At 68.7% G+C, this 54,700-nt stretch carries 65 protein-coding genes and 2 pseudogenes (2 of these 67 only partly in view); 19 read left to right on the top strand and 48 right to left on the bottom strand.

Going from position 1 to position 54,700, the window contains the following annotated elements:
* The 3 genes from M8I34_RS41375 to M8I34_RS21035 form a co-directional block, all read right to left on the bottom strand.
* Positions 1–44: the beginning of a DUF317 domain-containing protein gene (locus M8I34_RS41375; protein WP_308372499.1), read on the bottom strand. 208 nt of this gene lie to the left of the window's left edge; only the first 44 of its 252 coding nucleotides appear in the window; its start codon is at positions 42–44; its stop codon lies beyond the left edge, outside the window.
* Between the two features lie 165 nt (positions 45–209).
* The gene (locus tag M8I34_RS41370) at positions 210–332 is read right to left on the bottom strand and encodes a hypothetical protein (protein ID WP_284050582.1); all 123 of its coding nucleotides are present in this window, start codon (positions 330–332) and stop codon (positions 210–212) included.
* A gap of 27 nt (positions 333–359) precedes the next feature.
* Positions 360–572 carry a hypothetical protein gene (locus M8I34_RS21035; protein WP_250051122.1) on the bottom strand — a complete coding sequence of 71 codons (213 nt, stop codon included), beginning with the start codon at positions 570–572 and terminating at the stop codon, positions 360–362.
* Between the two features lie 185 nt (positions 573–757).
* Here M8I34_RS21035 and M8I34_RS21030 point away from each other — a divergent pair, with 185 nt between their 5' ends.
* Positions 758–1,597, top strand: coding sequence for a hypothetical protein (locus M8I34_RS21030; protein ID WP_250051120.1), 840 nt, complete (start codon positions 758–760; stop codon positions 1,595–1,597).
* Here M8I34_RS21030 and M8I34_RS21025 read toward each other — a convergent pair.
* Entirely contained in the window at positions 1,585–1,845 is a 261-nt protein-coding gene (locus tag M8I34_RS21025; protein ID WP_250051118.1) for a hypothetical protein, read from the bottom strand. The two genes, M8I34_RS21030 and M8I34_RS21025, sit on opposite strands and share 13 nt — an antisense overlap.
* Before the next feature lie 133 nt (positions 1,846–1,978).
* Positions 1,979–2,425 carry a hypothetical protein gene (locus M8I34_RS21020; RefSeq protein WP_250051116.1) on the bottom strand — a complete coding sequence of 149 codons (447 nt, stop codon included), beginning with the start codon at positions 2,423–2,425 and terminating at the stop codon, positions 1,979–1,981.
* A 418-nt stretch (positions 2,426–2,843) separates the two neighbouring features.
* Between M8I34_RS21020 and M8I34_RS21015 the strand changes: the two genes are divergently transcribed.
* Positions 2,844–3,539 (top strand): SDR family oxidoreductase, encoded by a 696-nt coding sequence (locus tag M8I34_RS21015; RefSeq protein ID WP_250051114.1) that lies wholly within the window; start codon positions 2,844–2,846, stop codon positions 3,537–3,539.
* A 202-nt stretch (positions 3,540–3,741) separates the two neighbouring features.
* Positions 3,742–4,506: an SDR family NAD(P)-dependent oxidoreductase gene (locus M8I34_RS21010; protein WP_250051112.1), complete on the top strand. Its 765-nt coding sequence runs from the start codon at positions 3,742–3,744 to the stop codon at positions 4,504–4,506.
* A gap of 52 nt (positions 4,507–4,558) precedes the next feature.
* Here the strand turns inward: M8I34_RS21010 and M8I34_RS21005 are convergent, their stop codons facing one another.
* Positions 4,559–5,167: a TetR/AcrR family transcriptional regulator gene (locus tag M8I34_RS21005; protein WP_250051110.1), complete on the bottom strand. Its 609-nt coding sequence runs from the start codon at positions 5,165–5,167 to the stop codon at positions 4,559–4,561.
* Positions 5,168–5,548: 381 nt separating this feature from the next.
* Here M8I34_RS21005 and M8I34_RS21000 point away from each other — a divergent pair, with 381 nt between their 5' ends.
* A complete protein-coding gene (locus M8I34_RS21000) occupies positions 5,549–6,355 on the top strand; it encodes an IS630 family transposase (RefSeq protein WP_250051107.1) in 807 nt (268 codons plus the stop codon).
* 5 nt (positions 6,356–6,360) lie between these two features.
* Positions 6,361–6,567, top strand: a complete 207-nt coding sequence (locus M8I34_RS20995; RefSeq protein ID WP_250051099.1) for a hypothetical protein — start codon at positions 6,361–6,363, stop codon at positions 6,565–6,567.
* Positions 6,568–6,685: 118 nt separating this feature from the next.
* On the opposite strand, the pseudogene M8I34_RS20990 reads toward M8I34_RS20995, so the two are convergent.
* Positions 6,686–7,605 (bottom strand): annotated as a pseudogene (locus tag M8I34_RS20990) (transposase family protein).
* Between the two features lie 113 nt (positions 7,606–7,718).
* On the opposite strand from M8I34_RS20990, the gene M8I34_RS20985 reads away from it, so the two are divergent.
* From M8I34_RS20985 to M8I34_RS20970, 4 genes and pseudogenes are all read left to right on the top strand, one after another.
* The gene (locus M8I34_RS20985; protein WP_250051097.1) at positions 7,719–8,114 is read left to right on the top strand and encodes a hypothetical protein; all 396 of its coding nucleotides are present in this window, start codon (positions 7,719–7,721) and stop codon (positions 8,112–8,114) included.
* Between the two features lie 52 nt (positions 8,115–8,166).
* The gene (locus M8I34_RS20980) at positions 8,167–8,424 is read left to right on the top strand and encodes a winged helix-turn-helix domain-containing protein (protein ID WP_374210955.1); all 258 of its coding nucleotides are present in this window, start codon (positions 8,167–8,169) and stop codon (positions 8,422–8,424) included.
* Positions 8,421–8,950, top strand: a pseudogene (locus M8I34_RS20975) (transposase). The gene M8I34_RS20980 and the pseudogene M8I34_RS20975 overlap by 4 nt, the downstream one beginning before the upstream one ends.
* A gap of 255 nt (positions 8,951–9,205) precedes the next feature.
* A complete protein-coding gene (locus M8I34_RS20970; RefSeq protein WP_250051095.1) occupies positions 9,206–9,688 on the top strand; it encodes a ricin-type beta-trefoil lectin domain protein in 483 nt (160 codons plus the stop codon).
* Between the two features lie 527 nt (positions 9,689–10,215).
* On the opposite strand, the gene M8I34_RS20965 is transcribed toward M8I34_RS20970, so the two are convergent.
* Positions 10,216–10,959, bottom strand: a complete 744-nt coding sequence (locus tag M8I34_RS20965) for an SDR family NAD(P)-dependent oxidoreductase (protein ID WP_250051093.1) — start codon at positions 10,957–10,959, stop codon at positions 10,216–10,218.
* 135 nt (positions 10,960–11,094) lie between these two features.
* Between M8I34_RS20965 and M8I34_RS20960 the strand changes: the two genes are divergently transcribed.
* Positions 11,095–11,688 (top strand): TetR/AcrR family transcriptional regulator, encoded by a 594-nt coding sequence (locus M8I34_RS20960; RefSeq protein ID WP_250051091.1) that lies wholly within the window; start codon positions 11,095–11,097, stop codon positions 11,686–11,688.
* On the opposite strand, the gene M8I34_RS20955 is transcribed toward M8I34_RS20960, so the two are convergent.
* The 4 genes from M8I34_RS20955 to M8I34_RS20940 all read right to left on the bottom strand — a co-directional run bounded on the left by M8I34_RS20955 (position 11,583) and on the right by M8I34_RS20940 (position 16,977).
* The gene (locus M8I34_RS20955; protein ID WP_250051089.1) at positions 11,583–12,290 is read right to left on the bottom strand and encodes a beta-propeller fold lactonase family protein; all 708 of its coding nucleotides are present in this window, start codon (positions 12,288–12,290) and stop codon (positions 11,583–11,585) included. The two genes, M8I34_RS20960 and M8I34_RS20955, sit on opposite strands and share 106 nt — an antisense overlap.
* A 618-nt stretch (positions 12,291–12,908) precedes the next feature.
* Positions 12,909–13,394 (bottom strand): VOC family protein, encoded by a 486-nt coding sequence (locus M8I34_RS20950; protein WP_250051087.1) that lies wholly within the window; start codon positions 13,392–13,394, stop codon positions 12,909–12,911.
* Between the two features lie 224 nt (positions 13,395–13,618).
* Positions 13,619–15,238 carry a benzoylformate decarboxylase gene (mdlC, locus tag M8I34_RS20945; protein WP_250051086.1) on the bottom strand — a complete coding sequence of 540 codons (1,620 nt, stop codon included), beginning with the start codon at positions 15,236–15,238 and terminating at the stop codon, positions 13,619–13,621.
* A gap of 653 nt (positions 15,239–15,891) precedes the next feature.
* Positions 15,892–16,977, bottom strand: a complete 1,086-nt coding sequence (locus M8I34_RS20940; protein WP_250051084.1) for a Gfo/Idh/MocA family protein — start codon at positions 16,975–16,977, stop codon at positions 15,892–15,894.
* A gap of 129 nt (positions 16,978–17,106) precedes the next feature.
* Between M8I34_RS20940 and M8I34_RS20935 the strand changes: the two genes are divergently transcribed.
* Both M8I34_RS20935 and M8I34_RS20930 read left to right on the top strand, forming a co-directional pair.
* The gene (locus M8I34_RS20935) at positions 17,107–17,502 is read left to right on the top strand and encodes a winged helix-turn-helix transcriptional regulator (RefSeq protein WP_374210954.1); all 396 of its coding nucleotides are present in this window, start codon (positions 17,107–17,109) and stop codon (positions 17,500–17,502) included.
* 728 nt (positions 17,503–18,230) lie between these two features.
* Positions 18,231–19,142, top strand: coding sequence for an alpha/beta fold hydrolase (locus M8I34_RS20930; RefSeq protein WP_250051081.1), 912 nt, complete (start codon positions 18,231–18,233; stop codon positions 19,140–19,142).
* Positions 19,143–19,408: 266 nt separating this feature from the next.
* On the opposite strand, the gene M8I34_RS20925 is transcribed toward M8I34_RS20930, so the two are convergent.
* Positions 19,409–20,359, bottom strand: a complete 951-nt coding sequence (locus tag M8I34_RS20925; protein ID WP_250051079.1) for a GlxA family transcriptional regulator — start codon at positions 20,357–20,359, stop codon at positions 19,409–19,411.
* A gap of 71 nt (positions 20,360–20,430) precedes the next feature.
* Here M8I34_RS20925 and M8I34_RS20920 point away from each other — a divergent pair, with 71 nt between their 5' ends.
* A complete protein-coding gene (locus tag M8I34_RS20920) occupies positions 20,431–21,081 on the top strand; it encodes an HD domain-containing protein (protein ID WP_250051077.1) in 651 nt (216 codons plus the stop codon).
* A 127-nt stretch (positions 21,082–21,208) separates the two neighbouring features.
* On the top strand, positions 21,209–21,370 hold the full coding sequence (locus M8I34_RS41960; RefSeq protein WP_374210953.1) for a hypothetical protein: 162 nt from the start codon (positions 21,209–21,211) through the stop codon (positions 21,368–21,370).
* A 168-nt stretch (positions 21,371–21,538) separates the two neighbouring features.
* Here the strand turns inward: M8I34_RS41960 and M8I34_RS20910 are convergent, their stop codons facing one another.
* The gene (locus M8I34_RS20910) at positions 21,539–22,447 is read right to left on the bottom strand and encodes an ALF repeat-containing protein (RefSeq protein WP_284050579.1); all 909 of its coding nucleotides are present in this window, start codon (positions 22,445–22,447) and stop codon (positions 21,539–21,541) included.
* On the opposite strand from M8I34_RS20910, the gene M8I34_RS20905 reads away from it, so the two are divergent.
* A complete protein-coding gene (locus M8I34_RS20905) occupies positions 22,425–22,799 on the top strand; it encodes an SDR family NAD(P)-dependent oxidoreductase (RefSeq protein WP_250051075.1) in 375 nt (124 codons plus the stop codon). The genes M8I34_RS20910 and M8I34_RS20905 overlap by 23 nt on opposite strands.
* A 92-nt stretch (positions 22,800–22,891) precedes the next feature.
* On the opposite strand, the gene M8I34_RS20900 is transcribed toward M8I34_RS20905, so the two are convergent.
* From M8I34_RS20900 to M8I34_RS20885, 4 genes are all read right to left on the bottom strand, one after another.
* The gene (locus tag M8I34_RS20900; protein WP_250051073.1) at positions 22,892–23,944 is read right to left on the bottom strand and encodes an LLM class flavin-dependent oxidoreductase; all 1,053 of its coding nucleotides are present in this window, start codon (positions 23,942–23,944) and stop codon (positions 22,892–22,894) included.
* 95 nt (positions 23,945–24,039) lie between these two features.
* Complete coding sequence (locus M8I34_RS20895; RefSeq protein WP_250051071.1) at positions 24,040–25,065, bottom strand: alcohol dehydrogenase; 1,026 nt, start codon at positions 25,063–25,065, stop codon at positions 24,040–24,042.
* Positions 25,066–25,171: 106 nt separating this feature from the next.
* Positions 25,172–25,900, bottom strand: a complete 729-nt coding sequence (locus M8I34_RS20890) for a glucose 1-dehydrogenase (RefSeq protein ID WP_250051069.1) — start codon at positions 25,898–25,900, stop codon at positions 25,172–25,174.
* A gap of 258 nt (positions 25,901–26,158) precedes the next feature.
* Positions 26,159–26,560 (bottom strand): ester cyclase, encoded by a 402-nt coding sequence (locus M8I34_RS20885; protein WP_250051065.1) that lies wholly within the window; start codon positions 26,558–26,560, stop codon positions 26,159–26,161.
* Positions 26,561–27,052: 492 nt separating this feature from the next.
* Between M8I34_RS20885 and M8I34_RS20880 the strand changes: the two genes are divergently transcribed.
* The 4 genes from M8I34_RS20880 (at position 27,053) to M8I34_RS41955 (ending at position 31,222) form a co-directional block, all read left to right on the top strand.
* Positions 27,053–27,541 carry a (2Fe-2S)-binding protein gene (locus M8I34_RS20880; RefSeq protein WP_374210952.1) on the top strand — a complete coding sequence of 163 codons (489 nt, stop codon included), beginning with the start codon at positions 27,053–27,055 and terminating at the stop codon, positions 27,539–27,541.
* 1 nt (position 27,542) lies between these two features.
* Entirely contained in the window at positions 27,543–28,520 is a 978-nt protein-coding gene (locus M8I34_RS20875) for a xanthine dehydrogenase family protein subunit M (protein ID WP_250051062.1), read from the top strand.
* A complete protein-coding gene (locus tag M8I34_RS20870) occupies positions 28,520–30,718 on the top strand; it encodes a xanthine dehydrogenase family protein molybdopterin-binding subunit (protein ID WP_250051061.1) in 2,199 nt (732 codons plus the stop codon). Before M8I34_RS20875 ends, M8I34_RS20870 begins: the two co-directional genes overlap by 1 nt.
* A gap of 111 nt (positions 30,719–30,829) precedes the next feature.
* Positions 30,830–31,222: a hypothetical protein gene (locus M8I34_RS41955; RefSeq protein ID WP_374210951.1), complete on the top strand. Its 393-nt coding sequence runs from the start codon at positions 30,830–30,832 to the stop codon at positions 31,220–31,222.
* Between the two features lie 13 nt (positions 31,223–31,235).
* Here the strand turns inward: M8I34_RS41955 and M8I34_RS20860 are convergent, their stop codons facing one another.
* From M8I34_RS20860 to M8I34_RS20715, 30 genes are all read right to left on the bottom strand, one after another.
* Positions 31,236–31,712 carry a hypothetical protein gene (locus tag M8I34_RS20860; protein WP_250051060.1) on the bottom strand — a complete coding sequence of 159 codons (477 nt, stop codon included), beginning with the start codon at positions 31,710–31,712 and terminating at the stop codon, positions 31,236–31,238.
* A gap of 26 nt (positions 31,713–31,738) precedes the next feature.
* Positions 31,739–32,860, bottom strand: a complete 1,122-nt coding sequence (locus tag M8I34_RS20855; protein ID WP_250051058.1) for a DnaB-like helicase N-terminal domain-containing protein — start codon at positions 32,858–32,860, stop codon at positions 31,739–31,741.
* Positions 32,860–34,116 (bottom strand): DNA cytosine methyltransferase, encoded by a 1,257-nt coding sequence (locus tag M8I34_RS20850; protein ID WP_250051056.1) that lies wholly within the window; start codon positions 34,114–34,116, stop codon positions 32,860–32,862. The genes M8I34_RS20855 and M8I34_RS20850 overlap by 1 nt, the downstream gene beginning before the upstream one ends.
* Positions 34,113–35,036 carry a hypothetical protein gene (locus M8I34_RS20845; RefSeq protein ID WP_250051164.1) on the bottom strand — a complete coding sequence of 308 codons (924 nt, stop codon included), beginning with the start codon at positions 35,034–35,036 and terminating at the stop codon, positions 34,113–34,115. Before M8I34_RS20845 ends, M8I34_RS20850 begins: the two co-directional genes overlap by 4 nt.
* Positions 35,037–35,071: 35 nt before the next feature.
* Positions 35,072–35,539 carry a hypothetical protein gene (locus tag M8I34_RS20840; RefSeq protein WP_250051054.1) on the bottom strand — a complete coding sequence of 156 codons (468 nt, stop codon included), beginning with the start codon at positions 35,537–35,539 and terminating at the stop codon, positions 35,072–35,074.
* Positions 35,532–36,329 (bottom strand): tryptophan synthase subunit alpha, encoded by a 798-nt coding sequence (gene trpA, locus M8I34_RS20835; protein ID WP_284050597.1) that lies wholly within the window; start codon positions 36,327–36,329, stop codon positions 35,532–35,534. The genes M8I34_RS20840 and trpA overlap by 8 nt, the downstream gene beginning before the upstream one ends.
* A gap of 38 nt (positions 36,330–36,367) precedes the next feature.
* Positions 36,368–36,769, bottom strand: coding sequence for a hypothetical protein (locus M8I34_RS20830; protein ID WP_250051048.1), 402 nt, complete (start codon positions 36,767–36,769; stop codon positions 36,368–36,370).
* Between the two features lie 172 nt (positions 36,770–36,941).
* Entirely contained in the window at positions 36,942–37,586 is a 645-nt protein-coding gene (locus M8I34_RS20825; protein WP_250051047.1) for a hypothetical protein, read from the bottom strand.
* A gap of 201 nt (positions 37,587–37,787) precedes the next feature.
* Positions 37,788–38,510 carry a DUF317 domain-containing protein gene (locus M8I34_RS20820; protein WP_250051046.1) on the bottom strand — a complete coding sequence of 241 codons (723 nt, stop codon included), beginning with the start codon at positions 38,508–38,510 and terminating at the stop codon, positions 37,788–37,790.
* Positions 38,507–39,346 carry a hypothetical protein gene (locus tag M8I34_RS20815; protein ID WP_250051043.1) on the bottom strand — a complete coding sequence of 280 codons (840 nt, stop codon included), beginning with the start codon at positions 39,344–39,346 and terminating at the stop codon, positions 38,507–38,509. The genes M8I34_RS20820 and M8I34_RS20815 overlap by 4 nt, the downstream gene beginning before the upstream one ends.
* Positions 39,347–39,391: 45 nt before the next feature.
* The gene (locus tag M8I34_RS20810) at positions 39,392–39,991 is read right to left on the bottom strand and encodes a hypothetical protein (protein ID WP_250051041.1); all 600 of its coding nucleotides are present in this window, start codon (positions 39,989–39,991) and stop codon (positions 39,392–39,394) included.
* Between the two features lie 40 nt (positions 39,992–40,031).
* Positions 40,032–40,514: a hypothetical protein gene (locus M8I34_RS20805; RefSeq protein ID WP_250051039.1), complete on the bottom strand. Its 483-nt coding sequence runs from the start codon at positions 40,512–40,514 to the stop codon at positions 40,032–40,034.
* Between the two features lie 69 nt (positions 40,515–40,583).
* Positions 40,584–40,805 carry a DUF317 domain-containing protein gene (locus M8I34_RS20800; RefSeq protein ID WP_250051037.1) on the bottom strand — a complete coding sequence of 74 codons (222 nt, stop codon included), beginning with the start codon at positions 40,803–40,805 and terminating at the stop codon, positions 40,584–40,586.
* 68 nt (positions 40,806–40,873) lie between these two features.
* Complete coding sequence (locus tag M8I34_RS20795; RefSeq protein ID WP_250051035.1) at positions 40,874–41,488, bottom strand: hypothetical protein; 615 nt, start codon at positions 41,486–41,488, stop codon at positions 40,874–40,876.
* 54 nt (positions 41,489–41,542) lie between these two features.
* Positions 41,543–42,151, bottom strand: a complete 609-nt coding sequence (locus M8I34_RS20790; RefSeq protein WP_250051033.1) for a hypothetical protein — start codon at positions 42,149–42,151, stop codon at positions 41,543–41,545.
* 56 nt (positions 42,152–42,207) lie between these two features.
* Positions 42,208–44,007: a type IV secretory system conjugative DNA transfer family protein gene (locus tag M8I34_RS20785; RefSeq protein WP_250051032.1), complete on the bottom strand. Its 1,800-nt coding sequence runs from the start codon at positions 44,005–44,007 to the stop codon at positions 42,208–42,210.
* A gap of 39 nt (positions 44,008–44,046) precedes the next feature.
* Positions 44,047–44,817 carry a DUF317 domain-containing protein gene (locus tag M8I34_RS20780; protein WP_250051031.1) on the bottom strand — a complete coding sequence of 257 codons (771 nt, stop codon included), beginning with the start codon at positions 44,815–44,817 and terminating at the stop codon, positions 44,047–44,049.
* Positions 44,814–45,404, bottom strand: coding sequence for a hypothetical protein (locus tag M8I34_RS20775; RefSeq protein ID WP_250051029.1), 591 nt, complete (start codon positions 45,402–45,404; stop codon positions 44,814–44,816). Before M8I34_RS20775 ends, M8I34_RS20780 begins: the two co-directional genes overlap by 4 nt.
* A 68-nt stretch (positions 45,405–45,472) precedes the next feature.
* Complete coding sequence (locus tag M8I34_RS20770; protein WP_374210950.1) at positions 45,473–46,294, bottom strand: DUF317 domain-containing protein; 822 nt, start codon at positions 46,292–46,294, stop codon at positions 45,473–45,475.
* A gap of 7 nt (positions 46,295–46,301) precedes the next feature.
* A complete protein-coding gene (locus M8I34_RS20765) occupies positions 46,302–46,646 on the bottom strand; it encodes a hypothetical protein (RefSeq protein ID WP_250051026.1) in 345 nt (114 codons plus the stop codon).
* A gap of 26 nt (positions 46,647–46,672) precedes the next feature.
* On the bottom strand, positions 46,673–47,476 hold the full coding sequence (locus M8I34_RS20760; RefSeq protein WP_250051024.1) for a DUF317 domain-containing protein: 804 nt from the start codon (positions 47,474–47,476) through the stop codon (positions 46,673–46,675).
* On the bottom strand, positions 47,473–47,862 hold the full coding sequence (locus M8I34_RS20755; protein ID WP_250051022.1) for a hypothetical protein: 390 nt from the start codon (positions 47,860–47,862) through the stop codon (positions 47,473–47,475). The genes M8I34_RS20760 and M8I34_RS20755 overlap by 4 nt, the downstream gene beginning before the upstream one ends.
* 272 nt (positions 47,863–48,134) lie before the next feature.
* Complete coding sequence (locus M8I34_RS20750; RefSeq protein WP_250051020.1) at positions 48,135–48,542, bottom strand: hypothetical protein; 408 nt, start codon at positions 48,540–48,542, stop codon at positions 48,135–48,137.
* Positions 48,543–48,566: 24 nt separating this feature from the next.
* Positions 48,567–49,316 (bottom strand): hypothetical protein, encoded by a 750-nt coding sequence (locus M8I34_RS20745; protein ID WP_250051018.1) that lies wholly within the window; start codon positions 49,314–49,316, stop codon positions 48,567–48,569.
* Positions 49,317–49,336: 20 nt separating this feature from the next.
* Positions 49,337–50,035, bottom strand: a complete 699-nt coding sequence (locus tag M8I34_RS20740) for a hypothetical protein (protein ID WP_250051016.1) — start codon at positions 50,033–50,035, stop codon at positions 49,337–49,339.
* A gap of 13 nt (positions 50,036–50,048) precedes the next feature.
* Positions 50,049–50,903 carry a relaxase/mobilization nuclease gene (locus M8I34_RS20735; protein WP_250051014.1) on the bottom strand — a complete coding sequence of 285 codons (855 nt, stop codon included), beginning with the start codon at positions 50,901–50,903 and terminating at the stop codon, positions 50,049–50,051.
* A complete protein-coding gene (locus M8I34_RS20730) occupies positions 50,900–51,670 on the bottom strand; it encodes a hypothetical protein (RefSeq protein ID WP_250051012.1) in 771 nt (256 codons plus the stop codon). The genes M8I34_RS20735 and M8I34_RS20730 overlap by 4 nt, the downstream gene beginning before the upstream one ends.
* On the bottom strand, positions 51,667–52,101 hold the full coding sequence (locus tag M8I34_RS20725; RefSeq protein WP_250051011.1) for a hypothetical protein: 435 nt from the start codon (positions 52,099–52,101) through the stop codon (positions 51,667–51,669). The genes M8I34_RS20730 and M8I34_RS20725 overlap by 4 nt, the downstream gene beginning before the upstream one ends.
* Before the next feature lie 1,261 nt (positions 52,102–53,362).
* Positions 53,363–53,860, bottom strand: a complete 498-nt coding sequence (locus tag M8I34_RS20720; RefSeq protein WP_250051010.1) for a hypothetical protein — start codon at positions 53,858–53,860, stop codon at positions 53,363–53,365.
* A gap of 95 nt (positions 53,861–53,955) precedes the next feature.
* Positions 53,956–54,700: the 3' portion of a hypothetical protein gene (locus tag M8I34_RS20715; RefSeq protein ID WP_250051009.1), read on the bottom strand. 353 nt of this gene lie beyond the right edge of the window; the window shows 745 of its 1,098 coding nt (coding positions 354–1,098); its start codon lies off the right edge, out of view; its stop codon occupies positions 53,956–53,958.

Genomic DNA, 54,700 nt, shown 5'->3' with positions numbered 1-54,700 from the left:
TGGGTGAATTCCCCGCGCGCTGCGAGAGATTCATGGTTGGCGATGGTGGTGTCGTCTCGCCAGTCCGTTCCCTGTCAGGTTCTGCGTGTTGAGCTGCGGACATGAACAGGTGAGGGGCGGGCGAGCTACCAGAGGCCGCTCACCAGCCCCTCGTTTCACCGAGCGTCAGCGCGGTTCGGTCGTCGGCCAGGCTCGGGAATAGCGCACAGTCAGCGTCCGGCCGCCACGGGGGCGTGGTTGGCGGTGGCGTGGATGCGGCCGTCGCGCAGGACTATTGCACTGCTGGTGAGCGTGGTCGTGACCAGGTCGGTGGCGCGGGGTTCGGGGGCCACCACCGGGAGGCGTGCGGCGTCGGTCAGTCAGGCTCGGGCGTGGAGGTACGGCTCGATCCCGTCGGCGGGGATCCCGTCGCGGATCATCAGGGTGAAGGCGAGGATCCGCCGCGCGCCATACCAGACCGCTGCGTGCGGGGCGTCGACGAGCTGCTGGGCGCGGCGCAGGAGGCGGCGAACGCGGCGCCGAGGTCGGCGGGAATGGGGCCGTGAGAGCGACACGCAGAGGGGCCATGCCACGCCATACACCTCGAACCCCTGTAGGCAGGAGGGTACTTACTGGACCGTGCCCCAATACAGCCCCCGTCGGGCGACTGCGGTAATCCACCTGCAGGGCCGAGGCTGCCAACGCACAGCTTGTTGACGCAGTCCTACGACGTCTGAAGGGCGGACTGCTGTGGCTGGGGCTTGGTACGTTCTGGGGTATGACGCTGCGTTCGGTGGATCTGCGCAAAGAGCCTGTGGAAGCCGTACTGGATCGTGCGGAGCGAATGCTGAGGGTGCGCCTCGATCGCGGGACTGTGGTGCGTAAGCGGCGGTCTGTGGGGGCGCGTACGGACCGCGATACGTGGGTGCGCATCGAGCGGCGTGGGCTCGACCGGATCGGGGTTCAGGGCGGGGATGGCACCGCGTCCGCGGAGGCTCTGCGAGGGATCGCCAAGCCGGCCTGGGTCGCTGGTGTTGCATGGCGGGACGAGGTGGAGCCGGTGATGTGGCGGGGGGACGAGACGGCACTGCTGCCGGGTGCACCAGTGGGGAGCGCTGTGGTGGCAGAGGACCCGAGTCTGGCTGAGGAGTGGTGGGCTTCGCTGAATGCTTCGCTGGAGGCCCTCGCCACGCAGCACACGAACCGGATCGCGACACCGGATACCGAGACGCTCACGCAGGAACTGGTCATGGGAACGATCCACAGCGTCTTTCCCGGCGTCGATATGGCGGTGGCCGATTGGCGTCCGGCCCATGCGGATCTCAACTGGGCGAATGTGACGGCGCCGGTGTTCTGCGTGTTCGACTGGGAGGACTGGGGCATGGCCCCGTGCGGCCTGGATGCGGCAAATCTGTGGGGGGCCTCCCTTGCTGTCCCGGCTCTGGCCGACCGCGTCCGCAGAGAGCGGTGCAACGATCTGGCGAGCCGGGACGGCAAGCTGATGATGCTGTTCGTCGCAGCGAAGATCCTCGGCCCCTACTCTGATCCCGAGGATCCCCGCCTGGTCCCTGCGCGGAAGACGGCGGAGCAGTTGCTGCAGGAGCTTCAGGCGGGCTGACGGGCCTTGAGAAGTTGCCGGTACTCCCTAACCACGTTCTCGTCGACCTTGTACGACAGGACTTCGGCCAGCTCGCGCAGGTGCTCGACGTTGTCCGTGCCGACCGCGACCGCGTCAACCCGGGGCAGGCCGTAGGAGGAGAGGAACGCGGCCTGGGCCTTCGTGACTGACGCGGATCCCTGAAGGAAGACCCCTGGATCGAACCGCTCCCACACCTCCTGGGTCGTACTTCCGCTGAAGGGGCTCATCCCCCAGACCTGCGACGGACGCCACCGCGTTGCCAGGGCCTCCGCTGCTTCGAGGACGTCGACCCCGACCAGGGAGTTCGCCCGGCCGCCACTGCCTGAGTCTTCACGGGGCAGGAAGCGGTTGGACGACCGTTCATGCGGCACAGCCTCCGCGGCCGGCCCCAGATGTACTGCACACCCGCCTGAAAACAGCGCGCCTGGCAACTGCGCCGGGCTCAAGATGCCCTAGAGACGGAACTGGAAGAACTGGAGAGGGCGCTCCGGGCAGCTCCTGCAGACGACATACCACCTGAAACGGTTCCGGGAGGGCTCTCGCCGCTGCCCCCCCGGCGCGGAGTACATGCACCTCGTCGAGGTCGGTGATCAGCAGGCACATCGCGCTGTTGTAGGCGAGCAGGTCGAACTTGCCGTTCCGGACGCAGGCGGGGTAAGGGGCGAGCTTGTCCAGCACGGCGTGCAACTCGTCGTTCACGGCGTTGCACTCCGCGACCACCGCGTCGTCCGCGGCACCGGCGAGCCGGTAGAGGTGGTGGCGCTCGTCGTGGTCCAGGCGCAGCGTGCGGGCGAGCGCGTTGAGCACCTGCGGCGAGGGGGGCACGTCGCGGCCCTGCTCCAGGGCCGTCTACCAGGTGACGCTCATCCCGGCGAGCTGAGCGACCTCTTCCTGCGCAGACCGGGGGTGCGCCGCCGAGTGGTCGCCACGATGCCGAGCTCGCTCGGCGATATGCACTCGCGCCGGCCGCGCAGGAAGACGGCGAGCTCTCGGCGCCGGACAGCCGCGGCTCTCGAGGCCGATGGCATTGCCGGAACCGGGCGATGGGTCGGCCGGCTCCTCGGGCCGCGGCACGGTGTACACAACCATCAGGATCCTCCCGGGGGCCAGTCAGCCCCCACTCAGTCTTGAAACTCGCATCAGCAGTTGCTTGGTATCCGTCTTCGGGCCTGAAACCATACGGTCATCGGCCTTGTGCATCCTGCGTTGAAGGAGCCCTCCGAGCGTGTCCGCCGTTACGTCCCCCTCGCCGCATCCCGCCGACGCCCGCCACCTACTCGTGATCGGTGCCGGCCCCGGCATCGGCGCCGCCACCGCCCGTCGCTTCGCCCACGACGGCTACCGGGTGACCTTGGCCGCCCGGGACCGGGACAAGCTCGAGGAGCTCGCCGCCGACCTGCGCCCAACCGGGGCCGAGGTGGCCACTCTGCGCGTCGACGCGGCCGACCCCGGGCAGCTGCGCGAGGCGTTGAGCTCGCTCTACGCGGCCCCGAACCCGCCCGGCGTCGTGCTGTACAACGTTGCCCAGCTAACGCCCGACGACCTCCTGTCGGCCGCGCCCGAGGACCTGCTGGGCGCTTACACCGTGGACGTCGTCGGCGCGGTGGTAGCCGCCCAGGTCGCGGTGCCGGCCATGCGAGCCTCCGACGGTGGCACGTTGCTGTTCACCGGTGGCGGTCTGGCCGACCAGCCACACCCGAGCCTCGCCACGTTGTCCCTGGGCAAGCTGGGGCTGCGCGGGGTCGCGAACCTGCTGGGCACCCAGCTGGCCGACGACGGCATTCGGGTTTTCACCCTCACGGTCAACGGGATGGTCGAGCCGGGCACCCCGTTCGACCCCGAGCACATCGCCGAGCGGTACCGGCGGGTGATCGACGACGCCAAGCCGGGTTTCGTCGACGAGCACTTCAACGGGGCCTGAGCGGCGCCATCCGGACGAGAGGAGCAGTGCGCGTTGGACTGCTCGACAGCAAGGTCGCCTTCGCGCACGGCCCGGATGTCCGCCGGTTGCGAACTTTCCCGGGCTGGTGACGATGCCGGTTTCCCAGGGCCCCGACCGGCCGAGCGCGCTATGTGGTTCGGCCGTGCGGTTCGTAGCGGAGACCGAAGCAACGGAGTGGACCATGTCGACGCGCCTTGAGGGCAAGACTGCCCTGGTGACCGGAGCGACCAGCAACATCGGACGGGCCATCGCGCAGGCGTTTGCCGCCGAGGGGGCGCACGTCGTCGTCTCGGGCCGCAGCGCCGGACGCGGCAAGGAGGTCGTCGACGGCATCCGCGCCCGAGGCGGCCGCGCCGACTTCCTGCAGGCCGACCTGGACGGCAGCGCCGCCGCGTCGCAGGCACTGGCCTGGGAGGCGACGCGGGTCCTCGGGGGCCGCATCGACGTGTTGGTCAACAACGCGGGCATTTACCCCAGCAATAGCACAGCAACCACCGATGAGAAGACCTTTGACCAGGTCTACGCGGTCAACGTGAAGGCCCCGTTCTTCCTCACCGCGGCCGTCGCACCCGCCATGGCGGAGGTCGGCAGCGGAGCGATCATCAACCTCGGCTCCTGGATCGCCCGCCTGGGCATTCCGATCAGCGCCCTCTACAGCTCCACCAAGGGGGCCGTGGAAACCCTGACCCGGGCCTGGGCAGCGGAGTTCGGGCCGCGGGGGGTACGGGTGAACGCGATCTCGCCGGGCGTCGTGCAGACGCCCGCCCCCGGCGAGATCCACCCCGGTGAGGTCATGATGAAGGGCACCCCCGCAGGCCGGATGGGGACCCCCGATGCCATCGCGAACGCCGCCGTCTACCTGGCCAGTGACGAGTCGGCCTTCGTGCACGGCATCGTGCTGGACGTCGACGGCGGCCGCACCACCGTTGCCGTCATCGCCGACTGACACACGCTATTGCCCTGGGCGAGGCTGATGCGTGAAGCGCCCTTTCGCCAGGTCACGGACCTGCGCTGCCCGCGCGGCGCAGGTCCGTGATGCCTTGGCCGAGAGCGGCGCGCAGGTGGGTGGACTGACCCGTCGACAGCAGGATCGACACGCCCCCTTGTATCGCGGCCAGCAGGGCGGCAGCCCTGGCATCGACATCGAGTCCGGCGGGAAGCCGGCCAGCAGCTTGTAGCGACCGGATACCCACCGCCAAGCTCTCCTGCCAGCGACGCATCAACTCGATCACGATCGCCCGCGCCCCGGGGGCCGAGCGCCCGATCTGAAGAAACAGCGACCCGAGCGGACACTCGTCCCCTTGGGTCTCATAACGGTTGATCACCACATCCCGCCACCGCTCCCAGGCTTCCCATGAGTCCAGACAGCCCAGGTACGGCTGCTGGTCCTCCAGGACTTGATCCGCCTCGAACTGGGCAACCGCGACGAGCAGTTCGTCCTTGCCAGCCGGGAAGTAATGGAACAGCTGACTCTTGCTGGTGCTGGTCCGCGCCATGATGTCGTCCAACGTCGCCGAGCTGACGCCGTTCTCGCGCAGCACCGCCGCAGCCCCCTCGACGATCCGGCTCCTCGTTGCCTTCCCCTTCGCCGTCAGCTCCCCGCGCATGACCTGTCTCCTCAAAATGGACTGCACAGTCCAGTGTAATCTAGCGTCCCTGCCGCGCTCGACTACAGCGGGTTACCAAAAGCGGTGCAGCGGTCGACAGTCCGCTCACCGCTCGCACCTCCCGGACCGTGACACGTGCCCCGGAGTGCTGGGGGCACCCCCTGGATATCCGCGAGGCAGTTCGTTCGGCAACGGCCCCTTCGTCCAGGCACACCTGAAGCTTTCTGACGACCCCAGACAGCCACTTCTGCCGATCGGCCTGCCTGCCTTGCCTGTTGCCTCCGCGCGTCCGATTGCCCTGACCGTCGCAGAGCGGCACCTGCTGAAGAAGGCCGCCTGGGGCATAAGAGCGAGCACCGGGCCCGGCTGCGGGCGCGGATCGTGATCTTGGCGGCTCGGGGCAGGCCTAACGCGAGTATCGCCGTCGAGACCGGGGTGCACGTGGACACGGTGCGCACCTGGCGAGGCCGGTTCGCCGAGGGCGGCCTGCCGGCCCTGGCCGACCGCAAGCGCAGCGGGCGCCCGGCCCGCTTCCCCCCCGTGCAGGTCGCCGAGGCCAAGGCCCTGGCCTGCCAGCTCCCGGCCGAGACCGGGGTTCCGTTGGCGCGGTGGTCGTGCCCGGAACTGGCCGCCGAGCTGACCGCGCGCGGCGTCACCGACAGCATCTCGGCGTCCACCGTGCGCCGCTGGTTGCGGCAGGACGCCATCAGACCCTGGCAGTACCGGTCTTGGATCTTCATCCGGGACCCGGACTTCCGCGCCAAGGCCCAACGCGTCCTTGACCTGTACGCCCGCACCTACGAAGGCGAACCCCTCGGCGCGGACGAGTACGTGATCTCCAGCGACGAGAAGACCTCGATCCAGGCCCGCTGCCGCTGCCACCCGTCTCTGGCCCCCGGACAGGCCAAGGCGATGCGCGTCAACCACGAGTACGGACGCGGCGGGGCCCTGGCCTATCTGGCAGCTTACGACGTCCACCAGGCAAAAGCCTTCGGCCGTTGCGAGGCCACCACCGGCATCGTGCTGGTCATGGCCCTGGTCGAACAGGTCATGGCACAGGAGCCCTACGCGGGCACAAAGCGTGTCTTCTGGATCGTCGACAACGGCTCCTCCCACCGCGGCAAGACCTCCATCGACCGCCTGGCCGCCCGGTTCCCCAACGCCTTCTGGTCCACACCTCCTGGCTGAACCAAGTGGAGATCTTCTTCTCCGTCGTGCAACGCAAGGTCGTGACACCCAACGACTTCACCGACCTCGACCGGGTCAGGGACCGGCTCCGAAGGTTCGAAGACCGCTACAACGCCACGGCACAGCCGTTCCAGTGGAAGTTCACCACCTCCGACCTGGACGATCTGCTGGCCCGGCTCGACGGGCACACACTCACCGACCGACACCAATAGTCCTCCGGCGCCCTGGCCGCCTGATCAACCCCCGAAGGACTTCCAGCGCCAACCACTTACAGCGTGGTGCGCGACTGAGGTCGGGGTGTGTTGGCCTGGCGAGCTGGCTGGTGGGTGATCACCGCTGTGTGGTGCGGTCGGAGACGAGTCCGGCGATCGCCAGGTGGGTCTGGTCGTGTACTCGCGGCGTCCGATGTATCGCTGGAGGGGCCGCCACTGCTTGTGCTCGGCGTTGGCGTGCTCGACGCAGATCCGCTCCGAGGACTGCTGCTTGCGGGCCTCCTCCCAAGCCTTGATCTCCATGGCGGGAGCGTCCCTGCCGGGCTTCTTCGGCGGTGCCTGGATCTGTTGGGGAAACCGCTTGGCCAGGCCCTGGTATCCGGCGTCGACCTTGGCCTTGACCCTGAGATACCGCTCGAACAGGTCGCCGATCCCCTCGGTGTTGATCGCCGTCTGATCGTGCATGCGGCCCGGCCGGAGCGCCCCCGTCCACAGGGTGCGGCCCTCGTGGTCGGTGATGACCGTGGCCTTCTTGGTGTTCTGCCGCATCTTGCCGGACACGAACGTCCGGCGTCCGGGCGTGCCGGCCTTCGGGCGCCGTACGCGCACCTCGGTGGCGTCCAGTCGCAGCTCAACGCCCTTCGCGTCGGCGTAGGCGAAGACGTCGGCCAGGGTGTGCAGGCGTAGACCCACCTCACCGGGAACGGCGAAGCCGCGCGCTGCGAGGAGCGGGCGGATCTCGTGGACGGCCCGGGTGATGGTGGACCGGTCGACGCTGTAGAAGACGGCGAGGGCAGCGTGCGGGAGCTGAAACCGCAGGATCGCCAAAGTGGCGATCACTCGATCGGTGAAGACCAGCCGATGGTCCGGTCCACCGCCCTCGGCCCGCAGGCGGTCGCGACCTCGGCGTTGACGCAGCCGGGAGTCCTGCTGGGCAGTCCACCCGGGCGCCAACTCTGCGATGAGCACGCCGAGTCGACGCCGCGAGAAGCCCGTGCAGATACGATGCGAGAGAGCCGTACGGGCCAGGTATTGCATCACGACAAGACCAACCCGAACGGCTCTCTTCACGTCACGGTCCAGCCGCCCCCACTCTCGCGCTTCACACCGTGAGGACTGCTGAACCTACCTGTCCCCCGGAGGACTCCGCCGTGCCCCGCTTCGAGCCATACGCGGAGACGCTGCTCGGCTTCCTGCTGTCGCGGCTCGACGAGGACGGGTTCGCCTCCCTCGTCGACCACGAGCCGAAGCGCATGCCGGCCTGGTATTTCGAGTCGGGCGGCGGGCGGGCGGAGTCGAGGATGGTGTTGTTCACGGGCTGCGTCACGTGCTCACGGATCGACCCGGGCTCGGAGTTCGCCAGTTACTTCCACATCAATGTGGAGCGGTGGCCCTGCCTGCATGTCCGGCGCCTGGCGCTGGTGTTCCGCGACGACCTGGACTATTGCCAGGAGTGGCGGCCGGAATGGGCCGTTCACGTGTCCGGGAGGCCGTTCTGCCAGGAGGACAGCGATCCGTGGCCGCCCGTGTGGCCTCCCGGCATGTGAGGGGCCCGTTTCTCGCGCGCGGCCGGGCAGCCACCTCGCCACTGACCCGTACGTGGTCCATGGCGTTGCCGCGCACCACGTCGTAAGGGCGTTGATCGCGCACACGCTGGGAATCGACTTGCCCGTCCGTGGAGTGTGGGAACTGCTGCGGCGTCATGGCTGGTCGTGCCAGCAGCCGGCGCGTCGGGCCGTCGAGCGTAACGAGGGGGCTGTCGCAGGCTGGATCAAGGAGACCTGGCCCTCGGCAAAGCAACGGCCGCGGCGCTCGGGGCCTGGCTCGTCTTCGAGGACGAGGCTGCTGTCTCGATGACGTCGCATCGCAGCCGCACCTGGGCGCCACGGGGCACACCCCGCAGGTCCGGTTCAACGGAGGCTCACGTGGTCGCATCACCATGGCCGCCCTGGCCTGCTACAAGACAGGCGAGCGCAGCCGGCTCATCTACCGCCCGCGCATCCAGGGCCATCACAAAGGCGACCACCGAGGCTTCACCTGGCAGGACTACCGCAACCTGATCGTGCGGGCCTACCACAAGCTCAACGGACCCGTCGTGGTGATCTGGGACAACCTCAATGTCCATCGCAGTGCGGCATTACGACAGTGGGCAGCCGGGCAGGACTGGCTCACCATCATCCAACTGCCCACCTATGCCCCCGACCTCAACCCAGTCGAGGGCATCTGGTCCCTGCTACGACGTGTCACCACGGCCAATGTCGTCTTCACCGACTGCGACGATCTCGTCCGTGCCGTCCGAAGCGGCATGCGCCGCATCCAACGCAGACCCCACCTCATCGACGGCTGCCTGACCGGCACCGGCCTACCACCCCTCCCGACATAACCCAAGCCCCACAACCTTCGGAAATGTCAGTAGGAACTATCCGATGCGGGTCACGTGAAGAGCCAGACAGCGGTCGCATCGTGCTGGCTGATGTGGGGCGGGATGGCAAATCGAAACCGACCCGACGTCATGCCACCTACGGGGTAGCTCACGTCGCCGTGGATAGCGTTCCTGGGTCCTCAGCGGGAGCCGGGACACCGACGACCCTGCTGGTAAGGCCCCTGCTCCCGCACGCCTTCCTGGAAGGAGAGCATCGTGCGCAGGGTTCTTCCCTTGGCTGTCAGTGCCGTCGTTCTCGCGCTCACGACCGTGTCCCCTGCCTCAGCCGCCGATCGGCAGGTACCCCCTGACAGCAGCAACGTGCAACTGCGAACCGATGGATTCCCCGAGGGGCAGTGCCTGGACAGCGATGGCTCCGGCAAGGTGTACAACAAGCCGTGCAGGCCCGACAACGAGTACCAGAAGTGGACTTGGTACTCACGTGGCGGGAACAACCTGATGCTCCGCAACGTCGCCGCCGGCAGGTGCCTGGACAGCAGCGCCGACGGCAGCACGTACACAAGCGAATGCGCGATCCAGAACCGCTACCAGCAGTGGACCTACCGGGAGGACAACGTCGGGAGGTATGAGTTCAAGGACATCGCCAGCGAGAGGTGCGTGCAGTACAACATCGACAACGATGTGTGGACTGACACGTGTTTCTCAAGGGGAAGCTGGTACATCGACGCCGTCTCGTAGAGCGAGCTCCGGGTAGGCCCTCGCCTGTATGGCTCGCCGGCCTTTTAGCCGCATTCGCTTGGCGTTCCCCTCCTCATCCTGCCTGGATGGGGAGGGGCGCTTCTTGCGTTTGAGCTAACGAACGGCGGCCTGCACGATGCGTGCCGGCCGCTTCAAGGGCAGTGCGTTATTGAGGCGCGTGCCAAGCCCCGCCGTACGAAAACCCGTCGCTGGCCCGGAACAACGAAGACCGGCAACGCCGTTGTCGCGCCAGGACCGCCTCCAGCGTTCCACTGAACGGACGCTCACTCGCAGGCCCTTCGCGATGACCGTAACTTCCGTGCGGACCGCGGCGCCCGGACATCGGCCCCAGGGCTTCGAACGATTCATCCGGGTTGAGTGTGGCGAATTCGGGGCTTGCGCCTGAGGCGACGTCCCGCCCAAGCGCCTCGGCTCAGAAGTGGCCGAGTTTCTCGGCGTTGGCGGCGTCGACGCTCAGGCCGTACATCATGTTGCTCATGAGGGTTGCCCTTTTGAGAGAGGCGGATTCAGATGGCGGTGCGGCCGCCGTCCACGGCGATGGTCGCGCCGGTGATGTAGCCGGCCTTCGGCGAGACGAGGAATGCAACGGCCTCGGCGATCTCGGCGGGCTCGGCGGCGCGCTTCATCGCGGTGGTCTCGGCGAGCGCGTCGAAGAGGTCGCGGGCCTCGGGCCGGGTGTAGACCGGGCCGGGGGCGACGGTGTTGAAGCGGACGCCCCGGCCGCTGTACTCGGCGGTCCAGGCTTGCGTCAGCGATGCCAGGGCGGCCTTGGTTGCGCCGTAGGCGGCGCCGGTGGCCAGGCCGAGGCTGCCGGCCATGCTGCCCATGTTGATCACTACGCCTGATCCCTTCGCCGCCATCGCCGGGGCGAACGCGGCGACGAGGAAGAACGCTGCGCGGACGTTGCTGGCGAACATCGCGTCGTACTCGGAGACCTTCATCTCCTCGGTCGGCGCCCAAATGGCTTGCCCGGCGTTGTTGACCAGGACGTCGACTTCGCCGATCTCGGCGGCGAGCCGGTCGATTCCGGCGGGGTCCTCAAGATCCGACTCGACGAACCGGGCCTCGCCGCCGGCCGCGGTTATCTCGTCGACGGTCTCGACGCCGCGCTGGGCGTTGCGGCCGGCCACGACGACAGACATTCCATCGGCGGCGAGCCGCTTGGCGACCGCCCGGCCGATGCCGGACGTGGCCCCGGTAACGAGGGCAGTAGTGGGGTGCAGGTCGAAGTTTTCGTGCTCCACAGACATGGGATGCACCTTCCAAATTTGTCATCCAGACCGGTCTGTCTGGAAACACCTCCAACCTAGACAGACCTGTCTGGATATGTCAACAGGAGGGTGCGACGATTCAAGACAGACAGACCTGTCTGCTACCATGCGGGTATGTCTGAGAAGGTGCTGTCACCGAAGGAACGCAGCGCGGCAGCGCGGGCGCGGCTGCTGGCCGCCGCCGGCGAGCTGTTCTACGCCGAGGGTGTCCAGTCGGTCGGGATCGACCGGGTCATCGAGCACGCCGGAGTCGCGAAAGCGACGCTGTACAGCGCATTCGGCAGCAAGGACGGCCTCGTCCGCGCCTACCTGCAGGCTCGGCACGCCGCGACCGCCGAGCGCATGGCACACGAACTCGAGACCCGTTACGACACCCCGAGGGAGCGCCTGGTCGGCGCGTTCGAGGTGCAGGGCCTGTCGTTCGTCGAGCCGGGATTCCGTGGCTGCGCGTTTATCAGCGCGAGTGCCGACGCTCTCCCCGGTGGTGTCGTCGAACAGACCGCGCAGGACTACCGCACCTGGCTGCACGAGCTGTTCTTCGGCCTCGCTCAGCAGGCAGGAGCCCAGGACGCGAAGTCACTCGCCCACCAACTGGTCCTGCTCTACGACGGCGCCGGGATCAGCGCCTGGCTGGACCGCGACCCCAGCGCCGAGACAGCGGCCCGCACCGTAGCCGCCGCCCTGGTCGATGTCGCCATCCCAAACTGAACCAGCCCTGGCCCTTCGCCGACCGGCACGGCAGTCGCCTTGCGGGTGCGGGTTCCGACGGCCAGGACACGTGCTGCCACCTCATCGGCGACGTAGGCCGACTTGCCGTCCGGGGTGACGGCGACGCCCACAGGGGAGCGCCCCGCGGCGAGGTTCCCCGTGACCTTGCGTGTACGGGTGTTGATGACCGACAGGCTGCCCGACCCGGAATTGGCCACGTAGGCTGTACTGCCGTCACGGCTGAAGGCCACGCTCACCGGGGACTTACCGACCGGGATGCGTGTGGCCACCCGGTTGGTTCCGGTGTCGATCACCGACACGGTGTTCGAGCCCCCGTTGGCGACATAGAGGGATCTGCCATCGGGGCTGAGGCCGACACCCGTGGGGCCCTTCCCCACCGGCACGGTCGTGGTGATCTTGTTGGTACGGGCGTCGAGCACCGACACCTGGGCCGAACCGTTGTTGGCGATGTATACGTGCCTGCCGCCCGGGGCAACCGCGACACCTTCGGGTGCCTTGCCGGCTTTCACGGTCGCGAGGACCTTGTAGCTGCGGGCGTCGATCACCGAGAGGGTGTTGTCCTGCTGGTTGGTGACATACACACGGCCGCCGGATCCGGAGCCGGGTCCCACCGGCGCGGGTGTCGCAGCGGCGGCATGCGTGTCGGCCGACCCGGCGCTCGTACATGAGGTCAGCAAGATCCCGACGACCGCCGCGAAGGCGGGCCGGAGCGTCCTGGGGGTCGTCGGCAGCCATTACTGGCCCTGGCCCGCAGGGCAGACAACATCTCGCCTCCTGTGTGCATCGCAAGGTTCGGTCCGAAACCGGGCGTCAGATCGTCGAAGGCCGCCCGGCGCAGGGGGCGGGATCCCGCTCCATGCGACGGCGTTGAGGTTGTCGGCGAGGAAGATGTCGGTTCCGCCGAGGGGCTTCTCCCGCGATTCGTCTGCACGTCCTCGGGAGTGCCGTACAGGGACATGTGACCGGTCACGAGGGTCTCGAAGTCGTACTCCAGCAGGTGATCCATGGCCTCGAAGTACGCGGGCCCTGCTACCCCGTGCTGCACCGTTCCAAAGGTGTCTGTCCACCACTACTCCCCCTGCGCACCACGCAGTGACCACCGGCTGCCTCGTCGGTGCCGCCGAGGTTCCTTCGGTCACCCAGCCTCGTGCGCTTGTGGAGACTGACCTGAGTCGGTCGGCAACCTCTGGTCGGGCCGCCTACGGCGCGGGGGGCCGCACCTGCTCGGCGCTTTCCTGCGGGTCCACCATGCGCATGACCTCGCCGGGCTCGCCCGAGGTGTGTTCCTCGATGGTGTAGAAACGCACCTCGTGACCGTCGGGGTCATGCAGCTGCGGCAGCACCCATCCGCGCAGGCCGCGCCAGACGCCGCCGTGCGGCTGGTCAAGGGCTTCCAGGCGAGCGGCGAGCGCCTCGATCGCGGCGCTGTCGGGCACCGCGATCGCGAAGTAGTCGAAGCCGGCGGCGGCCTCGGCCCGGTCCGGGGCGAGTCGCAGCGCCAGGTCCGGTCCGCCGGCCGGGTGGCTCAGCACAATCTCTATCAACGCCCCCTGCTCGACGAACTCGGCTGCCCGCCGGTAGCCGAGCGTGCGCCCGTACCACGTCTCGGAGCGGGCGAGATCGCGTACCGGCAGCTTCAGGTGGTGGACGCCGACGAGGCTCGGGATGTCAGCTTCCACGTTCATGGCTCACCTCAGAGCGCGTTTGGCTCGGCACTCAGAGGCCGAGGCTGATCCGTGACCAGTTTGCCCTTCTCGCCCAGCTGCCGCACCCGCTGGCAGCCTGCCCCGGTGGTTGAGGGTGACGACGGGTGCGTTCACCGGCGTCCCGACCGGGCCCTCCGCGCGGCCCGGCAGCGACGGAGGGGCGGTGGGACACTCGTCGACCGTCTCGGCCGGGCTGGGCGGGCTCAGGTCAGGCGGGGGGCGACCTTCTTGACCTTGTTCGTCCGGACGTTGATGAGGGTCGGGCGGTCCCGGTCGTTGACTCCGGCGCGGAGCATCTCGGCGACCTGGTCGGTGTCGTTGGCTTCGTGCGCGTCGATGCCGTAACTCGCGGCAGTGGCCGAGATGTTCAGCTCGGGCAGGTCGAGTCCGGGGATGCCGAGGGCGCTCTCGATGTCGGCGAACTGCTTGAGGACGCCGTATTCGTCGTTGGAGGAGACGACGATCGTCAGTGGGATCTTGTAGTGGGCGGCGGTCCACAGGGACGTGATCGCGTAGTGCATCGACCCGTCGCCCATGAGGGCGATCACCGGGCGGTCCGGGGCGCCGAGTTGGGCGCCGACAGCGGCGGGCAGCCCGAATCCGAGGCCCGCGCCGACAGCGGACATGTGGGAGAGGGCGGCGCCGGGCCGTACGTATTCCGTGATCGGGACCTCGTTGGAACCAGCCTCGCTCACGAACAGGGCGTCCGCCGGGGCGGCGTGGCCGACGGCCGTCCACAGGTCCGCGGCCTGCATCGGGGCTTCAGCCCGTTCCGGGCGCGGTACGTCGGGCCGGGCCTGGGGGGCCGTGCGCGAGGATTCGGAAGTTTCGCCCAGCAGAGCTTCCACCGCGGCTCGGACGTCCGCCACGTAGGCGTCGCCGACGGGTGCGCGGGCGGCTTCATCCGGGTCGCTGGTGATGTGGATGAGCGAGGTGCCCTCGGGCAGATACGGGCCGGGGATGTAGGGGTAGTAGCGGAAGGCCGGGCCGCCCAGGACCACGACGAGGTCGTGACCCTTCAGCTCTTCGGAGATCCAGCCGGCGCCGGGCGGGAGCAGGCCCTGGTACAGAGGGTGGTTCTCCGGGAACCCGGACAGCCCCGGGAGCGGCGAAGTCCACACGGCGGCTTTGCTGCGTTCGGCCAGCTTCACGACGAGGTCCCAGGCTCCGGCGTGCTCCAGGTCGCCGTGGACGACGAAGGCGGGCGACTTCGCGGCGGAGAGCCGGCCGGCGATCTTCTTCGCCAGGTCCTTGCGGAACCCTCCGGCGTGGGTGACCTCGCGGTCCCGGATCGCCTCGATCTCCGCGGTCTGGGCGTCGTTGAGTTCGTAGGCCATGTCGTCCATCGGCAGGGAGACGAAGACCGGCCCGGTGGGCGGGGACGTCGCGATGTGGAGGGCGCGGGCGAGGACCGCGGGTACCTCGCTCGCGATGGCCGGCTCGGCGGACCATTTGACGAACGGACGCGGGACCAGGACGGCGTCCTCGTTGGTCAGGAGGGTCTTCTGATTCTGCATGGCACGACGCTGATTGCCCGCGGTGACGATGAGCGGCGTCTTGTTCAGGTAGGCGTTGTACAGGGCGCCGATGGCGTTGCCGAGGCCGGGCGCGGTGTGCAGGTTGACCAGAGCGGGACGTCCGGTGACCTGCGCGAAGCCGTCGGCCATGCCGACCGGCACCATTTCTTGCAGACCCAGGAGATAGCGGAAGTCGCTGGGGAATTCGTCCAGCAGGGTCAGTTCGGTGGAGCCGGGATTGCCGAACCATGTGTTCAGCCCGTGCTGCCTGAGCAGATCGATGGTGGCTTGACGGACAGTCGGCACAGCATGTCCCTTCGTCGCGCACTTGCGTCGTCGTTCCATTGACCGGTCGGCGATACCCCTGGTAGTCCGAACCGGCTGTCGGTCCGAATGCAGAGTCGGTAGTCGGCATTGACGCCGACCGCCAGGCATTATTCGCGAGTTTAGCAACGCAAGAGAGAAATACGGCGTTGTCGCTTGTGTGCTATCCGGTATTTGCGGGTGGGCGGAAAGGGGGTGGCGTGGTGGGTGGGTTGGTGGGTGGCGTGGTGGAATCGCCCAGGCCCGAGCGATTCCACCAATATCCTCGTCCAGGCATAAACGTTCACGTCCCGCCGTGTCCGGTTCCCCCGTCGCCGGTTGCGCTGCTCGCAGGCGTCGCGGGCCACCAGCACTCCCCATGGTCGATCTGGCCCTGAGCAGGGAGATCCTGGCTCCGCCAGCGGCCGTTTGGTGGCGTGTGCGGGGAGCGCCGCTCCGTCTGCCATCGCCGCAGGCAGAACCGAGCAGACGTGGTGCCCGGCATCCGGGTCGTTCGTACCGTGGCGCGCTCCACCTGGACGTCAGGGACCATGCCCGCTCCACGGTGTGTGGGTCGACGGCACACGGGAGGGCTGGGGAGGGGGCGGGTGCCATGGCGCGACGGTCGCGTACCGAACATCCTTGTGCGACGGCCGTCAGCGGCGGGCAGCGGCTTCAATGTCCGTGATCAGCTGGTGCATGCGCAGTGCGTGAGCGAAGTCCGGAACCTCATGGGTGCCCTTGGTCAGGTCCTCGGCGAGAGCCGCGTACACGGCAGCGACGTTGCGGGCGGGCCCGGCCGGGACGGCGGCCAGATCGGTGGTCTGCCGGGCGGGCACTGCCAGTGGGCCGACCTGTGTCGCGGTCCCGTGGCCCCCACCGAGGGTCAGCTCAGTGCTCTGGATGTTGCCGTCGGCGGACGGACTGGTCAGCAGGAGATCGCCGGAGGTGCCGTTGATCTCCCAGCGCAGGCCCCCCGCGCGGGAGCGGCCGCCGCGGTAAAATACCGACGCGACGGCACCCGATTGCAATGCTGCGGATACCGCGACCTGGTCGGGTGCGGTCACCGGCACGGTCGTGTTCTCCTCAGCGATCAGGACCTCTCGGCGTCCGACCGCGAGTGTGGCGGTGACGCGGTCGATGTCGCCCAGGACGTAGGTGAGCGCGTCCAGAGCGTGCGCGGTGGATACCGACAGTGTGGTGACGCCGTTGGTGACGTCGAACAGATAGGCGTGCCGGCGATCGGTCACCGCGTCCCAGCCGCCCGCGGACCCGCTTAGGGTGGTCGCCAGCACCCGGCCGAGGTAGCCCTCGGCGACCAGCTCATGCAGGTGCCGCACAGCCGGGGCGAATCTGGCCTGCAATCCGATGACGGTCCGCACGCCGGCTGCGTCGGCCAGCTCAGCCAGGTGCGTGGCCTCCTCGACGTTCACACCGAGCGGCCATTCGCTGTAGACCATCTTCCCGGCGGCGAGCGCCTGCTCCACGAGGTCATGGTGCTGAGGCACCTTCACCACCACCACCACGAGATCGACTCCGGGGTGGTCGATCAAGGCCCGGGGGTCGTCGAACGCGTCGACGCCGAACGCCGCCGCGGCGGCGTCCGCCGAGGCACGCCGGCTGGTGGCCACAGCGCGCAACCGGTAGTCGGGCACGGCCCGCAACGCAGGAATGTGCGCGTTCACCGCCCAGCTCGCCTTGCTCGGACTGGCGCCGATGATCCCCACTCCGATCTCTTTCACGTCCACTCCCTTACTGGTATCCCATGCGCAGCCTGGTATTTGATGTATACCAGCACTACGATCATTGGACCGGTCGGCGAATCCGGCAAGAAGGCAGTTCGAAGTGCCCTGGTATCACCCGAGGAACCGGTGAGAGCAACCATGGACGAGTCCGGGAACTGGCACACGGCCGCAGAGCGGGCGGCCTTCGTGCGCGACATCCTCGACCGCATCGGCGACAAGTGGTCCGTCATCGTCATCTGCCGCCTCGGGAAGGGTCCCCATCGATTCAACGAGTTGCGCCGGGCCAGCGACGGAATCACCCAGCGCATGCTCAGTTCCACCCTGCGCGCCCTGGAACGCGACGGCATCGTCACCCGTACGGTCCACCCCACCGTGCCGCCCCGCGTCGAATACGCCCTCACCGAGACCGGCCACACCCTGCTCGACGTCGTGAAAGCCCTCGCCCACTGGACCGACCAGCACGTGGACGTGATCCGTGCCGCCCGCGCGGACTACGACCAACGGACGCACACCACCGACTGACGTAGGCACGATCGGGCTCGTGCCCCCAGCGTGCCCGATCAAGCGGCGACGGACGAACACAGGGGCATGCCGGCGAGCGTCGCGGGAACGCGCAGGTCAACGTCTCGCCAGGTCAGCACCCATCCACCTACGCGATCTCCCAAACTGGTGCAGCAGGTCGTGGACTCCTCGAGGCCAATCCGTCGACGAAGCCGCCTGGACGAGAACGGCGTTCCTTGCTTCCGGGTTGGTTCTCGCGATGTGCTCACCCCTTCTTTCGGTTCTTGGTCATGCGACCGGGGTTTGCGTAACTGTTCGGAAGCGACGGCCCATCAAGGAAAATGCCGTGACCGGCGCCTGGGGGAAGGCGCGCATGGGCCCGAGCGGGATAGACCTTCATGAAGATCGCGGGGCCGACTAGACCGGCGACATGGGCAGTCACGGGAATTGCCAAGTTCACACAGCGGCACGGTCTCTGCGACGGAAAGCCAGTCAAGCCAGTGCTTGGAAGGTCGCCGGAGTACACAGCTCACGACATAGGTTGGGAAACCCGTGGACTCCGGAATTCACTCCCGTGGCCCACATTTATGGCTCTGTTGGAGCGCGCGGCCGCGCCTGCCGGTGCGGATGGGTGAACACTGAGTTTCCGTAAGTCTCACGAAGAAGGCGAGATGGACATGGCGGCATTTCCGGTTCGCGGCTCACGTCGCCGAATACGTCGCACACACGTCATCGCGGCCGGATGCGCCATGGCCCTGTGCACGACCGTGGCAGCCCCCGCCGCGGCGGACGGCGGCACGACCACGACTACGACCAAACCCACCATCGTGCTGGTGCACGGGGCGTTCGCGGACGCCTCCAGCTGGAACGGGGTCGTCGAGCGGCTCCAACGCCGTGGCTACACCGTCATCGCCCCCGCCAACCCGCTGCGCGGGCTGTACAGCGACTCCACCTACATCGCCTCCGTACTGGACAGCATCAAGGGCCCGGTCGTGCTGGTAGGGCACTCCTACGGCGGCTCCCTGATCAGCTCGGCCGCCGCGGGCAACCCCCAAGTGAAGTCCCTGGTGTACGTATCGGCACTGATGCCCGACGTGGGCGAGAACGGCATGTCCCTGGCCGCCAGGTTCCCCAGCGAACTCGACACCGCCACGAAGTCCGTCCCCTACCGCGCCGGCGACGGCCTCAACGGGACCGACCTCTACCTCAAGCCCGACCGGCTCCACCAGGTCTTCGCCGCCGACCTGCCGGAGAGCACCACGAGGGTCATGGCGGTGACCCAACGGCCCGCGGCGACGACCGCCTTCTCGGAGAAGGCCAAGGTCGCCGCCTGGAAACACATCCCCTCGTGGTTCCTCGTCGCGAAACAGGACAAGACCATCAACCCCGACCAGGAACGCTTCGAGGCGAAGCGCGCGGGTTCACACACGGTGGAGATCGACTCCTCCCATGTGGCCATGATCTCCCACCCCGAAGCGGTCACCGACCTCGTCCTCCAAGCCGCCACAGCGGCCGATTCCGCCCGGCCCGGACTGGCCGCCACAGGGTCCACCCACGACGCCCAGGCCAAGACCACACTCACCGGCATCGCCGCCGCCTCACTGATCGCCGGCGCCGGAACCGTCCTCCTGGGCCGCCGGCTGAGGCGCCCCGCACCCTGACGGCGCTCCAGGGCGGCGTCCCCTCCGGCGCCACCTGCGACGTAAGAGGCGTACGGCCGGCTTCACGACCCACACTTCGCGTGGCGCGAACTGGTGGAGCGCTACATCGCCGGCCTCCCTGGGCCATGTGCATCCGCAGGTGTTCATGGAGAACCTTCTGGGCTCCAACACGCATGCGGGTGAGGATTACTACCTGTCCGCCGATCTCCTCAACGGCGCCGAGGTGGCCGCCCATAGCGGTCGTGGCCGATGCGCCCTGGCGCCCGTCAGCCGACGAACGTCTCACGGTAGACACTAGGCGGGACTCCGACGTGCGCCTTGAACAGGTTCCGGAAGTTGGCCGGGGTGCCCAGGCCGCAGTGGCGCGCGACGGCTTCGACCGTGAGGTCGCCGGATTCGAGGAGTTCGCGTGCGCGGGCAAGCCGGGCATCGAGCAGCCACCGCATGGGCGGCAGGCCGGTGTCGGTGTGGAAGCGGCGGATCAGGGTCCGGCGGGACATGCCGGCCCGGCGTGCCAACTGGTCGACGGTAAGCGGCTGGTGCAGGTTGCGCAGGGCCCAGTCGTACAGCGCAGGGGTGTCGGACGGCTCGGGTCGCACCGGCAGGTCGATGAACGGGGCCTGGCCGCCGTTGCGGTGCGGGGCGGCCACCAGCAGGCGGGCCCGCTGGTTCGCCAGGCGGGGGCCGTGGTCGCGGCGGATGAGGTGGAGGCACAGGTCCAGGCCGGAGGACACGCCGCCTGAAGTGAGCACCTGGCCCTCATCGATGTACAGATCCTCTGGCACGACCATCACCCGGGGGTACCGCCGGGCCAGCGCCTGCGCGTACAGCCAGTGCGTCGTGGCCCGGCGGCCGTCGAGCAGACCGGCGGCGGCGAGGGCGAACGCGCCGGTGCAGATGGACGCCATGCGGGTGCCGCGGGCAGCCGCCCCCGCCAGTGCGGCGGTCACCTCGGCCCCAGGCACGTCCGGCTCCAGGTAGCCCGGGACGATCACGGTGTCGGCGGATGCCAAGCAGTCCAGACCGCGCGCGACGGACAGCGGAGGGCCGCCGTGCATCGGGACGGGGCCGGGCTGTTCGGCGCAGACCGTGAGCGTGTACGGGCCGTCCCGCCAGCTCCCGAAGACCTGCATCGGAATCCCGATGTCCAGCGCGAGGACGTTCTCGAGAGCCACCACGACCACGTGGTGTGCCCCGCCTGATACCCGACCCGTCATGGCACGATTCTATCGCCTCATGACATGAGTGCCACTCACGGTTGGGTCCGATACGCGCCTACGGTCGCCTCATGGACACTGAAGCCTGCCTCCTGCCGGCACTCCCGGACACTCCCGTCGCCCGCGCCGCCGTCGAGCTCGTTCGCTCGCGCGAGAGCGCGCCCGTCGCCAACCACAGCTTCCGCAGCTACGTGTTCGCCGCGCTGCTGGCCGAACACGAAGGGCTGAAGCCCGGCATCGACTTCGACGCCGAACTGCTCTTCCACGCCTGCGTCCTGCACGACCTCGGGGCCTCGCCGTCGGCCCCGGGCCAGGCGCGCTTCGAGGTCGAAGGCGCCGACATGGCCGCACGGTTCCTGACCGAGCACGGCTATGGCGCCGATAAGACCGACCCGGTGTGGGAGGCAATCGCCCTGCACACCGCGGACGGCATCGCCGAACGCCGTGGCGTGCTGGCCTACCTCACCCGCCGGGGCATCGGAGTCGACATCGGCTTCGGAACCGAGTACGTCACCGACGCCCAGGGCGACATGCTCCACAGCCGCTACCCGCGACTGGACATGGCCACCGTGCTGGTCGACGACGTCGTGCGGCAGGCCGCCCGCTCCCCGCAAGCCGGCGCCCACTACACCGTCCCAGGCGAACTCCTCCGCGAACGAGGCGAACCCGGCGCGGTGACCGCCCTCGAACTCGCGGCGCGGGCTTCCCGCTGGGGCTCCTGACGCCGACACCGCGTGGCCGGGTCCGGGCACCCTGAGGGGCTGCTGCCCCTCAAGTCTGCGGCCTACCGGTCGAGATCCTGGGCCGGCTCCGCTCCGACCGCGTGATGCTCAAGCCCGTTCCGGAGCCGTGGATTTGCCCCCGCAGGGCGGACACCCACCCAAGCACGGCGGCGAGTTCGTCTTCGGCCGCCCCGAGATCCGGGGCGACCCGGACGCGGTCACCGTCACGAACACCGACCGCTACGAGACCGCGATGGCGCAGGCATGGGCCGACCGCATCCCCGGCTGACCCGCCGGGCCGCGTAGGGCGATCACCAGGGCCCGTTGCCCATCATCGAGGGCACCGTAATCCGGTTGACGGTCGAGAAGCTGTCCAGCGGCGCCGGGGCCGAGGACGTTGATCGGTGCTGGCAGGCGTTCCTCCGCCGCTTCAACATGGAGCACACCTTCCGGCTCCTCAAGCAGACTCTCGGCTGGATTCGCCCGAAGCTCCGGGACTCGGCGTCGGCTGACCGCTGGATCTCCGACTACCACCAGCAGCTGGCCATGTCGACGGCGATGCCACGATCTGATGGACCATCAGAAGAGTCAGCAAGAACCCTGCCAGAGCAGGTTGCACTGTCTGCGCGTCGTCGGCGGCATTCGTGGCGGCGTCGGCCGCTGCGGTGGACTCCTTGGCGGCGTCCACCGCATGGCCTGCCTCGTCCGCGGCCTTGTCCGCCGCCTTGGCTGCGGCCTCGGCATGCGCGGCGGCATCATTGGCGGCGTTGCGCGACTGCCTTGCTGCGGCGGCGGCCTGACGGGCATTGGACTGCGCTGCCTCGGCTGCACGCGTCGCCTGCCCGGCCAGCTGCCGAGCCCGGGCCGCCGCAGCCTCTGCCTCGTCAGACTTCGCACCGGCCTCACCGGCCCAGCGACCCGCCTCGGCAGCAGCCGTCGCAGCCGCAGCCGCATTGGCACCCGCACTGGCCGCGGCCCCGGCTGCCTTCTCCGCCTTGGCCGGCTCCTCCTTTGCCTCGCCTGTCAGCTCCTTCGCCTCCTTCTGCGCCCGGTCGGCGAGCGCGGCCAACTGCGTGACGGTAAGGGCCTCCTGATCCCGCGCGGCAGCGACCTGCCATCCCTCGTCCAGGAACTCCCGCACGTCCTCGGGAGACCCATCCAAAGCCTGTTGCGCGACCTTCTTCACATTCGGGCCACCCGCAGCCATCAACTGGGCGACCTGGACACGGTTGTCCTCCTCGCGTGCCCGGAACTGCCCCGCCTCGATGAACCGGCGCCAATCGTCGGCGGAGCCGTTCAACGCCCGCGGCACCCTCTTCAGCGCCCAGAAAGCGCTGCCCTTGATGGACGACGGCGGATCGATCATCCTCGTCGCATCGATTGCCGCCTACACCGGCCTCGACGGGTATAGCACCTACAGCGCCACCAAAGCCGCCGTTCGCTCCTACGCCCGCACCTGGACCAAAGAGCTCAAGGACCACGGTATCCGGGTCAACGCCCTCAGCCCCGGCCCGATCGACACCCCGATCATGGACAGCCAAGCAGACTGGAAGGAAGGCGCGGACGCCATCAGGGCAGCCTTCGCATCCGTCATCCCCCTCGGACGTATGGGACGCCCGGAGGAAGTCGCCGCGGCCGCCCTCTTCCTCGCCTCCGATGAGAGCAGTTTCTGTGCAGGCATGGACTTGAGCGTCGACGGCGGCATGGCTCAAGTCTGAGGCTGGAGTCCCTCGGACCGGGAATCTTGGCTCCTCCATGACTTCAATGGGATCGCCCCGGAACGGCGGTCCGGTCGGTGGGTGTGAGCGCTTCAAGGGCTTCGATCTACGGAGGGCCGCCGTGCGCGCCGCGCGCCAGGAGTGCGACGCGTCGGTACCTGTACGTCGCGGGCGATGGCGATGAATCGTTCGAGTTCGCCGGGGATATCGGGGCCGGTGGGCTGGTAGACGATTTCGGTGATGCCGTCTCGGGCGTAGGCGCTGAGCGTGTTACGGATGTGGTCGGGGGTTCCGGTGACGGTGGTGGAGGTGATCGCCTGCCAGCTTCCTGCGTTCCAGGCAGCGGTATCGGCCGCACTGAGGTCGGTGAGGTGCTGGTCATGTACGGCGAGGTGGCGTTCGGTGCGGGGGTGGGCGGTGATGGCATCGAGCCAGGCTTGGCCGCCGGGCAGGGTGGTGGGGTCGCCGCCGAACTCGTAGGCGGCGTGGTGGGCCAGAGCGTTGCCGGGTCCGGCAGCCGCGCGTACCCGCGGGGAGTCGAGCGGTTCCTCCTCGCTCAGGACGGTGCCGTGGATGCCCAGAGCGGCCCAGGTGAATTCGTGGGCGTGGGCGGTTTCGCCGTTGACGCTGAACAGGCCGTCAGCGATTTTGCGGGTAACAGCGAGACCCTTGGGGCCGAGCGCGGATACCAGCACCGGAATGTCGATGGGGCGCTGCGGTGCGTTCGTGCCGGGATGCATCATGCGCATGGGGGCGCCGTCCCATTCCACGGTGTCACCGCGCAGCAGAGCGCGTACCGTGCGGACGTAGGTGCTGAGGTAGGACCAGGTGGCCGGGGGTGCGCCGAGGGCGCGCGTGCCGTTGAAGCCGGTGCCGAAGGCAAGGGCCACTCGGCCGGGTGCGAGGGCGGCGAGGGTAGCGGCGCCGGAGGCGTTGACCATCGGATGGCGCAGGGTCGGGACGAGGACTCCGGGGGCGAGGCCGATGCGGTGGGTGCGTTCGGCGGCCAGTGCAAGCATCGCCCAGATGTCGGGGCTTTGGGCGGGGGTGTCGTGGAGCCAGGCGCGGTGGTAGCCCAACTGCTCGGCGGCGGCGATGTGTTCGGGTGAGCGCAGGGATGTGGCGAACTGGCAGGACACGTCCATCGGTCAGGCTCCTTGGACAGGTAGGAAAATTCCCACCCCCCAGGCTCATGCCTGGGGCTCTGAGCTGGGTGGGTGATCAAGCGGCGCGTGCAGAATCAGCGGGTGGTGACCACCATTCGGAAGCGCGCTGCGCCGGAGAGCATTTTTCGGTATGCCTCGTCGGTCTGGTCCAGGGGCACGATCTCGGTCATCGGGCGGATCCCGTGCAGGGCGCTGAACGCCATGGTGTCCTGGGTGTCCTGCGCGGTGCCGCCGGGGTGGCCGCGGAGGATCTTGCCGGCCATGAGCAGCTGGTTCGGGCTGATTCCCAGCGGTTTCGGGTCTGCGCCGATGACCACCAGCTCGCCGCGGGGGCGTAGCCCGTCCACGGTCGCGGTGATGGCGTCGGAGTTGGCGGCGGTGGCCAGGACGACTTTGGCGCCGCCGAGGGACTGCAGCGCGTCCGCGACCGGGGTGTCGGCCGTGCTGTCGAGGTAATGGTGGGCGCCGAGTTGTCTGGCGAAGTCGGCCTTGGCGGCTCCGCGGGCGATGGCCACGGTCTCGAAGCCCATCGCGGCCGCGTACTGCACCCCAAGGTGCCCGAGCCCGCCGATGCCGAGGACGGCCACCAGGTCACCCGGCCGTGCGGAGCTGCGCCGCAGCCCGTTATAGGTGGTCACCCCCGCGCAGGCCAGGGGTGCTGCATCGGCCGCCGCCAGCGCGTCAGGGATGCGGGCCAGAGCGTCGGTCGGCGCAATCACCACGTCGGCGTAGCCCCCGTCGTAGGACCATCCGGGGATCTTCAGGTTCTCGCACACGACGAAGTCGCCCTGTCGGCAGGGCGTGCAGTGGCCACAGGCGCCGCCGAACCAGCCGACCGCGACCCGGTCGCCCACCTGCCAGCCGCTGTCTTGCGTGCCCTCGCCGAGCGCCTCGATGCGCCCGGCGATCTCATGCCCAGGGACCAGTGGAAACGTCACGCCGGGAAACTCGGCGTTCACGAAAACACTGTCGCTGTGGCAGATTCCGCAGGCGTCCACGGCAACCCGTACATGCCCGGGGCCCGGCTGCGGCACCTTACGCTCGACGATCTCAAACGGACCGCCGGAGGCGGCAACCTGCGCGACTCGATAGGTACTCATCTGGATCCCTGCCTTGGGGAGTGGGTCTGTTCTGGAAGTCTGTGTCCGCAGGTGGTCAAGACGGGCCGGCGAACTGAGGGACACTTTCGAATACGCGCTTGCGGTATTAGATTTGCGCTCTGCCGCCATCAACGAAAAGTTCGATTCCGGTGACGAAGCTGGAGTCATCTGAGGCCAGGAAAAGCGCCGCCTTGGCAACTTCGCCGGGCTCCCCCATGCGGCCCATCGGAATGGTGGATGCAATCTTCGCGATGGCGTCTTGAGGCTGCGTCGCCACAAGTGGCGTTTCGATCGGGCCAGGGCTGAGGACGTTGGACCGGATGCGGCGATCTTGCAGCTCTACCGTCCATCCCCGAACGAAGTTTCGGATGGCGGCCTTGCTCGCACCGTAGACCGAGAACGCTGAGGTTCCCTTGACGCTCGCAACGGAGCCCGTGAGAATGATGGAGGCGCCGTCATTCAATAGCGGTAGGGCCTTTTGTACCGTAAAGAGCGCCCCCTTCACGTTGATGTTGAAAATTTTGTCGAAATGCTCTTCCGTGACGTTTTCCAGCGAAGCGAACTCTCCTAGGCCGGCGTTGGCGAAAACGATATCGATTCGCCCCTTCGCCTTGACGGTCTCGTAGAGCCGGTCAAGGTCGGCCAGTTCGGCGACGTCTCCCTGAACGCCGGATACGTTGCTGCCGATTGCCTTCACGGCTTCGTCGAGTTCTTTTCGGCGGCGGCCCGTGATGAAGACATAGGCGCCCTCTTCGGCGAAGAGCTTTGCTGTGGCCAGCCCGATCCCCGTGGTGCCACCGGTGATAACCGCTACTTTTCCCTGCAGCTTGCCCATAGTCACTACTCCCGATAGCGGTAATACGGTTGATCGGACGGCCCGGGTTCCTGGATGCCGCAATCATCTCAATTTGGAAGGATCAGGTCGAGCCGAATTGCCCACACCCAATGGTGAATTAAATCGCCGAGCGGCGACCCTGTGCCTAAATCCTGGAACCCGCGAACTCCAGCCGGCCGGTGGCTGGTGTCAGCCAGGGGCGCCCAAGGAAATGGCCGAAGTGCTGGCCGTCAGGCTTCGTCCATGCGGCGGTGCCGGTCAGCTGCCTGGCGGGAACTGGTCGCCGAACATCGGCAGGCCGCTGGCGGACTCGGCGCGGGTCGCCTCATCCTGCAGGACGTCCCAGTGCTCGGCGAGTTTGCCGTTCTCGATGCGCACGACGTCGGCCGCCACCGAGGCGACGGGGCTGCCGGTACCGCTGAAGCGGCCGTAGAGCATGACGTAGTCGCCTTCGGCGAGCACGAGCTGGTGCTCGTAGCGCAGGGTGTCCGGCAGCGAGCGAACCAGGTCGAAAAGACCCGCGCGTCCTGGTGCGATGTGCGCGCTGTGCTGGATGTAGCGATCGGACCAGAAATCTTCGGCAGCGACGTAGTCACGCTTGTTGAACAGCGTGTCGAACGCTTCCAGCACCAGCGCCTTGTTCTGTTCGGGAGTAGTCATGTGGTCCTCCACGAGGTAGCCCCTACATCCCCCCATCACCATGTCGATTGGCTGGCACCCACCATGCCGCAAAGCGCACGCGGCTGATCCACGCCTCGCCGACTCCTACTCGGAGTCGAGGAAGAGTTGGCGTGCTCGACGAACAGCTCGGGGTACTGGTGACGAGCGCCGCGGTGGGAACCGGGTCAGAGGATGAGCTGTGCCTTGGGGCGTGCTGCTGCAGCAGAGACGAATTGGCTGTGGGGCTGATGTCGTTTTGCCGTTGACGACAAGAGTGGGCTGCTCGAAGTCCGCCAGGTTGTAGCCGTCTGCCCAGACGGGAACCACTGGCGAGCCGCCGACCATGACGCGATGTCCCAGGTTTCCTGGCTTCCGGCACACCCCACGCCGAACAATTTGAGGCGATTAACTCGCATATAACCGGAGAAGAGAGCAAAATGCTGCTTCCAGCACTTACATAAGTAATTGGACAGTCCCTCCAGGAGCGACGCGATGCCTCAAAATGATCCGGCCCCTGAGACGGCCGTGATGCTGCAGGTCAACGGCAACGAGGTCGAGGTGAGGTGTGATGTGCGCGCGACACTCCTCGACCTGCTGCGCGAGCGGCTCCGTCTGACCGGCACAAAGAAGGGATGCAACCGCGGCGAGTGTGGCGCCTGCACCGTGCACCTCGACGGCCGCAGAGTCAATGCCTGCCTGGTCCTGGCGGCCAGCGCAGACGGAGCCGAGGTGACCACGGTGGAAGGACTGGCCCGCGGTGAACAACTGCACCCGGTGCAGGCGGCGTTCATCGAGGCGGACGCGTTCCAGTGCGGGTTCTGCACTCCCGGACAGATCATGTCGGCCGTCGCCTGCATCCTGGAAGGGCACACCGGATCGAACGAGGAGATCCGCGAGTGGATGAGCGGGAACATCTGCCGCTGCTCGGCGTACCCCCAGATCGCTGCGGCGGTTGCCTCGGCGGCCCGAGACGAGGTGTGACATGCGGCCGTTCACCTACGTCAAGGCACAGACGATCGCAGGAGCGCTGGAGAAGGCACAGGCCCGGGACACCGTGTTCCTCGCCGGCGGCACAGAATTGCTCAACTGGGCCAGGATCGGCATCGAATCTCCGGAGCACCTGGTCGACATCGGCCGCCTGCCGAGCCTGGACGGCATCGAAGCCGGCGACAACGGCGTACGCATCGGTGCACTGGGCCGTTTGAACGACGTGGCGCAGGACCCTCGTGTCGCTTCCTCCTATCCCGTCCTCTCCCAGGCCATCCTCAAGGCTGCTTCGCCACAGATCCGCAACGTGGCAACGATGGGCGGGAACCTCGTGCAGCGCACCCGCTGCCCTTACTTCCGGTCCGCGGAGCCGGTGCCCTGCAACAAGCGCGCTCCCGGGTCGGGGTGCGCTGCTCTGCACGGCGCCAACGAACGGCTGGCGATCTTCGGATGGACCGAGGAGTGCGTGGCGACGCAGCCCTCCGATCCCGTCGTCGCCCTGGCGTGCCTGGATGCCCAGATTGTCACCGAGCACCCCGACGGCGGACGAACGATCCCCGCCACACAGTTCCACACGTTGCCCGCCGAAGCCCCCTCCGCACACAACGTGCTGCGTTCCGGCGAGTTGATCACCGCGGTCGATCTCGGAGCGCCTGCCCCCAGGTCCGCGTACGTCAAGGTGCGTGAACGCCAGAGCTACGAGTTCGCTCTCGTTTCGGCCGCCGCAGCGGTCGAGGTCGAAGAAGGCGTGATCTCCCGCGCGCGTCTCGCCCTGGGATCGGTCGCCATGCGCCCGTGGCGTCTCTACGACAGCGAACGTGCCCTGGTCGGTCTGCGCCCCGGAAGCCCGGAAGTGCTGCACGCCGTCACTGTGGGGTTTCGCGACAGCCGCCCGCTCTCGTCGAACGCGTACAAGATCCCACTTGCGCGCAACACGGCCATGCGCGCCCTCGAATTGGCCCTGGAGGCGTGATGACCACCACCCGAGACGTCACCAGGCAGGACGGTCCCAAGAAGGTGACCGGAGCTGCCTCCTACACGGCCGACTACAACGCGTCCCGGCAGCTCTACGCCGTCCTGGTGGGGGCAGCTGTCCCCAACGGTCGTGTCACTGGATTCGACCTCGTTGACGCCCTGGCAGCACCTGGAGTGGTCCGTGTCTTGACGGCCGGTGACCTGCCTGCAGTGCATGACGACTTCACGGCCCTGCCCAGTCCCCCTCTGGCGACTCGCTTCCTGCCCATGCAGTCGGACATCGTCCACTACGCCGGACAACCTGTGGCCATGGTCCTGGCCGAGACACTCGAAGCGGCAGAGGGGGCCGCCGCCAACGTCGGTGTCTCCTATGAGCGAGAGCCGTTCGTGAACCCGGACACCGCCGTATCGGTTCCCCCATCGCCGGACAGTGGCTATGGCATGCTCGCCGAACTGGAATTCCGCAAGGGAGACGTACCCGAGGCCCTGTCCGGAGCCCCCGTGCGGGTTGACAGCACCTACACCCAGCCGTCGCGGCACGGCAATCCCATGGAGCCCAGCTCCATCGTCGCCGAGTGGGACGACGGAGTGCTGACCGTCCACGACTCGGCCCAGCACGTGTACGCCGTACAAGACACGCTGGCCGGCGCGTTCGGGCTGCCCTCGGACAAGGTCCGGGTCATCGCTACCCACACGGGCGGCGGATTCGGCACCAAGGCATTCGTCTGGCCACACGAGATCCTCGGCCCCATGGCGGCGAAGGCCGTCGGGCGACCGGTAAAGCTGGTCCTCAGCCGGGCCGACATGTACAGCATTGTCGGCTACCAGCCGCTGATGGAGCACCGTCTGTCCCTCGGGGCCGACAAGAGTGGACAGCTCCAAGCCATCGCCCATGAGGTCGACAACGTCACCTCCGTCACCGACGACTATGTGGAGTTCGGCAGCGTTCCCTCCAAGTCCCTTTACGCGGCGGCGAACATCTCCACCAGCCAGCGTGTGCGCCGTGGAAACGTCAACCTCTCTTCGTTCATGCGCTCACCCATCGACGGCCCCGGTAGCTGGGCCCTGGGGTCGGCCATCGACGAGCTGGCGCACGCACTGCGCATGGATCCGCTGACGCTGCGGACTGTCAACTACGCGGACAACGACCCTGCGGACGGATCGCCTTGGTCCTCCAAGAAACTGAAAGAGGCGTACGACCAGGGAGCTCGGCGATTCGGCTGGTGGAACAGGCCGAAGGGCGGTACCCGTGATGGGCATTGGCTGATCGGCTGCGGCATGGCCGATTGCACCCAGGGCCAGTTCCGGTTCTCCTCGCAGGCCAAGGTCAGGCTGCAAGCCGATGCCACTGCGCGTATCGAGGCCGGCTTCACTGACATCGGAGCTGGCTCGACCACCATCTTCCCGCAGATCACGGCGGAGACGCTCGGCCTGGACATCAGCGCCGTCACCGGGGTCTCAGGCGACACCAAACTTCCCTATGCCTGCCCCACTTACGGGTCGGGCACGACGCTGTCCATGGGAACAGCCGTGCACAACGCTTCCCGTGACGTGCTGCGGCAGCTCTCCGAGGCGCTGTCCTGGCCGGCGGGCGAGGTCCAGGCCGAGGCCGGGCAGCTCACGTGGCAGGATGAGAGCAAGCCTTTCCAGGACATCATGCGATCCGCTGGCCTGGAAGAGATCGTTGGGACGGGAGCATTCGAGCTGCCGGGCGGCGCATCCGCCGACGCGGGAGCACCGGGATACTCCTCACGCACCTTCGGCGCCATGTTCGTCGAAGTGGGAGTGGACCCGGAACTGGGGCTACTGCGGCTGCGCCGCGCGACGGGCGTCTACAGCGTCGGCGCCGTCGTCAACGAGCGGACGGCCCGATCTCAGATGATTGGCGGAGTCGTGTGGGGATGGGGCATGGCCGCCATGGAGGCGAGCCACTTCGAACCCCGGCTGGGCCGATGGCTCTCCCAGGACCTGGCCGGGGTCCCGTTGCCGGTCAACGCCGACATCCCCCCGGACATCGACATCTCCTTCGTCGACGAGTTCGACCCACACGCCGGCCCACTCGGCGCCAAGGGGGTCGGCGAGCTCTCCGCCACCGGAGTCGCGGCCGCGGCCGCCAACGCAGTCTTCGACGCCACCGGGCGGCGGGTCCGCAACCTGCCGATCACCCCCGGCAAGCTTCTGGACGCCCTGCTGTGAGCAGCACCGTCACCAACGGGAGAGGAACCCCAGGGAGGAACAGGTGCTGGACCTCGCGGCCGAAGACTGCACGGATGGAGCGCGAAGGCTGAGCCTGCCGCGGTCGCCACGGTGGTCTCGGCAAGTGGCAGCGCCTCGCGGCAGCCGGGCGCTGCCCTGCCCGTCGGCTCCTCGTCCTCGGTCTGGCCGTTATGGCGGGCAATGTCGTGCTGCTGGCGCCGTCGGCTCACGCACCGGCCTGTGGCGACCCGCGGTTCCCGCGAACGAGGGTCCCGGCGAGAGGCGAAGCGACCATCAGGCCCCCGCATCCCAGAGGCATCGGCTCGGGCCAGCGAAGCCGCAGACACAAGTCCCCGGCTGGACGGGGGTGGCCAGCCGGGGACTGCAGTGCGTGTGCCCCGCGCATTACAACCAAATCACGCAGGCACGTGGGCCGCGCGGGTTAGTTGGTGCAGGTGTCGAGCATGGAGGTCAGGGCGGTCTTCTCGCTGTCGGTGGTGGTGAGTTTGAAGACGGACTACACGTGGGTGAAGTCCTCGGCATAGGTGCACCAGAAGGCGTGGTTGGTCGGCTTCCAGTTGGCCGAGCCGCTGTCGCTCTTGGAGCTGTTGGAGGACTCTGAGGCGACAACGAGCTGGGGGTCTTTGACGTCGTTGCCGAAGGCTTTGCGCTGGTCCGCGGTCCATGTCCATTCCTCGTCGATGCCTTCGCGGAGCTGGGGCGTGATCTCGACGGCGATCCCCGAGGTGATCAGTGCCCGGGCGGCTTCCTCGGCCCAGTAGGGCTCCTCGTGGTCGATGCGGGCCAGGACCAGGGTGTTCTTGGCGACGACGTGCCAGTCGGCGGCTTCCAGGCCAACGTGGGGGATGTGGGCCTGGGCGCCGGTAAGGGTGGCGATCGCAGCGCTGGGGTGGGGTGGGTGTCGAGGCGGACGTGGGCGTCGATGGACGGGGGTGTCACCAAGGAGTGCTCTTTCTGCCGGTGTCCGGGCCAAGGGGGCCGGACACCGGCGGGCTTGGGTCAGAGGGAGATGCGTGCCGTGGGCGGAGCCGTGGTCCGCGGTGGACTTGCCCGGGGCGCCGCCGTGCCTCTGGTGCGTGCGGGCCTGCTCTTTGGCGCGGGTGAGGTGGCGTGTTGCCACCGGGTGCGTATGGCGGACAGGTCGGCGAGCGCGCGGCGGCTGCCGACGACGAGCTGGTACGGCGTGGTGGCCGGGTCCTCGGTGAATGCCTCGATGCGTCGGCCGATGTGGTGGGCGGTGCCGAGGACGGAGCGCTGGAGGATCCGCTCGCCCCAGCACTCTGCGGAGCCGAGCGGGCTGGCGAGGAGGTCGAGCAGCTCACTCGGCTCGGGCCCGGCGCTGAGGAGGCCACGGTGCTGCGCCTCCCACAGGACCGTGACGGGGTCGACGGGGGTATTGCGCCGTGTCAGGGCGACCAGGCACTGCCACAGTCCGGCGTGCAGGGGGTGCGTGAAGTCGTCGGGCTGCAACCATCGCATGGTTGTCACTTCGTTGGGGTGGGCGGTTGCGGTGGCGAGCAGCAGTCGCTCCTCGTCGAGGGCTTCTTCTCCGGCCTCGGGTGGGGGTGGGGGCGGTGCAGGGGTGCGGGGTAGGGAGCTGGGGTGTGGGGTGAACTGGGGGGCGAGTTCGTCGAGGTAGCGCCCTAGGGCATCGGCTTGCGCAAGGACGGCCACGACCGAGTCCGGCAGTGTGGTGTCGGTGGCGATCTGGCACAGCCGGTCGGCGTGCTCGCGCAGCGTCCGGCGGGTGTGATCGGCGCGGATCATGCTCGCGTACGCTGCGGCGTGCTGGGGCCGGGGGCAGCTTTGGATGAGGGTGTGCAGGTAGGAGGCGGTCAGCCCTGGCGCCTCGGGTTGCGCCTTGGCCAGTACGGCGCTGAGCCATGCCGTGTCCTTGGCGTGCTGCTTCGGGCTGGGGGTCGGCACGGTGCGCATGGCGTGGAACAGAGTGCTGTGGGCGTGATTGCCGAAATGGTCTGGCGTCAGACGGCTGATGGTGCTGAGCCGGTGTGGTTCGAGCAGGAGGGCGCCGAGCAGGGCTTGTTCGGCGTAGTGCACGGGTTGTGGCGGTGGCAGGTTGTCCAGGTCGTCGCCCTCGTACGGGTCGGCGGGGTGGGGCATTAGGCGGCCAGGGTGAAGTCGTCGGGGTTGAGGGTCTTGCCGAGGTGTGGGGCGAGGAGGTGGGCGGCGAGGCGGGGAGGTACGGCGTTGCCGATCTGGCTGAAGACTTGGCCCTTGTTGCCGGCCCAGGGGTAGTTGGCGGGGAAGGTTTGTAGAACTCCGGCTTCCTGGGCGGTGATCCGGATGGGCACCGGGACGGGTAGCGACTCCGCGTCCCCGGCAGGCGAGGCGACGGGCTCGGCGACCCAGGTGCATTCGTTCGAGCGATGCCCGAAGAACAGCGTTCCCGCGGGCTCGGGCAAGGGCCGGATGGTGGCGTGGGCCTGGTTGTTGCTCCGCAAGGACCACGACCAGTCAGGGACCGGCACCGGACGGCCCGCTGCCTGTTCGTCCTGGTCGCTGGGCCGGTCGGCAGGCTTGGTTCCTTCCCGGCCGGAGGGCTGGAGGGGGGCATCCGGGTGGGGTGTCCAGGTGCCGCGGTCGCGGGCGGTGGACAGTGCCTTGCGGGAGCCGGAGGGGAAGGGCTCGGCGCCGCCGCCGGGTCCGCCGCCGGCGCAGACGGTGGGCACGGGCCGGTCGGTCGCTCCCCAGCCCAGGGCCTGCGCCATGCTGACCCAGCGGGTGCGGCCCGGCCCGAACAGCCCCTCGGGCTCTTCGATTTTGGCGTGGGTTGGCGGGGGCGGCTGGGCGGTGCGGACGCGGGAGGCGAGCAGGATCGCCCGCCTCCTGGTCTGGGGCACCCCGTAGTCCGCGGCGTTGAGGATGCCGGTCCACACGGAGAACCCCCAGCGGCGCAGGATCACCGCGTACTGCTTCCACAGCGGGAGGACGTCTGGCACTTCCTCCATAGCGACCCACTCCGGCTCTCCGACCGAATTCAGGTCGTGGAGGTAGCGCATGGGCTCGGCGGCCAACAAGGAACGCACATCCCGGCAGGCGCCGAGGAGCGCTTCGCGGGTGTCGCGACCAGTGGCGAGGTCTGAGACCGCCTGGTGGACCAGGGGCTGGTCGATCAGCCCGAGGCGTTTGCCGGCCATCGACCATGCCTGGCACGGCGGGGACGCGATCAGCCCGTGCGTTCGGCCGATGAAGGGCCACGTCGGATACGTCGCCACGTCGGACCGGATCGTCAATTGCCCAGCAGCAGTACGCGTTTTGCAGGCCCACTCCTCCCATTCCAGGCCAAGATCCTGGGCGCCGAGGACGCTCAGTGCCCTGCTCCAGCCGCCCGGCCCCGCGAAGAGGTCGAGGATCAAGCGGCCAGCCCGAAGTCGTCCGGCACCGCGGCTTCGGCATCACCGCGACAGGCCCAGGGCGAGCAGCCGTCCACGACGCCGTTCTCCAGCTCGTAGGCATCGTCAGCCCCGATGCGCAGGGCGGCCCGCTCGGCGGGGGTGACGTGATCGATCGGCGCTTCGCCGAGAGGGACGCGGGAGCGGTGCAGGAATGCCTCGCCCAGCAGGCGGTTGCCGCTGGCGTTGGCGCGGGCGTTTCCCTGACGGATGGCGGCGTCGAAGGCCACCACGTCCGCCCACTCGGCAGGCGAGGTGTCGCGGATGTGGCGCCACTGCGCGTTGCCGTGGAACGGGCACCCGAGGCACGACGACTTCGGGGTGTCCGCGAGGTTGAGCGACGACAGGTAGCGGACGCAGTCGGCCCTGCTCCAGCCGAGGTCGATGAGCGGGTGCCGGTTGCGCATGTACTTCACGTCGGCGTCCTTGGCGCGGTGGAACTCGTCGGTGGAGATCCCGACCCACTGCTCGACGAACACCTCGCGCGGGATGCGGGCGGGGTAGGGGTAGCCGAGGAGTTCGCGGACCTGCTTCTTGATCGGCTTGATCTTGTATTCGCCCGTGCACTGCCGCCGGGTCATTCCGGCCTTGCCGTCCTGGTTGAGGATGTGGAGGGGCATGGAGGCGAACCGGTGCTGGGGGTCGAGTGCGTCGTCGCGGATGTTGCCGGTGGACACCCGCAGGACGGGGATGCCCGCCGGCGCGGCGATCTCCCGCTCCAAGCGGTCGAGGTGCGCATAGACGGCCTGCGGTTCCCAACCGGTGTCAGCGAAGATCGCGTAATCGACCTTCGGAAGGATCCCCTCGGCGGAGAGGGCGAGGAGAGTGCTGGACTGAACACCGGCGCCAAGGGAGAGGGCGCGGAATCGGGGTTGATCTGAAATGGTCTGTCCTGGAGATGGGGAAGCGGGGGCACGCCTCAATGCGGCGGGTGCGTCGGCAGGTTGGGCGCGGCCAGCCGGTCACGGTGTATGGCGTGGCAGAGGGCGGGGATGCGGTCGAGGAGGTCGATGGCCGACTCGATGAACTGCTGCGGCGAGGGGCCGATGAGGACCACCCGTTGTGACACGGCATCGGCTCGGCGGCGCCGGTTCTCCACCGCGCGCGCAAGGGCGGCGGCCAGTTCGGCGCCCGCGTCCTGGGCGGCCTTGGCGATGTGCGCGACCCGTTCGAGGACCAGCAGGTCCGCGGACGTGCTGTGCGGCGTGTGCTGTGCGAGGCCGCGGAACAGATACAGGGCGGTGTCGGCGAGGTCTTGGGTCTCGGTGATCCACGCGGCCAGCGCGTACGCGTCGTCGGTGGTGCTGGTGCGCAGGGCCCGGTCCAGGGCCAGGGCGTCGGTGGTGATCCGGTCCAGGATCTGAGCCGGTGCGGGGTGATCAGGCACAGGTCTCCGTGAAGGTGGGCGTGTGCAGGGCCTGGGCGAACGCAGCAGTTACTTCGGCGGCTCGATCAGGGGCGGCGCCCAGGGCGCGGACGACGGGGGTGCCGATGACGACGGCATCCACCACCGGGGCGACGCGCGCGGCGAGGGCCGGTGTCGAGACCCCCACGCCCGAGACCACGGGCAGCGGGCTCGCGCCGCGCAGGCGCCGGGTGAAGTGCCCGAGCGCCGGGATGTCGAGCGGGCCGCGGTATCCGGTGGGCGCTGTGCTGGCGGGTGCGTAGAGCCATCCGGAGGCGCCGGCGACCGCAGCGGGGAGGCTGGTGTCGGGAGTGGTGCGCGGGATGAGGCGTGGGGTGCCAAGTCCCGCGTCTCGCGCGGTGTCGTGCCAGCGGGCCGCCTGGTGGGCGGGCAGGTCGACGACCATCACGCCGGCGGCACCTGCGTCGGCGAACAGGCGGGCCAGGTGCTCGGGGCCGTGGCGGCGGACGGGCTCCCAGTAGGTCATGACGACGGCCGGCCGGAGGCCGGCGGCATGCTCGACGGCGCGGACGGCGGCATCGAGGACATTTCCGCGTCGCAGGGCACGGTGGTACGCGGTCTGAATGACAGGGCCGTCGAGAACGGCGTCCTCGGTTGCCAGGCCGATCTCGAACAGGTCGGCACCTGCCTGCGCGAGCTGGTCGAGGTGACGGCGCTCGGCGGATACCGGATGGAGGCCGGCGGGGACGAACACGCCAAGCGAGCAGCGGGGTTGGGTGAGGAGGGTGTGGAGGGGATCGGCAGTGGTCAGGGTGGGGCCTTTCCCGGCGGATGGGCTGTCGCCGGAGGTCAGCGGCGGCGCCCGGCCGGTGGAGTCGGGGGCGCGGGCGGGTCGGCGGTGTGTCGCGGTTGCGGGCCGGGCGGATCGGGCGCGGCGGGAGGGCTGCTGAGGGCGGGTGCGACGAGGTCGAGGGTCAGGGCGACCTGCTGGGCCTGGTCGTGGGCGTCACGCAGATGCCCGGCGACGTCGTCAGGGAGCTGGTCCCACTGGGCTCGGTACTGGTAGCGCTGGATGATCTCGGCGGCGTTGCGCAGCTGGTCGGCGACCTGCCGCAGGATCGCGGTCTGCTGCTCGGGTGCGGTCGCGGTGTGCGTGGCCTGCAGGAGCGCGTCGAGTGCGGTGGGCAGCGGCTCGTCGTCCGCGGGGAGGCCGAAGAGGTGGGCGTGCAGTGCCTGGGCGAAGACCGTCACGGGTCCGCCTCGGCCGCGGTGGCGGTACTCGGCTGGGGCCTGTCGGCGGACGCTGAAGTGCACGGTCACGTCCCGGGTTGCGGCGCCGGGGCATATCTGGTCGGCGAGGGCCTGGGCCAGATCGTGTGCTGTCGGGGTATCGGAAGGCGTCGTGGAACTCCGTGAGTTGAGGTCAGCGGGCCGCGGCTTTTGCCGCGGTCGCAGCCGGGCGGGCTGGTGGGCGTGTTGCGGCGGGTGCGGTGGAGCGGGGCCGGGCGAAGGCGGCGGCGAGGTCGCGGCGCCCGGCTGCGGTGAGGTGGACGCGCTCGTCGCGGAACCAGGCCGCCGGGCAGTCCTCGCGCATCACCAGGCCGCGGCTCTCCAAGGCGCGGATGATGCTGACGCGGAGGTCCTCGCGGCGCAGATGGGGCTTGCCGCCGGTGATCGCCACGTCGCCGCGCGCTACCGTGCGCAGCGTGGAGTCCTGGGTGCGGGACAGGACGGGCGGCCGGTACTCGGGTACGAAGCCCCAGCGGCGGCGTTCGACGACGAAGAGTTCAGCGGTCGCCAGGGCGTCTGAGGAGCCCAGGGCGGTGAGGCTCGCCACGATGCTGAAGCACCGGCCGGCTCCCCGGCGGGCCTCCTGCTCGGTCACGACCGCCAGGAAGCCGTCGCCCAGCTCAACGGGCAGCCCCGCGCGGGTGTGGTCGAGGAGGTCCACGGCATCGATGAGATGGTCGGCTGCGTCGGACGCGAGATGGGCGAGTTGGCGCACGCGTGCGTACACCGCGTGGATCACGGGGCTGTGGTACATCGGCTGGGCGTTGAGGGCGTCCACGATGGCGAGCGCGGACCGGGCCAGGTGCTTGTCCAGATTCCCTCTGGGCGTTCAGCAGCGTGACGGGGGTGGGCCCGTTGAGCGCGTGCCGCTGGTGAGCGTCGTTGAAACGGGTGAAGTCGGCCGCCAAACTGAGGAGTTGCTCGGCGGGCTCAAGGGAGGCGGTCTTCTCGGTCAGGATGGCTCCGGGAGATTGGAGAGTCAGCGACGCCTGCCGGGGCGGCCGGGGCGGTCGAGCTGCGCGAGTGCATGATGAACGTGGGCATTCACGGCGGCTCCGCGCACCGGCGTGATCAAGGCAGTGCGCCCATGTCGCGTGCTGAGAGGGACGTCGGCGAAGACCCGCTCCACCGCCATCGGCGCGGTCAGGTGGGAGAAGAAGTTGCGGACGAGGCACTCTGGGGTGTCCTGCGTGAAGGTGGCCAGCGGCGCGCCCTCGAAGTAGACGTGCTCGACCTGCCAGGCGATCTCCTCGCCGGGCGTGTGCTGCAGTCGGCAATACAGGTCGGGCGAGGTGAGGGCGCCGTCCTCGGCGGACCAGTCGTTCAGCTCGGCGATCTGGTCCAGGGACATGTCCGTGATCGGGATGCGGTCAGCGTGACGGACATCGCCGAGCAGCTGGGGCAGTGCCTGGGTGACGGCGGCGACCGCCTCCAGAGGCGCCTGCCTGCTGAACACTGCTTCCCAGTACGGCTCATGGTGGGCCACCGTGACCCACTGACCGCGCGGGTGCAGCGGGGCGAAGTCGACGAACAGGCTGCCGTCGGGGCTGTCGATCGTGACGTGCCCGGTGGCGGCGTCGTGCTCGTGGTTCCACTCGAAGAGCTGGATGAGGGGGCCGATGACGTCGGCGATCCGGTCGCCGGCGCCTGCCATGTAGCGAGGCGAAACCATGACCTGGTCGTCGTGTGCGTACGGGCTCATCGGCGCACCTCCCGCTTCACCGCAACCGCCGTGGCTGTTGGAGCGGCTGCCGGCACCGCGGTCACACCGCTGCGGGACCGGTACTGAGCCAGCGCGCGCTGCCCTTCGGCGGTTACGGTGATGCCCCGCCCCTGGTAGAGCGGTACAGAGGTGTCGAGGTGGACCAAACCACGCTTGTCCAGGGACTGGAACGTGCTGATGGTGATCAGGGTGTGGTCGGGGGTGAGGACGATGGTCGAGCCGCGGCCTCGTGTCTGCATCGTGGCCCCGCCCTTCGCCAGCGCGCGCAGCGCTTCGTACTGGGTGGGACTGATCTTGTGCGGCGCCTGTTGGCTGTTGGTGGATGCGCGTTCGAGGTCGCGGGTGATGCCGGTGACCAGGTAGTGGCAGGCGGTTTCGCACACGTCGAGCTGGTGGGCGGCGTCGGCGAGGTAACCGATCATCTCTGGTACGGCACGGGCGTGCCGGGCGTTGCGGATGCTGTCCTCGTCCTGGTGCGGTCCAGCGAAACCGGTGCTGTCCAGGGGGTTGGCGGCCAGCGCGTGCGCGAGGCCGGAGCTGGCCAGGCACGCACCGGAGACCACGGCACCGAGAGCATTGAGCGACTGTCGGCTGCCGCTGACGGCTGTGTACGGGCTTCCGCCGAGGGCGGACAGCGGCATGAGCGCCTTCCCGACCAGCTCCTGGCTCTTGAGCACGAGGGGCGTGAGCTGCCGAAGGGCTTCTGTTCCTGGTGCGACAGCGAGGTCGCGGACCCGCTCGTGGAGGGCCTTGAAATCGTGGGCGAGGTGGCGCAGGTGGTTGATCTGCTCGTGTAGATCGACGGCGGTGGTCAACAGGGCTCCGGGGCATGCCCTTGAGAAGGGCGGCGGGTGTGGGAGTCAGCGCAGGCGACGACGCGTCGCCGGACCGGGCGGCGGGCTGGCTGCCGCAGGTGATGCAGGGCGGGGCGCGGCCGGGATGTCCATCGGTGTGGGGATGCCGAGGCCGACGTGGACCGTGAGGCCGTGGGTGTAGGCGTGCGCTTCGGCGGCCGTGACGGCGCCGAGCAGGCCGTGCTGCTCCAGACCGGGTGGCGGTTGGTAGGAGGGTCCGTCCACGGTGTTGAAGCCGTGCTGTTCCAGGAGTGAACGGGCGGCGGTGGTTGCGGCTGTCGCCGTCACGGTGCCGTTGGCGAACTGGAAGCGGAGGTCCGGATCGGCTTCGGGAGTATCGGGGCTCCAGCGCGTCGTCCAGGAGAGGTCGACAATGTCGATGGTGCAGGTCAGAAGCCCGTCCATTGCGTCCCCGGCGCTCTCGTGGGCGTCCCGGGCGGTGCCCGGTGGGAGCAGGTAGAGCGTGCGGCCGAGGTGCTCACGGGCGAGGAATCCGGCATCGGCCAGCATGCGGTCGGCGTCGCGGATACGGCGGTTGAGAACCACGAAGGTGTGCCCGTCGTCGGTGGAGCCGATGAACACATCGGGGATGTTCAGGAAAGACAAGCAGGTCCAGGGAGTGGTTGGGGAGAGGGTTGGAGGCTGCTCAGCGGGCCCGGCGCGAAGCGGTCTGTTCCGATGTCGCCACCTGGGACGGGGCAGAGGGGGACGGACGCCGTGCCGGGGTGGGCGTGCGTAGCGCGGTGCGGGCATCGTCGAGGGATTGCGCGGCGGCGTGCAGGTGCATGCGCAGCGCGCAGTGATGCTCGATGTCGTGCAGCCGTGCAGCCGTGGACGTGTCGGGGTTCGGTTTGCTGAGCGCGGCGAGCGGAACCATGGCCTGGGCGTAGTGGTACTGCGCCCTGCTCAGCGGGACAGCCGCGTCGGTGAGCGCTTCGACCGGCCGCCAGGAAGAGCCGGTCTCGTGGGCAGAGTCAAGGTGATAGTGGGCGTCGCCGGCGAAGCGCAGAGAGAGGTGGCTGAGCAGGCCGATGTGGTGCAAGGCGGTGAAGAATCCGTCAGGGCCGGTTTTGCCGGGGTGGAAGCGGACGTCGGCGACGACTGCGTCCAGCGCGGCTGTGGGCGTCATGTCGTCGAGTTCGTAGGGTTCGATGAGGGTGTCCTGTCGTGGGCTTGCCAGACTGCGAGGGCGATCTGCTCAGTCCCGAGGTCCGTCCGCGGCCGGGACGGCGTGCGTCTGGAGGCTGAACTGGGCGGCCCAGTAGGGCTCGTGATGGCGGATGTCCCACCAGATGCCGTCGTCCCGGGACGGCTCGAAGCCGACAAAGACGCTGCCGCAGGGGCTGTCGATGGCGACTCGCCCGGTGCGCGGGTCGTGTCCGTAGGGCCAGTTGAACAGGTGGACCAGCGAGCCGATCACATTGTTCGTCCCGCCTCCGGCCAGATGCCGTGGGGAGACGAGGACCAGGCCGTTCGGGGCGAATCCGTTCAGCGGCGCCTCCTACCTGTGTTGCCGGGAGCGAGCACTGGGCCCGGTGATGCTGCCTGGGCACGGGCAGGCTTCTGGCGCGGTGCGATCGGGATCGCGTCGGGCGTGGGGATGCCGAGGTCGACGCGTGAGCCGAGCCCTTCGATGTAGGCGTGCAGGTGTGCATATTCGACGGCGTCCAGGAGGCCGAGTTCGTCCAGCCCGCTCGGCGGCTGATATGAGCCGTCCGGGGAAGGGGTGAAGCCGTGCTGTTCCAGGATCCGTCGGGCCATGTCTGTCTCGGCGGTTGCCGTCACGGTGCCGTCCGCGAAGCGGAAGCGGAGATGGGAGCCGGGCAGGGGACGGTGGGGGTGCCAGTCGGTCGTCCAGGACAGGTCGACGAACTCCTTGTTGCCGACCAGAAGCCCGTGCAGGGCCCATACGGCTCGTTCGTTGGCGTCCTGGGGTACCCCCGGCGGGATCAGGTAGATGGTGCGGCCGTTGTGTTCGCGGGCAGTGAAGCCGGCATCGGTCAGGATGTGGTCGGCGCCGCGACGGGGGCGGTTGAAAACGACGAAGGTGTGCGCGTCGTCCGTCGACCCGATGAACACATCGGGCAGATCCACGAAGGACATATTTCTCCGGGTGAGGCTGCGAGGGTAAGGGGGGAGGCGTTCAACCGGGCGCGGTCAGCGTGTCCTTGGTGCGGCTGCGCGCGTTGCGGGGCTCGGGCACGGTGCGTGGGCCGCTGTAGGGGCCGCTGCGGATGAAGTGGTCGTGATGCCGGGGCTGACGAGGGCGCGGTCGATGAGCTGCTGGTCCTCGCGCTGCGCAGCGGCGGAGGCCAGGCGACGGGAGAGCCGTTGTGCCAGCGAGCGGTACGCCTTGGTGGAGGCATCCATTCTCTTGGCGGCGTCGTTCAGGACTCGTCGGCTCGCCTTTGGGGTCTCATCGGCGTCTTCGTACAGCAGCACTTCGGTGCGGGTGTGGATGGCAAGGGTGCACATGGCGGCGGCGAGCGACACCTGGGCTGAGGCTTCGGCGAGTTCGGCGAGGTTCTCGTGTCCGTCCTTCATGACCGCGTACTGGCTGGTGGACAGCTCCGCGAGCTGCTGCGTGCACCGCGTCGCCAGCTCCTGCGCCCGTACGGCGATCGGAGCCAGCTCGCGGACCGGCTTGGAGATCTCTCCGGCACGGACCTGTTCCACGTCTGCCCGCAGCGATTCCAAAGTGGGCGCCACCTGGCCGAGGAGGCGGGTCTGCTCTGCCAGGTCGATGGACTGCAATTCGAACTCCAAGAAATGGAAGGGGAAGGGCGAAGACGTCCGGATGACGCAAAGGAGCGGGCAAAGGGCTACGCGGCGGTGCCGTAGTCGTCCTGCTGGGGAGCGTGCTTGGCGACGGCACGGGTGGTGATGGCCTTCGACGCGCGGGCCGAGGCAGCGGACAGTTCGTCGGCGCCGGGCTCCAGGTACCACGGCCTCAGATCGAGCATCGCGGCGCGCATGCCGGTGGCGAAGCACAACGCGGTGCCCTTGGGGAGGGCGCGGATCGCGTCGGCGGGCAGGATCCGCTCCTGCCGCATGCTGACGGAAGTGGACTTGCCGGACTCGGAGTGCGAGGTGGACGTGGTCTGCACGTCGTGGTCGCCGATCAAGCGGGACAGTTTGTCGGCGAAGTCCGGGTCGTCGATGCCGGACCCGATCACCTTCACGGTGGAGGCGGACCACATGGCGTCCATGCCGGCGTCTCCCCAGACTTTCTGGCCCTGGCGGTAGCTCTGGAGGATCGTGATCGGGATGATTCCGCGGCTGCCGAGGTGGGAGTACAGGTCCGGCAGGTCGCTGATTTTGCACACGTTGGCGGCCTCGTCCAAGATCGCCAACATCGGCGGATCAAGACGTCCTCCCGCCCGCTCGGCCTGTGCAGTTGCGGCACGCATCACCGAATCCGCGCACGCTGCGATGAGCGCGCTCGCTCCGCCGCCGCCGTCCTTGCTGAGCAAGAAGAGCGTGTCGGTGGAGGTGACGAACTGCGCCGGCCGGAACTCGGGGACATCCTTCTGCGGTGTCACCCATGCCGCGATCTCTGCGTTGAGCAGGGCGGAGGCGTACTGGCGGGCGGTCTCGTAGATCCCGTCCCTCGTCTCCGGCGGCCCCTCCACGGTCCCCTTGAGCTGGGCGGCGACGGCAGCGAAGCCGTGGTCGCGGAGGATGTCGAGCGGGGTGCGGTCGGCCGGAAAGGCGAGCCAGGCCATGATGTCGGTGATCGGCCGCTCGTCGAGGGCTGCGGCCAGGAGCAGTTGGCTCAGGATGTTGCTGCCGGCCTTGGACCAGAAATCGCCCTGCTGACTCGCGTCGACGCTCGCGGCCAGGAAGTGCCCGGCCAGTCTGTTCGCGCCGTCCAGGGTCTTCGCGCTGGCGAGGGGGTTCCACCACATCTCGCGGGCAGCGTGGGCGATCTGCTGCGGGTCCATGGTCCACACCTGCCCCACCTCCGCCCGGGCGTCGTAGGCGGTAGTGAAGGCATCGCCGGCGGCCTTGTTCGAGGTCAGCAGGACCGGGCCGGGCGCGGCGAGAACGGAGGGGATGGCCAGCGATGTGGTCTTGCCGGACCGGGGGGCCATGATCGCGACGGCGACGTCCTCGAACCCCATCCGCACCTCATGGCGACTGCCTTGGAGGTTGCCGAGCAGGATGCCGGTGTCCTTCGCGTCGATGCGCTTGGCGTCCTTTAGGCTCGGGCGCAGGGAACGGGCCTTGTCGGTGATCGCCTTGGCCATCAGTGGCTCGATGTCCCCGGCCTTAGCCATGTCGCTGATCTTCTTCCGGCCACCGCCGCGGTTCTTGTACCGGGTCCACAGGAGACCAGCTGCTGCCCCGAGGGCCAGCAGGAGGAGAACGGGAACCATGCGGGTGCCGATCAGCAGGGACGTTTCCCCTGCCTTGGGCCACAACCGTTCGGGGTGGAGCAGGGCGGCGGTCGGCTGGTAGGCCACCGGTGCGGCTGATTCCGTCAGCCAGGAGGCAGCGTTCCCGCCGAGCCAGGCGAGATTGGCCAGGGGGACGGCGATGGCGAGAACGCCGAGGAGGATCTTGAAGGCTATGTCGTAGCCGTCGTTCGAACTCGGTGACGGGGAGGAAGGGTTGGGCAAAAGGGGGATTCCAGAGAGTGTCGGTGTGTGCGGTTGGCGTCAGCGGGTGCGCCGGGGAGGCGGCGCTTTCGTCGGCACGGGGGCGGACACTGGCTGCGTGGACCGATTGGCGAGGGCCGCGACGCCGCGCTCCAGGGCGAATTCGACCTCGGCGGCGGGACGTTGCGTAATGGTCACGTGGGCCTGTCGTCGGACGTTGAGCGGGACGCGGAGCGGATAGGCATCTCGGAGCAGCGGGGCCGCATCGGCGAGAGCGCGGGTGAAGCCGGTGATCAGGTGCGCCGGTGTGTCACCGCTGAGGTACGCGCGCCAGATCAGGCCCTCGGGGTCCTCACTGACCGCGGTTCTGGCGAACCAACAGTCCGTGAAGCCGTGGGTGAAGTGCTCCACATGGGCGAGGCCGTCGGGGGAGGTGAGGCCGTCGTGGTCGTGGCCTTCGAGCCATCCGGCCTGACGCAGGGGCTCATACGGATCGGGGGCGGGCGCCTGGGCTGTGGCCGGGTCGGTGAGGGCGTCGGTGAATCCGGCGATGATCTCGACGGGGGTGCGGACGCCGAAGCTCACCGACCAGGCCCGCTGCTCGCCACCTGCGTGCTGGAGGTTCCACCACGGACCGTCGGGGTCCGGTCCCAGACGCAGCACGGCCCTTCTGTCGGGACTGGTGAGCACCACGTGCGGTACCAGCGGGTTGGGTTGGGAACTCCAGTCGCAGGATCGGTGCAACGGGGCGGTGACCCACGCGGGATCGCCCCCGCCAGCCAGGTAGCGCGGGGCGACCAGTGCCATATCGACGATGTCGGGCGCGCTCACCGGTGGGCCCTGGTTGTGCGGCTGGCCGACACGAGCGGTGCGGGGGCTGGCACCAGAGGCGCGCTTGTCAGGGGTGAGGGTGTCTGCTGCGCGGCTCGGTGGATTTCGAGGATGGCTTCCCCGGCCGAGGCCCACTCGTCGAGGTAGGGCCCGGCTTCGGCGTTGCGCTGGGCTCGTTCGTCGTCGTAGAGCCAGGTTCCTGGGCGTGCGGAAGGGGGCAGGTTGTCGCGGGTGGCGAGCCATTCCTCCTGGAGGACGGCCAGGTAATCGAGCGCACTGTGGAGGGCCCCGAGCTGCCAGGCCCACCGGGACTGGATGGTTCCGGCCGGGAGGTGTTGCAGTTGCGTCTCAGCGGTGGCGACGAGGGCCTTGGCACCGGGACGGACTCGGTTGAATGCCCTCCAGATTTCTGCGTCGCGGTGGTAGGCGCGTCGCACATATGCCCCCACGTCGTGGGGCTCGCCGGCGAGGTTGGTGTGCTGCTCGGAGTAGGCGTCCCAGTCGGCGAGGATCTGGTCGCTTTCGCGGAGGAAGACGGCCAGCTGTTCCAGGCGGTGCTGGTGGATCTTGTGGGGGGATGTCTGCACAGGGGTCTTTCGGAGTGCGGTTCACCGGCCCGTAGCGGCGGCCCTACGGGCCGGTGGTGGTTGGATGGTCAGCGCCGCAGAGGTGCGGTCGCGCTTGTGGGCGGCGCTGGAGCCGAGGCGGTGACCGGTTGTTGCTGGCGGCGGGCGGCGCGGGCCTGCACGCGGAGGGCGTCGAGGCGGGTGGTGTGCGCGTCGAGGACCTGCTGCCGGGTGAGCGGATGGCTCTGCCGCTTCTGCACGGCGCTGCGGCGCGCGGTGCGTTCGTACATGCCGCGCTGGAGCGGGGCAGGGTCGGCGAGCGCCGTGATGAAGGCGTCCACGAGGTGGGCGGGCGTGTGCCCGTCGAACGAGGCGTGCCAGATCCGTTCCCCCAGGGTGCCGGGGCGCTGCTCGACCGCTTCGACGCGCCAGTGAGGCGTGCCGCCGTGGATGCGGTCAGTCTGCAGCTCTACGTGGCACAGGGCGTCGGGGGAGGCAGCCACGTCCCCTGCGTCGATCAGCCAGCCGGACGACTCCAACGTTCGGAAAGGGTCGGCCTGTTCGGCGGGCGGCGGGGCGATGAGGGCGTCGGTGAAGGCGCTGAGGATCTCGGCGGGGACGAGTTCGCCGAATTCGGCGTACCACGGCTTGGTGTCGGTGGGCTCGGCCCGCAGCCGCCACCAGGCGTGGGTGGCGGACTGCGGGTCGAACTGTAGGTGGTGGCGCCTGTCTGGGCTCGTCAGGACGATTTCGGGGCTGAGTGGGTCCGACGTGCGGGTCCAGCCGGCTGCGGCGAGACCGTGGGTGACGTGGCGGCCGTCGCCGGGGCCGGCGAGGTAGCGGGGAGTGGTATCGAACGGGATTCGCCAGGCGTGCGTGTCGGCGAACGCTGCGAGTTGCCGATCGCTCACCGGCACCCTAGGACTCCGCCGCGGTGGAAGGCCCACTCCGCACAAGGGTGCGCAGGTTGTCGAGGGTGTAGTGGAGGGTGTGCTGGTCTGTCAGCTCCCACGCAGCGGTGCGCAGGTCGTCGACCAGGGCGTGCACGGCCGTGCGGTTCGGGATGTCCGGGTGAGCGAGTACGGCGCGGGCGAGGGCGCGCAGGGTGTCGCCGAGCTGGACGGGCAGGCCGGTGTACTCGTCGAGCAGGGGTTCCATCAGGGCGATGGCCTCGTCGAGGTCGGGGTTCTCGCGCAGGTGCTCGGTGAGCTCGTAGAGGGTTTCGGTGGCGCAGCGGACGTCGTCCGGAGTGGGTGCGGGCATGGATCTCCTCGTGGATGCGGGGTGGTTCAGCGGGTGGCGCGGGCACTTCCGGCCGCCGCGTGGGGCCGGGCCGTGCGGTTGCGGGGTTGGGCGGCGGCCCAGGAGTTGCGGGCCCAGGTGGCGGCGCGGGCGGCGGTGATGCGGGTCTGCTGCCAGGCGCTGAGCTGGGAGGGCAGGACGGAGACGGAGATGGTGCTGACACGGGCGGAGGGCGGAACGGTTCCGCGGGGACGCATCACCGGCTGCGGGTCGGCCAGAGCTGCGGTGAGCGCCTGGACGAGGTGCATCGGGGTGGTGGGGGACAGATGTGCTTCCCACGTTCTGCCGTGCTCGGTGCGTGCCCCTGCCCACCAGAACGCCGTGCCGGGAGCGGTCTGATGGAACTGCATCCAGCTGCTGTCGTCCGGGCTGGTCGCCGTGGGGTGCCGGCGTTGTTCGGTTGTCCAGCCGTGCTGGTGCAGGGGGGCCCAGGGGTTGGGGGCGTGGGCGGAGCGGGGCTGGGTGAGGGCGTCAGTGAACCCTGCGACGATCTCCACCGGAGTCTGACGGCCCAAGGTCACGTGCCAGGCCGGTTGCCCACGCGTGGCCTCGGCGCGGATCATCCACCCGCCGGGTCGGATGAACGGGTCGTACGCGACGCGGATGGTGCGGTCGGGGCTGTCGAAGGCCAGAGGGCCGCCGCTCTTGGAGCGGTCCTTCCAGCCCGAGGCGCGCAGAAATTCGCTGACATGGCGCACGTCGCCGCCGCCGGCCAGGTACCGCGGTTCGACCAGGTAGTGCTGCTGGGCCTGTTCAACCGGGCCGCCGGCTGGCTGCTTGTGCTTCTTCACCGGTGCCGCCTGACGACCATGTCGGAGGCCACCGGCTTGGCCACAGCGGGGTGTGCGGCAGTCGGTGGGTTGGCGAGGCGGTGGATGTCGTAGGCGTGCTCGTCGAGGTCGAGCGCGATGTCGTTGAGTTCATTGGCGGCTCGGCCCAGGGCGAGGAAGACCTCGGGCGGGAGGGAGCCTGCCTGGGCGCGGTGCTGGGCGATCTGGGAGCCGGTGGCCATTAGTCCGGTCATCCGGCCCAGGACGCCTTCGTCGGCGTCGAGGACCTTTCCCAGGATCTTGGCTGCCTGGCGGGGCGGGGCCTGGGCGAGGTGCTCGGTCAGCTGGTCGAGTCCGTGTGCGATGTCCTCGGCGAGGGTGACGGCGTAGGGGGTGGGGTCGGGCATGGTCCTCCCGGAGCGCAGGGGCAAGGGGGTCAGGGGCGGTGTTCGAGGCGGCGGGATTCCCCCAGGGCGCCGTCGGGCCGGCCGGTGGCGAGCGGGCTGCCGCGGTCCCGCACGACGCAGGCGTGCAGGTATCGGCGGAACAGTGCGGTCGCGAGTCTGGGCTTGAGGTGGTGGGTGATCGGTCGGGGTGTGCGGGGTGTTACGGAACTCTCCGGTCGGCTGTGTGGTGCAGGCACTGGTGGCCCCAGCCGGTGCCGGGGCCACCGTCGTTCCTACGGGGTGCGCCGGGACGGCTCGGGGCGAGAGGAGGGGGCGGCCGGAGCCGGGTGCGCCGCAGAGGGGCGGGCTCGACGGGAGCGGATTTCCTGCACGGCCTGCTGGTAGGCGGCCTCGTTGAAGATGTCGGGGGTGCAGTTGACCTTGTATCCGGCTACGAGCAGAGCGGGTATAGCGCGGCTCGCCAGACGTTTCTGCTCGCCGGCATCGAGGTGCCCGGGAACCTCGTGCCAGATGTAGACGGGACCGGCGGTACGGACCTCCTGGCGTTCCAGGCCAAGCTGATCGAGCAGGTCGAGGAGCTGATCGGGGGCGCTGGAAGGGGTTTCGGCGTAAATGGTGTTGGTCAGGGCTTTGCGGTAGATCTCGACATCGGTGCCGTACTCGTCGGCTCTATTGCCCATCAGGTTCTCCTTCCAGAACGGGATTCATCGAGTCCTGGCTATTGAGGCGTGGACAGCAGGGGCCGCCGCCACCGCGGGCGTGGCGGCGGGTGCGATGCCGCCCGACGGATGCTGAAGGGCGGTGCCGATGCCGAGAGCGTCGAGCTGTCGGCCGGCATCGCGCACAGCGCGCGCCTGGGTAACGATGTCGTCGCCGTTGAGGCGGTACACACCCGCGCTGTCACGGACGAAGCCGTTGGTGGCCAGGACAGCGCCGGCCTTCTCACCGACAGGGGAGGCGGCGAGGCCGCCGTCGGGCTGCCAGGTCAGGACGACCCGGTCCGCCTGTGACGGCTGCACGCCTTGGGCAGCGTTGTGCCGGGCCTGCGTGAGCGCGATGTCGTAGCGGGCCAGTAGGTCACCGGCGACCTGCTCGGCCCCCAAGAAGGGGTCGTCAGTCAGGGCGATGCCGTTCGGTTCGTGGATGTCGCGGTATGCCTCGTCGGGCAGGTCGCGGGGGGCGACAGCGGCGATGAGGAAGCCGTCGCGCTCGTCGTGACGGTGGAGAACGGCGAGCCGGGCACCATCCGCTCGGGTCAGGACAGATGCCTGCTGGAGCGGGTGATGGGCGAGGGACTCGGCGACGAGGTCCAGGTCCCAGATCCGGTCTACCAGTTCGGCGAGGTCGTCCTTGTGCTCAGGGGGGATGTAGGTGCTGGTCCAGCTGTCAGGGAGTTCGCTGGCGAGGACGTCGGCGTACGAGGCGAGACGCTCAGAGTTTTCGTGGTCGTGCATGGTGTCCTTGGGCGGGTGGGTCAGCGGCGCATCGAGGCGGCCACCGGCGGGGGAGGCGGAGCCGGAACCGTGCGCGGCGGGGGAGGGCAGGCGCACACGGCGGAACGCTCCCGCTCGTTCGACGGCACCTGCTCGGTACAGATGCTGCGGCCGGGGTGCGGGGCGTGGCGGTCGGCGAGGGCGTTGCGGGTGTGGGAGAGGTCGCTCGTGATGACGCCCAGGCGCTCGTCGGCCAGGTAGCGCAGGCGCCGGGCGATATGCGGATCGGCCGGGGCACCGAGCCCCTCGTGGAAATCGGCGAGGGCGACGAGCACCTCGTCGACGGCGGCGAGGACACCGTCGTGCGCGGCGGTCAGATCGGTGAGGGCATCGGCCACCTCGTCGGTCGTGGTGGCTTCGCGGATGCGTTCGGCGATGTGGGCGACCGAAGTCCCCAGCGGCAGATAGTGCACCGGACGGTGGTCGGTGTCGAATTCCCCATCGCAGTCGACGTGGTAGCCAGCGGAACGAAGCCGGCCGACCGCTTCGGTGGCGAGGCGGGCCTCGTCGTGCTCCGCGAGGTTGGTGGGGACGCGGTGGTAAGTCTCGTGGGCTCGTACGACGGGGACGAACCCGGTGCGCTGAAGGAGGCTGTGGGCCTCTGGGTCGCCGCCCCGGGCGAGGACTTCATCGGAGAACGGATCGCGTCGGATGGTCAGGAAGCGGTCGGCTCGGGGCAAAGAAAAGCTTCTCCTAGCGTGGTTGGCGTGTGGCTGCCTGGATCGCGGGTGGTGCCGGAATGGCTGTGCGCGGGGGCGGGGCGTTCAGGTGAGTGGCGACGGCTTGGAGATCCTGCTGGATGCCGTAGAGGCGGTGGGCGATTAGCTCCAGACGGTGCGCGGTGTCGGCGCCGGCGGCGCCGGACTGGTGGGCGATGCGGTGAGCGGTCTGTTCGACGAGGCCACGCACCGCGACCAGCAGGCCATCCTGTTCATTGGCGAGCGGGGCGAGAACCCTGCCAAATTGCGATGCCGCTGTCGGCGCTTCCTTAGCGCTGCCCTGCTGTTGGGAGGTGACCCGTGGAGGAATGAGGTGCAGGTCCGCTTCGATGAGGCGGGTCTCGTCGGAGAGCCTTCGCAGGAGATCAGTTGGCTGGCGTAGCCAAGTGCCGTCGAGACAGATGAGGTTGGCGATGAGATCGAGGCGTCCGTGCTTGCCCTGGACAGCGATCCAGTGGCAGTCGTTCGAGTCCCCTGGTGTTTCGATGCCGGCGACGCGGGCGAGACGGTGGGCGGCCTCCGCCCACTCCGCACGGGACAGCTCCCGGTCGTCGGGGTGGAGTCGCACATCGAGGTGGAAGATTGCCCGCCGGTCGTCTTGGGGGCTGGCGGCGAACGGATGCTCCAGGAGTGGGTCTTCGAGGTGCTCGGCCCACTGTTTGGCTGTCCACGTGGCCTGTTCGTCGTCCAGGGTGTAGGAGTCCAGCCCCGGCCAGTAGGCGACGACGGCATGTTCGGTCAGTCCGCCCACGAAGGGCACCGCGTATCCCAGCGCCTCGCTGAGCGGGTCGTGCGGGGTGTGGGTGCGTTCGTTGATGCGGGGGATCATGCTGCTGTTCCTCCCTTGGGACTGGGCAGGTCGCGGGCGGCTGCGATCAGGGAGCGCTCGCGCACCAGGTCGGCGTGCACGGTGATGTCACCCGGCGGGAGAAGGTCCAGGGCCCGGTCGATGGCAGCGAGCCCTGCGTCGTTTCGGCCGAGCCGACGCAGGGCGCCGGCCACGCGGAAGAGCAGGATCGGGTCTCTGGCGGTGTCGAAGCCCGGTCGGGAGCTGAGAGCCAGGAGCCGCTCTGCACCTTGGTCCAAGTCCTGGCCCAGCCACAGACCGTGCAGCAGAACGTGCAGCGTCTTGGTGTGCTCCCCTGCCTCCGCGAGTACCTCGTCCATCAATGCCAGGCCCTCCGGACGGGACTGGCCCAGCAGCGCGAAGGCGTACAGGGCGCGGCTGTAGCAATCCAGTGACCGGAGCGTGGTGCTCGGGAGCTGTTCGATGACGGCTTGGAGGGTGGGGCAGCGGAAATCGAACCGAAGGGCGCTCAGGTACAGATGCCGGAAGGTGCGGCTGGTGACCGGATCGGGGCCAGCGTCGGTGGCCTGCTCCGGGCTCAGCAGACCAAGAACGCTGTGCCCAGCGGAGCGTGCCGCCCATGCGGCATTCGCGCATACCTCAGCCGATTCGCGCCAGTCGGCACCGAGTTCGCGCAGATCCCCTGCCAGGCGGACCGGCCAGTACGTGTCGGCCGGATGAGCGGCGGCTCGGGCTTCCGTGTCGAGGAGAGCGCGGGCCCGGCCGGGGCGGCGTACGGGGAGGGTCACCGGCAGCTCCGGGCATCGGCGATGTGCACCAGCTGACCAAGGGCGGTGGTGGTGTACCAGCCGCAGTCGATCAGCGCGTCATGGTCGGCGTACTTCGGCAGAAGGCGGTCTTCCATGGCGCGCAGGTAGATCAGACACTCCGGGCATCGGCGCGAGAGATGCACCAGGTACCGGGGGTGGCCTGTGATGTATGTCTGCGCGCCTCCGGTGGCGTCGCGCAGACGCCATCCGTCCTCGTCGGTGGGCGTGTGCCAGGAGGGAGCGACGACGTGCACTGCATCTCCCCACAGCTCCCCGCCGGCCACGCCCTTGAGGATGACGACCTGGTCTCCGGGCTCGAAGTGGGCATGGGTGATGTCCCGGGCGGGCGTTAGCGGGTCAGGCGTCGGCGCGAACGCAGGTGTGGGCGGGGGCGTCGAGGGCGATGTCATACGAGTCCTTCCACGCGGATAGGGGTGGCGGCGGAAGGATCAATGGTCCGGAGGATCGCCGGTTTGGCTAACCGGCGATCGTCGTCTATGTTGCGCCCGGCTGGCCCGGGTGATCGCGCGGGCCGTCTCTCCCCACTCCGACTAGTCGGCTTCGTTCCCAGGAGCCTCGACGACGTGGATGTCTGCCGCTGCGAGGTCGACGGCCCTGTGCAGGGCGTAGATCGGCGCAGGGACCCAGAAGTCGAGAGATTGTGACCCACATCACTTACGTGTGTGGGGTGTTCAGAGTGGGCCCGTGCGTCCGGACCGATGCTTGCCGCTCCACTCTGGCGGCAGGGTGCATGACCTGGGGATTTTCATCCGGCTCAAATCTGGTAATTATGACGACGCTGGAAGGTGCGGTATCCGCTAATTTACCTACGGGGGTGGGGGGATCAAGTTTTAAGTGTCGCGGCCACCGAGAGGCGTACGGACGGCGAGTCCTGGCCCATCTTGGGTGGGAGGTTAAGCCTGCCCACCTTTTCCGGGCGATCATTCGGAAAGGGGGTGATAGACGTGCAGAATACTGGTCAGGATTCGCTTGCGGAGCTGAAGCGGTCACGGTCCAGGCGCCGCCTGCGGGCACGCTGGCGCCGTCGGCTGGGGACCGCGGTCCGCGTGGCGCAACTCGGCCTGATCGTCGTGCAAATCGCACAAGCGATCACGTCGTGGCCTGCTTGACCAGGGTGTACTGGCAGGAGCCCGCCATGTACGACGGGCTCCTGCCTTGCATCCACGTCTAACCCGAGCGGGGCCTGTCGTTGCTTGGCCGCGGCGCAGGCCCCGTCTTCTTTGTGGATGACTCTTAAGACTCTACCACTCAAACTAAATTGCCTGAGATCCGCGAACTAATTTTTGGCTTCACTCTTCATTATTCCAATGGCTATCCGAAACCGGATCTGTTCGTGAATATTCGTTTCGAGTCTTGCTGTGCGTGTATCGATCGAAATGCTGGCGCGATTTTCTCCCCCCGTCACCCATTTGGGGGGCGAGATTTCGTGCCTTCTCGTCCTGAGTGATGGGTGTGGTGCAGGTGTCCGGGCACGTCTTCGGTTGGGCGCCCGCGGTTCTGTCCAAGCGCAGGTCAGGTCCCCCGCTCAAGGTGAGCCGTAGCTACAGTCCGTCACGCGGCATCGGTAGGCAGGGCCACGGACTCACTCACCCATTCGGGTGAAGGGCATTCATTTTCGTGCCCGCTGATTCGCCCCCGACCTGGTGGCGGTTAGCGGAACGGGTTCTCCGTCCCACGGTCTGCCTCGCTGGCCGCATCGAGGAGTTCGAGCAGGTCAGAGACGTCCGCGTCACGCTGGTCGATCCACCAGCCAGCCCGGGTTACCAAGCGGGCCCTCTCCTCCAGCTCCGCCCAGTCGGCCTCGTCCCAGGCGCTCTCGATGACCAGCGCGGTGTGTGCGGCGGCCATCAGCTGGTGACGAGAGCGCTGCCCCCAGTCCAGGGCCTTGTCCGGGCCCTCCAGCGGCGGCATGTCGAACTTCTCGGCCCATTCGGCGGCGGCCTGCTGCTCCTCGGCGCGCTTGGCGGCGAGCCACTGCTCCTTGGACGCGGTGTCGGCGTCACGCGCCGCCTTCCAACAGTCGGTGCAGTCCCTCCCTGAGAGCCAGCGGGCGAAGCTGGCCCGCCGGTCAGCCGGTCGGTCGGACAGGTCGTGGGTGACCGAGTGGCCACAGGGGTGTTCGATGATCCAATGTGTACGGACGGCCATAGGCGAATCTCCTTGAAGACGTGCAAGGGGCGGGAAGTTGGGGTGCCTGCTCAGGCGTGTCCGCGTCGGTGCGTCGACCGGGGCGGAATGGTGCTCTAGCGGTGGCGTGCGGTTGCTGTGGTGCGCGGCGTCGGTACGGGCGGCGTGGTGTCCAGGGCGGGGCGTGGGCGGATCCGAGGTGCGGGGGTGCGGTGGGGCGGCAGGACGGCGATGGTCGCGCCGAGGTCTTCGGCTGCCTCGTGGACCTCGCGGGTGAGGAATTCGACCTGTCGGCCGAGCGAGGCGAGCCGGGCAGCGACCTGGCGGCCCTGCACGCTCTCCAGAGCGAAGGCGAACTGGCCTGCGGTTTCCAAGAGTTCCTGGAGGCGGACCAGCGGGCCCGCGTCGTAGCCGTGCTGGGTGGTGGTGAGCAGAGCTTCGGAGACGTCCGTTGCGGTGCGGGCCTCGACGACATCCCGGCGCAGTTCCTGCAAGGACACCTCGGGCACGAGCTCTGGGCGGTTGAAGCGCGAGACGTCCGGTCGCAGCACTCCAGGGGGAACGGGGCGCGGTAGCGCCTGCCCGGCCGCGTACTCGCTGTCGTAGTGCCCGATCACCTGACACTCCGGCGCATCCGGGTCACCGACCAGAGCAATCGTGGTGGACGTGTCGTCCTCGACCAGATCGGCGAGCGTGATCCGTCGACCGTCGGCGGCGTACCACGACTCCATCAGCTCCAGCTCACCACGCCTCTGGGCAGCCCGGGCCCTTTCGCTCCACATCTGACGCTCCTGGGCGTTCAGTTCGGTTGCGGGCTGGTGATGCTGGTCGGAGAGGTCGACGGCGATGGAGCCGTGGTCG

The organism is Streptomyces sp. MCA2 (genome assembly GCF_023544705.1).
GTDB lineage: Bacteria > Actinomycetota > Actinomycetes > Streptomycetales > Streptomycetaceae > Streptomyces > Streptomyces decoyicus.
Note: the sequence above shows the minus strand (reverse complement) of the source record. Positions and strands in the feature narration are given on the sequence as shown.

Excerpts from the sequence above, each read along its gene's own strand:
- M8I34_RS21030 (WP_250051120.1), top strand. The coding sequence starts at position 758 with ATGACGCTGCGTTCGGTGGATCTGCGCAAAGAGCCTGTGGAAGCCGTA.
- M8I34_RS21025 (WP_250051118.1), bottom strand. The coding sequence starts at position 1,845 with ATGAGCCCCTTCAGCGGAAGTACGACCCAGGAGGTGTGGGAGCGGTTC.
- M8I34_RS21010 (WP_250051112.1), top strand. The coding sequence starts at position 3,742 with ATGTCGACGCGCCTTGAGGGCAAGACTGCCCTGGTGACCGGAGCGACC.
- M8I34_RS21005 (WP_250051110.1), bottom strand. The coding sequence starts at position 5,167 with ATGCGCGGGGAGCTGACGGCGAAGGGGAAGGCAACGAGGAGCCGGATC.
- M8I34_RS20965 (WP_250051093.1), bottom strand. The coding sequence starts at position 10,959 with ATGTCTGTGGAGCACGAAAACTTCGACCTGCACCCCACTACTGCCCTC.
- M8I34_RS20960 (WP_250051091.1), top strand. The coding sequence starts at position 11,095 with ATGTCTGAGAAGGTGCTGTCACCGAAGGAACGCAGCGCGGCAGCGCGG.
- M8I34_RS20950 (WP_250051087.1), bottom strand. The coding sequence starts at position 13,394 with ATGAACGTGGAAGCTGACATCCCGAGCCTCGTCGGCGTCCACCACCTG.
- M8I34_RS20930 (WP_250051081.1), top strand. The coding sequence starts at position 18,231 with ATGGCCCTGTGCACGACCGTGGCAGCCCCCGCCGCGGCGGACGGCGGC.
- M8I34_RS20925 (WP_250051079.1), bottom strand. The coding sequence starts at position 20,359 with ATGACGGGTCGGGTATCAGGCGGGGCACACCACGTGGTCGTGGTGGCT.
- M8I34_RS20920 (WP_250051077.1), top strand. The coding sequence starts at position 20,431 with ATGGACACTGAAGCCTGCCTCCTGCCGGCACTCCCGGACACTCCCGTC.
- M8I34_RS20905 (WP_250051075.1), top strand. The coding sequence starts at position 22,425 with ATGGACGACGGCGGATCGATCATCCTCGTCGCATCGATTGCCGCCTAC.
- M8I34_RS20910 (WP_284050579.1), bottom strand. The coding sequence starts at position 22,447 with ATGATCGATCCGCCGTCGTCCATCAAGGGCAGCGCTTTCTGGGCGCTG.
- M8I34_RS20900 (WP_250051073.1), bottom strand. The coding sequence starts at position 23,944 with ATGGACGTGTCCTGCCAGTTCGCCACATCCCTGCGCTCACCCGAACAC.
- M8I34_RS20895 (WP_250051071.1), bottom strand. The coding sequence starts at position 25,065 with ATGAGTACCTATCGAGTCGCGCAGGTTGCCGCCTCCGGCGGTCCGTTT.
- M8I34_RS20890 (WP_250051069.1), bottom strand. The coding sequence starts at position 25,900 with ATGGGCAAGCTGCAGGGAAAAGTAGCGGTTATCACCGGTGGCACCACG.
- M8I34_RS20885 (WP_250051065.1), bottom strand. The coding sequence starts at position 26,560 with ATGACTACTCCCGAACAGAACAAGGCGCTGGTGCTGGAAGCGTTCGAC.
- M8I34_RS20880 (WP_374210952.1), top strand. The coding sequence starts at position 27,053 with ATGCCTCAAAATGATCCGGCCCCTGAGACGGCCGTGATGCTGCAGGTC.
- M8I34_RS20875 (WP_250051062.1), top strand. The coding sequence starts at position 27,543 with ATGCGGCCGTTCACCTACGTCAAGGCACAGACGATCGCAGGAGCGCTG.
- M8I34_RS20870 (WP_250051061.1), top strand. The coding sequence starts at position 28,520 with ATGACCACCACCCGAGACGTCACCAGGCAGGACGGTCCCAAGAAGGTG.
- M8I34_RS20855 (WP_250051058.1), bottom strand. The coding sequence starts at position 32,860 with ATGCCCCACCCCGCCGACCCGTACGAGGGCGACGACCTGGACAACCTG.
- M8I34_RS20820 (WP_250051046.1), bottom strand. The coding sequence starts at position 38,510 with ATGAGCCCGTACGCACACGACGACCAGGTCATGGTTTCGCCTCGCTAC.
- M8I34_RS20805 (WP_250051039.1), bottom strand. The coding sequence starts at position 40,514 with ATGACGCCCACAGCCGCGCTGGACGCAGTCGTCGCCGACGTCCGCTTC.
- M8I34_RS20795 (WP_250051035.1), bottom strand. The coding sequence starts at position 41,488 with ATGTCCTTCGTGGATCTGCCCGATGTGTTCATCGGGTCGACGGACGAC.
- M8I34_RS20765 (WP_250051026.1), bottom strand. The coding sequence starts at position 46,646 with ATGCCCGCACCCACTCCGGACGACGTCCGCTGCGCCACCGAAACCCTC.
- M8I34_RS20755 (WP_250051022.1), bottom strand. The coding sequence starts at position 47,862 with ATGCCCGACCCCACCCCCTACGCCGTCACCCTCGCCGAGGACATCGCA.
- M8I34_RS20750 (WP_250051020.1), bottom strand. The coding sequence starts at position 48,542 with ATGGGCAATAGAGCCGACGAGTACGGCACCGATGTCGAGATCTACCGC.
- M8I34_RS20745 (WP_250051018.1), bottom strand. The coding sequence starts at position 49,316 with ATGCACGACCACGAAAACTCTGAGCGTCTCGCCTCGTACGCCGACGTC.
- M8I34_RS20735 (WP_250051014.1), bottom strand. The coding sequence starts at position 50,903 with ATGATCCCCCGCATCAACGAACGCACCCACACCCCGCACGACCCGCTC.
- M8I34_RS20725 (WP_250051011.1), bottom strand. The coding sequence starts at position 52,101 with ATGACATCGCCCTCGACGCCCCCGCCCACACCTGCGTTCGCGCCGACG.
- M8I34_RS20720 (WP_250051010.1), bottom strand. The coding sequence starts at position 53,860 with ATGGCCGTCCGTACACATTGGATCATCGAACACCCCTGTGGCCACTCG.